At 66.8% G+C, this 55,304-nt stretch carries 48 protein-coding genes and 2 pseudogenes (1 of these 50 only partly in view); 17 read left to right on the top strand and 33 right to left on the bottom strand.

Features of this window, described 5'->3' with window-relative positions; translation table 11 throughout:
- The 13 genes and pseudogenes from AWC27_RS32815 to AWC27_RS17825 all read right to left on the bottom strand — a co-directional run.
- Window positions 1-3,105, bottom strand: a 3,105-nt coding sequence (locus AWC27_RS32815; RefSeq protein ID WP_139837063.1) for a non-ribosomal peptide synthetase, incomplete at its 3' end; no start/stop codon positions are given.
- Window positions 3,106-3,273: 168 nt separating this feature from the next.
- Window positions 3,274-4,806 (bottom strand): hypothetical protein, encoded by a 1,533-nt coding sequence (locus AWC27_RS17880; protein ID WP_085671708.1) that lies wholly within the window; start codon window positions 4,804-4,806, stop codon window positions 3,274-3,276.
- Between the two features lie 140 nt (window positions 4,807-4,946).
- Window positions 4,947-5,777: a hypothetical protein gene (locus AWC27_RS17875; RefSeq protein ID WP_085671720.1), complete on the bottom strand. Its 831-nt coding sequence runs from the start codon at window positions 5,775-5,777 to the stop codon at window positions 4,947-4,949.
- 59 nt (window positions 5,778-5,836) lie between these two features.
- Window positions 5,837-7,594 carry an MtrAB system accessory lipoprotein LpqB gene (lpqB, locus tag AWC27_RS17870; RefSeq protein WP_083111229.1) on the bottom strand — a complete coding sequence of 586 codons (1,758 nt, stop codon included), beginning with the start codon at window positions 7,592-7,594 and terminating at the stop codon, window positions 5,837-5,839.
- The gene (mtrB, locus tag AWC27_RS17865; RefSeq protein ID WP_085671707.1) at window positions 7,591-9,258 is read right to left on the bottom strand and encodes an MtrAB system histidine kinase MtrB; all 1,668 of its coding nucleotides are present in this window, start codon (window positions 9,256-9,258) and stop codon (window positions 7,591-7,593) included. Before mtrB ends, lpqB begins: the two co-directional genes overlap by 4 nt.
- A gap of 25 nt (window positions 9,259-9,283) precedes the next feature.
- Window positions 9,284-9,970, bottom strand: coding sequence for a two-component system response regulator MtrA (gene mtrA, locus AWC27_RS17860; protein WP_055576516.1), 687 nt, complete (start codon window positions 9,968-9,970; stop codon window positions 9,284-9,286).
- An 80-nt stretch (window positions 9,971-10,050) separates the two neighbouring features.
- Window positions 10,051-10,683, bottom strand: coding sequence for a dTMP kinase (locus AWC27_RS17855; protein WP_085671706.1), 633 nt, complete (start codon window positions 10,681-10,683; stop codon window positions 10,051-10,053).
- 94 nt (window positions 10,684-10,777) lie between these two features.
- The gene (gene ahcY, locus AWC27_RS17850; protein ID WP_085671719.1) at window positions 10,778-12,256 is read right to left on the bottom strand and encodes an adenosylhomocysteinase; all 1,479 of its coding nucleotides are present in this window, start codon (window positions 12,254-12,256) and stop codon (window positions 10,778-10,780) included.
- A gap of 135 nt (window positions 12,257-12,391) precedes the next feature.
- Window positions 12,392-13,027, bottom strand: coding sequence for a TetR family transcriptional regulator AlkX (alkX, locus tag AWC27_RS17845; protein ID WP_085671705.1), 636 nt, complete (start codon window positions 13,025-13,027; stop codon window positions 12,392-12,394).
- Window positions 13,024-13,206: a rubredoxin gene (locus AWC27_RS17840; RefSeq protein WP_085671704.1), complete on the bottom strand. Its 183-nt coding sequence runs from the start codon at window positions 13,204-13,206 to the stop codon at window positions 13,024-13,026. The genes alkX and AWC27_RS17840 overlap by 4 nt, the downstream gene beginning before the upstream one ends.
- A gap of 68 nt (window positions 13,207-13,274) precedes the next feature.
- Window positions 13,275-13,442: pseudogene (locus AWC27_RS17835) on the bottom strand (rubredoxin); the annotation flags it as partial.
- Window positions 13,439-14,689 (bottom strand): alkane 1-monooxygenase, encoded by a 1,251-nt coding sequence (locus AWC27_RS17830; protein ID WP_085671702.1) that lies wholly within the window; start codon window positions 14,687-14,689, stop codon window positions 13,439-13,441. The gene AWC27_RS17830 and the pseudogene AWC27_RS17835, both read right to left, overlap by 4 nt.
- 105 nt (window positions 14,690-14,794) lie before the next feature.
- The gene (locus AWC27_RS17825) at window positions 14,795-16,273 is read right to left on the bottom strand and encodes an APC family permease (RefSeq protein WP_085671701.1); all 1,479 of its coding nucleotides are present in this window, start codon (window positions 16,271-16,273) and stop codon (window positions 14,795-14,797) included.
- 52 nt (window positions 16,274-16,325) lie between these two features.
- Between AWC27_RS17825 and AWC27_RS17820 the strand changes: the two genes are divergently transcribed.
- Complete coding sequence (locus tag AWC27_RS17820; RefSeq protein ID WP_085671700.1) at window positions 16,326-17,738, top strand: FAD-dependent oxidoreductase; 1,413 nt, start codon at window positions 16,326-16,328, stop codon at window positions 17,736-17,738.
- Complete coding sequence (locus tag AWC27_RS17815) at window positions 17,722-19,116, top strand: FAD-dependent oxidoreductase (protein WP_085671699.1); 1,395 nt, start codon at window positions 17,722-17,724, stop codon at window positions 19,114-19,116. The genes AWC27_RS17820 and AWC27_RS17815 overlap by 17 nt, the downstream gene beginning before the upstream one ends.
- On the opposite strand, the gene manA is transcribed toward AWC27_RS17815, so the two are convergent.
- From manA to AWC27_RS17795, 4 genes are all read right to left on the bottom strand, one after another.
- Window positions 19,100-20,326 (bottom strand): mannose-6-phosphate isomerase, class I, encoded by a 1,227-nt coding sequence (manA, locus tag AWC27_RS17810; RefSeq protein ID WP_085671698.1) that lies wholly within the window; start codon window positions 20,324-20,326, stop codon window positions 19,100-19,102. The genes AWC27_RS17815 and manA overlap by 17 nt on opposite strands.
- Window positions 20,327-20,334: 8 nt before the next feature.
- Complete coding sequence (locus AWC27_RS17805) at window positions 20,335-21,423, bottom strand: TobH protein (RefSeq protein ID WP_085671697.1); 1,089 nt, start codon at window positions 21,421-21,423, stop codon at window positions 20,335-20,337.
- Window positions 21,420-22,817 (bottom strand): phosphomannomutase/phosphoglucomutase, encoded by a 1,398-nt coding sequence (locus AWC27_RS17800; protein ID WP_085671696.1) that lies wholly within the window; start codon window positions 22,815-22,817, stop codon window positions 21,420-21,422. Before AWC27_RS17800 ends, AWC27_RS17805 begins: the two co-directional genes overlap by 4 nt.
- A gap of 65 nt (window positions 22,818-22,882) precedes the next feature.
- Complete coding sequence (locus AWC27_RS17795) at window positions 22,883-23,383, bottom strand: DUF3499 domain-containing protein (protein ID WP_211281658.1); 501 nt, start codon at window positions 23,381-23,383, stop codon at window positions 22,883-22,885.
- 182 nt (window positions 23,384-23,565) lie between these two features.
- Here AWC27_RS17795 and AWC27_RS17790 point away from each other — a divergent pair, with 182 nt between their 5' ends.
- A complete protein-coding gene (locus AWC27_RS17790; protein ID WP_085671718.1) occupies window positions 23,566-23,988 on the top strand; it encodes a metallopeptidase family protein in 423 nt (140 codons plus the stop codon).
- 29 nt (window positions 23,989-24,017) lie between these two features.
- Here the strand turns inward: AWC27_RS17790 and AWC27_RS17785 are convergent, their stop codons facing one another.
- Window positions 24,018-24,380, bottom strand: coding sequence for a WhiB family transcriptional regulator (locus AWC27_RS17785; RefSeq protein WP_085671717.1), 363 nt, complete (start codon window positions 24,378-24,380; stop codon window positions 24,018-24,020).
- Between the two features lie 351 nt (window positions 24,381-24,731).
- Between AWC27_RS17785 and cofD the strand changes: the two genes are divergently transcribed.
- The 4 genes from cofD to AWC27_RS17760 are packed head-to-tail and all read left to right on the top strand — an operon-like array spanning window position 24,732 to window position 29,174.
- Window positions 24,732-25,733, top strand: coding sequence for a 2-phospho-L-lactate transferase (cofD, locus tag AWC27_RS17775; RefSeq protein WP_085671694.1), 1,002 nt, complete (start codon window positions 24,732-24,734; stop codon window positions 25,731-25,733).
- Window positions 25,730-27,070: a coenzyme F420-0:L-glutamate ligase gene (locus AWC27_RS17770; RefSeq protein WP_085671693.1), complete on the top strand. Its 1,341-nt coding sequence runs from the start codon at window positions 25,730-25,732 to the stop codon at window positions 27,068-27,070. The genes cofD and AWC27_RS17770 overlap by 4 nt, the downstream gene beginning before the upstream one ends.
- Window positions 27,067-28,638 (top strand): Eco57I restriction-modification methylase domain-containing protein, encoded by a 1,572-nt coding sequence (locus AWC27_RS17765; RefSeq protein ID WP_085671692.1) that lies wholly within the window; start codon window positions 27,067-27,069, stop codon window positions 28,636-28,638. The genes AWC27_RS17770 and AWC27_RS17765 overlap by 4 nt, the downstream gene beginning before the upstream one ends.
- Window positions 28,635-29,174, top strand: a complete 540-nt coding sequence (locus AWC27_RS17760) for an NUDIX hydrolase (RefSeq protein ID WP_085671716.1) — start codon at window positions 28,635-28,637, stop codon at window positions 29,172-29,174. The genes AWC27_RS17765 and AWC27_RS17760 overlap by 4 nt, the downstream gene beginning before the upstream one ends.
- Before the next feature lie 54 nt (window positions 29,175-29,228).
- Here AWC27_RS17760 and manB read toward each other — a convergent pair whose 3' ends face one another.
- The 3 genes from manB to rfbD are packed head-to-tail and all read right to left on the bottom strand — an operon-like array spanning window position 29,229 to window position 32,131.
- Window positions 29,229-30,308, bottom strand: coding sequence for a mannose-1-phosphate guanylyltransferase (gene manB / locus AWC27_RS17755; RefSeq protein WP_085671691.1), 1,080 nt, complete (start codon window positions 30,306-30,308; stop codon window positions 29,229-29,231).
- A gap of 1 nt (window position 30,309) precedes the next feature.
- Window positions 30,310-31,242: a glycosyltransferase family 2 protein gene (locus AWC27_RS17750; RefSeq protein WP_139837062.1), complete on the bottom strand. Its 933-nt coding sequence runs from the start codon at window positions 31,240-31,242 to the stop codon at window positions 30,310-30,312.
- Entirely contained in the window at window positions 31,214-32,131 is a 918-nt protein-coding gene (gene rfbD, locus AWC27_RS17745; RefSeq protein ID WP_085671689.1) for a dTDP-4-dehydrorhamnose reductase, read from the bottom strand. Before rfbD ends, AWC27_RS17750 begins: the two co-directional genes overlap by 29 nt.
- 64 nt (window positions 32,132-32,195) lie before the next feature.
- Here rfbD and AWC27_RS17740 point away from each other — a divergent pair, with 64 nt between their 5' ends.
- From AWC27_RS17740 to AWC27_RS31230, 5 genes are all read left to right on the top strand, one after another.
- The gene (locus AWC27_RS17740; protein ID WP_372516894.1) at window positions 32,196-33,692 is read left to right on the top strand and encodes an LCP family protein; all 1,497 of its coding nucleotides are present in this window, start codon (window positions 32,196-32,198) and stop codon (window positions 33,690-33,692) included.
- Window positions 33,680-34,399, top strand: a complete 720-nt coding sequence (locus tag AWC27_RS17735; RefSeq protein ID WP_211281657.1) for a TIGR03089 family protein — start codon at window positions 33,680-33,682, stop codon at window positions 34,397-34,399. Before AWC27_RS17740 ends, AWC27_RS17735 begins: the two co-directional genes overlap by 13 nt.
- A gap of 161 nt (window positions 34,400-34,560) precedes the next feature.
- Window positions 34,561-34,842, top strand: coding sequence for a DUF1490 family protein (locus tag AWC27_RS17730; RefSeq protein WP_083111144.1), 282 nt, complete (start codon window positions 34,561-34,563; stop codon window positions 34,840-34,842).
- 9 nt (window positions 34,843-34,851) lie between these two features.
- Window positions 34,852-37,026, top strand: coding sequence for a manganese-exporting P-type ATPase CtpC (ctpC, locus tag AWC27_RS17725; protein ID WP_085671688.1), 2,175 nt, complete (start codon window positions 34,852-34,854; stop codon window positions 37,024-37,026).
- 192 nt (window positions 37,027-37,218) lie between these two features.
- Window positions 37,219-37,359, top strand: a complete 141-nt coding sequence (locus AWC27_RS31230; RefSeq protein WP_169726816.1) for a hypothetical protein — start codon at window positions 37,219-37,221, stop codon at window positions 37,357-37,359.
- 1 nt (window position 37,360) lies between these two features.
- Here AWC27_RS31230 and AWC27_RS32810 read toward each other — a convergent pair whose 3' ends face one another.
- Window positions 37,361-38,719, bottom strand: a complete 1,359-nt coding sequence (locus AWC27_RS32810; protein WP_085671687.1) for a PPE family protein — start codon at window positions 38,717-38,719, stop codon at window positions 37,361-37,363.
- Window positions 38,720-38,766: 47 nt separating this feature from the next.
- A complete protein-coding gene (locus AWC27_RS17715; protein WP_085671686.1) occupies window positions 38,767-40,167 on the bottom strand; it encodes a PPE family protein, SVP subgroup in 1,401 nt (466 codons plus the stop codon).
- Window positions 40,168-40,600: 433 nt separating this feature from the next.
- Between AWC27_RS17715 and AWC27_RS17710 the strand changes: the two are divergent.
- Window positions 40,601-41,414, top strand: a pseudogene (locus AWC27_RS17710) (oxidoreductase); the annotation flags it as partial.
- A 21-nt stretch (window positions 41,415-41,435) separates the two neighbouring features.
- Here the strand turns inward: AWC27_RS17710 and AWC27_RS17705 are convergent.
- Window positions 41,436-42,125, bottom strand: coding sequence for a cation efflux transmembrane domain-containing protein (locus tag AWC27_RS17705; protein ID WP_085671685.1), 690 nt, complete (start codon window positions 42,123-42,125; stop codon window positions 41,436-41,438).
- Window positions 42,126-42,256: 131 nt separating this feature from the next.
- Between AWC27_RS17705 and AWC27_RS17700 the strand changes: the two genes are divergently transcribed.
- The 3 genes from AWC27_RS17700 to AWC27_RS17690 all read left to right on the top strand — a co-directional run bounded on the left by AWC27_RS17700 (window position 42,257) and on the right by AWC27_RS17690 (window position 46,791).
- On the top strand, window positions 42,257-43,228 hold the full coding sequence (locus AWC27_RS17700) for a class I SAM-dependent methyltransferase (protein ID WP_085671684.1): 972 nt from the start codon (window positions 42,257-42,259) through the stop codon (window positions 43,226-43,228).
- Entirely contained in the window at window positions 43,197-44,381 is a 1,185-nt protein-coding gene (locus tag AWC27_RS17695; protein ID WP_085671683.1) for a CoA transferase, read from the top strand. The genes AWC27_RS17700 and AWC27_RS17695 overlap by 32 nt, the downstream gene beginning before the upstream one ends.
- 232 nt (window positions 44,382-44,613) lie before the next feature.
- Window positions 44,614-46,791, top strand: coding sequence for a SulP family inorganic anion transporter (locus AWC27_RS17690; RefSeq protein ID WP_085671682.1), 2,178 nt, complete (start codon window positions 44,614-44,616; stop codon window positions 46,789-46,791).
- Here the strand turns inward: AWC27_RS17690 and AWC27_RS17685 are convergent.
- From AWC27_RS17685 to AWC27_RS17660, 6 genes are all read right to left on the bottom strand, one after another.
- Window positions 46,758-47,204: a response regulator gene (locus AWC27_RS17685; protein WP_085671681.1), complete on the bottom strand. Its 447-nt coding sequence runs from the start codon at window positions 47,202-47,204 to the stop codon at window positions 46,758-46,760. The genes AWC27_RS17690 and AWC27_RS17685 overlap by 34 nt on opposite strands.
- Complete coding sequence (locus AWC27_RS17680) at window positions 47,179-48,702, bottom strand: sensor histidine kinase (protein WP_085671713.1); 1,524 nt, start codon at window positions 48,700-48,702, stop codon at window positions 47,179-47,181. Before AWC27_RS17680 ends, AWC27_RS17685 begins: the two co-directional genes overlap by 26 nt.
- Window positions 48,703-48,773: 71 nt before the next feature.
- Window positions 48,774-49,949, bottom strand: a complete 1,176-nt coding sequence (locus AWC27_RS17675; RefSeq protein ID WP_085671712.1) for a PP2C family protein-serine/threonine phosphatase — start codon at window positions 49,947-49,949, stop codon at window positions 48,774-48,776.
- Window positions 49,950-50,160: 211 nt separating this feature from the next.
- Entirely contained in the window at window positions 50,161-51,330 is a 1,170-nt protein-coding gene (locus AWC27_RS17670) for an acyl-CoA dehydrogenase (RefSeq protein WP_083111152.1), read from the bottom strand.
- 23 nt (window positions 51,331-51,353) lie between these two features.
- The gene (gene purE / locus AWC27_RS17665) at window positions 51,354-51,866 is read right to left on the bottom strand and encodes a 5-(carboxyamino)imidazole ribonucleotide mutase (protein ID WP_085671680.1); all 513 of its coding nucleotides are present in this window, start codon (window positions 51,864-51,866) and stop codon (window positions 51,354-51,356) included.
- Window positions 51,859-53,118, bottom strand: a complete 1,260-nt coding sequence (locus AWC27_RS17660) for a 5-(carboxyamino)imidazole ribonucleotide synthase (protein WP_085671679.1) — start codon at window positions 53,116-53,118, stop codon at window positions 51,859-51,861. The genes purE and AWC27_RS17660 overlap by 8 nt, the downstream gene beginning before the upstream one ends.
- A 99-nt stretch (window positions 53,119-53,217) precedes the next feature.
- Here AWC27_RS17660 and AWC27_RS17655 point away from each other — a divergent pair, with 99 nt between their 5' ends.
- The gene (locus AWC27_RS17655; protein ID WP_085671711.1) at window positions 53,218-53,880 is read left to right on the top strand and encodes a GtrA family protein; all 663 of its coding nucleotides are present in this window, start codon (window positions 53,218-53,220) and stop codon (window positions 53,878-53,880) included.
- Here the strand turns inward: AWC27_RS17655 and AWC27_RS17650 are convergent.
- The 3 genes in view from AWC27_RS17650 to AWC27_RS17640 are tightly spaced (at most 58 nt apart) and all read right to left on the bottom strand, a layout consistent with a single transcriptional unit that may run on beyond the window.
- On the bottom strand, window positions 53,835-54,353 hold the full coding sequence (locus AWC27_RS17650) for a PH domain-containing protein (protein WP_085671678.1): 519 nt from the start codon (window positions 54,351-54,353) through the stop codon (window positions 53,835-53,837). The two genes, AWC27_RS17655 and AWC27_RS17650, sit on opposite strands and share 46 nt — an antisense overlap.
- A gap of 10 nt (window positions 54,354-54,363) precedes the next feature.
- Window positions 54,364-55,170 (bottom strand): biotin--[acetyl-CoA-carboxylase] ligase, encoded by an 807-nt coding sequence (locus tag AWC27_RS17645; RefSeq protein WP_085671677.1) that lies wholly within the window; start codon window positions 55,168-55,170, stop codon window positions 54,364-54,366.
- A 58-nt stretch (window positions 55,171-55,228) separates the two neighbouring features.
- Window positions 55,229-55,304 carry the final stretch of a PPE family protein gene (locus AWC27_RS17640; protein ID WP_085671676.1) on the bottom strand. 1,211 nt of this gene lie beyond the right edge of the window, so only the last 76 of its 1,287 coding nucleotides appear in the window; its start codon lies beyond the right edge, outside the window; the stop codon is at window positions 55,229-55,231.

Raw genomic sequence — 55,304 nt, 5'->3', positions numbered from 1 at the left:
CGCCACCCCTGTCCCCGCATCAGCCACCGGCGCCATCCCCACCCGGGCCACCCGCGCCAATCCGGCCACCGTGCGCTCGGTGAACACATCGCGCGGCCGGCACACCACCCCGGCTTCGCGCGCCCGCGCCACCACCTGCATCGAGGAAATGCTGTCGCCGCCCAAATCGAAAAACGACTCCGCCACCCCCACCCGCGCCAGCCCCAAAACCTGGGCAAAAATCCGGGCCAGCACCTCCTCCACCGCATTAGCCGGCCCCCGATACCGCCCCACCTCCCCATACTCGGGGGCCGGCAAGGCACGCACGTCCAACTTCCCGTTGACCGTCAACGGCAATGAACCCACCACCACGACCGCCGCGGGAACCATGAAGTGCGGCAACCGCTGCGCCAACTGGGCACGCACCGCCGCCGTATCCACCACGCCGGTGACATAACCCACCAACCGCTTGTCCCCCGGGCGGTCCTCGCGGGCGACCACCACCGCCTGCCCCACCCCATCCAGTTCGGCCAATGCCGCAGTGACCTCGCCGGGCTCGATGCGATATCCCCGAATCTTGACCTGTTCGTCGGCCCGGCCCAGGAACTCCAGCTGGCCGTCAACGTCACGGCGCACCACGTCGCCGGTGCGGTACATGCGCATCCCGGGCGCACCGTCCGGGCACGCCACAAACCGCGACGCCGTCAGACCCGGCCGCCGCCAATACCCACACCCCACGCCCGCGCCGGCCACATACAACTCGCCCACCACCCCGGCGGGCACCGGCCGCAGCCAGTCATCGAGTACGAAGAAACCCAGATTCGCCAACGGCAGGCCGAGCGGACTGGCGCCGCTGCGCACGTCGCCGGCGACGATCTCCCGCGTGGATGCGTGCACCGTCGTCTCGGTGGTGCCGTACATGTTGATCAGCCGCGGCCGGCCCGGACGATCGTCGAGCCACGCCGCTATCCGTTGCGGCTGCAGCGCCTCGCCCCCGAACACCACGGTGTCCAGCGCCAGTTGACGTTGCAGCTCTGGCTGTCCCGCATCTGCGGCCAGCAGGGCATAGAACGCCGACGGCGTCTGGCTCAGCACATTGACCCGTTCGGCCACCAATAGCGCAAGCAGGTCGGAGGGGGAACGGGTGATGCCTTCGGGGACCACCACCAGCCGGCCGCCGTGCAGCAGCGCTCCCCAGATCTCCCATACCGATACGTCGAAGGCGTAGGAATGCCACTGGCTCCAGACCTGCCCCACCGCCGGCGTCAGCTTCTCGCGCACAGCGCTGAACAGCTGGGTGACGTTGCGGTGGGTGATCGCCACGCCCTTGGGGGTTCCGGTGGTGCCCGAGGTGTAGATCAGGTAGGCGACGTGGTCCGGGTCCGGATAAGGGAGGCCCACGCAGGGCTGGTCACCCCCGGCATTGACGTCCAGCACTGTTAGACCGGATGCCTGTAGTCGCCCGGCGAGGACGGCGGTGCTCAGCGCGATTTTCGGTTGCGCATCGTCGAGCAGTAACGCGACGCGCGCAGTCGGGTAGGCGGGATCCACCGGCAGATACGCCGCTCCGGTCTTGAGCACCGCGAGGATCGCGACGATTGTTTGGGCCGAGCGCTCCAACAACAGCGCCACCACGTCCCCCGGACCCACCCCGTGACCGCTCAGCAGCTGGGCTAGCCGGTTGGCGGCCTGATCCAGGCGGCGATAGCTCCACTGGTCGCCGTTGCACACCAGCGCCGTCGCCTGCGGGCGCTGCGCGACCTGGGCGGCGAACATCGCCGGAATCGACGCCGCCGCCGGCGGTATGGCGCTCAGTACCGCGCGGTTGCCCGCTTCATCGAGTCGCGCGCGGTTTGCCGCATCGAGCAGATCCAGCGACGACAACCGTTGGGCCGGATCAGCGGTCACCTCCGATAAGACCCGCTCGATCCGCTTCACCAGATCAGCGCTATCCAAATCCGCAAACGGCCGGCCCGCGCCGACGGTACTCAAAAAGAGGCGATCGCCGTCTCGGACGAAAAAGAAGCCGAAATGGCTTACCCGGCCGAAAGTCCGATACACCGCCTGCGCCGGAGCACCGTCGAAAGGCATGAGTGTCGTGGACGGCAAAAAATTGATGGCCACTCGATTGGCCGCTGGTTGCATAAATTGCACCGGAAAGCGTTGGTGCTCCATTGCTTCACGTATCCGCGCGTGTACGTGCTGGCAGAAGTCGCCGATTGCAGATTCCGCCGGAGCCGTCAGCACCAGCGGCACTATCCCGGCAATCGTCCCGGGAAACGTCATTAATTGCGGACTAGTGCGCCGGCTGACCGGGAAATCCAGCGCCACCTCTGATCCGCCACCACACCAGGCCCGCACGATAAGCGCGCACGCCGCCGTGATGACCGACGACCGACGAATGCCCAGTGCCCCGGCGAATTCGTCGACTCGCCGCACCACCGCGGGGTCCAACTGAACCGGAATCGAAGCCGTGGACGGATCGCAGTCCGCCACGTTCGGCAATTGGTAACCCGACTCGGTCTGCGTCGGCAGGTTCGCCCGCCAATAGGCCTCATCCTGGCAGTATTCCGCGGATGCCTCGTACTCCAGCTCGCAATCAACCATGGCTTGCAGTGAGCCGAAGAGCGCCGGTGGCGTCGGTGTCCCCGAGGCGATCGCGGTGTATATAGATGCGATCCGATTGGCCCACAGCACCGAGCCGAATCCGTCAACCACGATGTGGTGGCAACAGATGAATAGATAGAATTGGTCGGCCCGGGTCTGAAACAACGCGAATCGGAAGAGCGGTCCGGCAAACGACATCGGTGTCCGCTGCATCAATGAACCCAATCGAAAAGCCTCCGGCACGGGCTCGCACAAATCGGTCAGGTCAAAAATGGGAAATTCGATGTGGGGATACTTGGCTGTTTTCTGCCGAACTTCGCCGTCGATCTCAAAAAATGCGGCGCTGGCCGGTTCGGCCTCGGCTACCGCTTGACATATCGCCCTTTTGAGCAGATCAACGTCGACCTCTCCATTGATGACGACGAACTGACTGACTTGCCATTCTGTTTTTAATCCGTCTATTTCCTGGGACATCCAAATGCCAAGCTGTCCGCGAGTTAGTGGAAACGAGTTTTCCATACGCAGCACCTTCTATACACACCAATTTCAGAGCAGTCGGGCTGCCGGCGAAAAAAGAATATGCAGCACGTAATCGCTGCGGCCATGGGCACAAGCACTCGCAGACCTGGGTCAAAACCGACAACGTGCACACTTGCGCACCAGCCGGTATTCGACAAGGCGAAGAAGTCAGCCCGGTCTGCCCGTGGCCGGGTCAATCCGATAGACCCGAGCCTGACGGCGTGTTCCCGGCTCGATCACCGCCACCGGTGCGACACAGCTCGTCGCCGTCATGTGCGGTGCGCGTGGGGAGCTCAGCCCGGGGTCGGGCTCCATGAACTCCGTACAGCCGTCTTTGCCGGTTCCGGCGGGCGCGGTGGCGACGTAGTAGTCGACGTGATAATCGCGGAACACCTGGCTCAGTGGCTGGCGACGCCGGATGCGGTCGATGAACGCGTGCGACATCATCAGGCCCTCCAGTTGCACGATGGGTCGCTTGACCAGCCACCCGGGCGTGCCGGCCGCATCGCCCATGGCGTAGATGCCCGGATGGTCGACCGAAAACGCCTGCAGCCGACGGGCCACCGCGGCGATGTCGACTTGGTAGCTGTCCGGCTTGAGGGCGTATCCGATTCCCAACACCACGATGACCGGCATCGCCACGCCCAGCGGAATGCAGGCGACGCGTCGCAGCGTGTGCCGGGTCCGCAGTTCTACCGCCGACAGGGCCGCCGCCAGCCCCAAGCCCATGAAGACGAAGTACTCGTACCAGGCGAACACCATCCAGCCGCTGCCCAGCGCCTGCGCGGCGAACTGCAGTAGCGGCGCGGTGGCCAGTGCCAGCGCGATCGTGCGGATATCGCTGCGAGGCACCCGGGACAGCAGGAAGAAAAGGATCAGCGGCATCGCGACCATGCTGATGCCGGCGGCCGCCGACGGCTGCTGCAGGAAGTACCAGTTGGGCGGCACGAAAAAAGCGAGCGTCTTGGCCGTCATCGACGAGGTGGCGAGATGGCCGAACGCGCACAGGTTGAAACCCAGGTACACGTAGAGCGGAAGCGCGCCAATCGCCATCGCCGCCAACCGCTTTCGGCCCCAGCAGGGCACCACGACCACGGCCAGACCGAACAGCAGCGCGGGGGCGTCCAGCCGCGACATGACCAGCAGCGCCGCCAGCGCGCCCAGCAGCGCCGCGTCGCGCACGGCATGTTCGGCCACCGGCTTGGCGCTCAACCGGACCAACAGCAGCGCCGCGACGAACACCGTCAGCGCCGTCTCGACGCCCGCGCGGGCGGTCACGGCGAGCGGAACCGCGGCAACACAGGCGCCCAACGCGGCGGCCAGCCGATCATTGGTGACCCGGACCAGGAACCGCTCGAACAACAGGTAAAACCCGACCATCAAGGCCATCAGGCTTAGATCTAGCAGCGCAAAGAATAGCCCGCCGTCGCCGCACGCCACATAGAGCAACGCGACCCACAGAAACCACAGCGGGTGGTAGCCGTTGGTCGACTCGCCCGGAAAGAATGTCGAGCCGGCGCCGTCGACCCAGTGTTCGGCGGGTACCAGGTAGTAGAAGAAGTCGTCGAAGAAGCGCAGCGCGGGATCGCGGATGGCAAAGATTCGCCAGAGGTACAAGCCGATGATCATTGCCGGCGCGGCTACCCGCAGCCCCAGCACAACTCGGCGCTGCACGGCGCCCGCGGCGGTCGTTCCCTCCAACGTATCTCCTGCATCGGGAGGCTTGGACGAGCGAAGACCGTGCGGAGCATACGCTCCAGTGCCTCCGGCGGGTAATCGTGGAGCAACCGCTCCGCTCTTGTCAAATCGCGATACCGCGGTCGTTCGCCGCAGGAACCGGGCTAGTCTGAGCCGCCCAGCAACGAGGGCCAGCTGAAGCTCAGCGCGCCTTGGCTCAGCCGGGTGATCAAATCCTCGAGATGCCGCAGCGGCAAATCCATTCGCCATTCCGGCAGCAGCGCCGATAAGCGCAGCGCATCGGAGCCGAGCGTGACGCCGGTGACCAGCAACCCGTGCGGCAGTTCAGGCAACGGCACCTGGTAGGCCGGGGTCCGCACCGGCAGGCGCCACCTGCGTTGCCCGGTGATGACCGCGCGCGGTCGCAGCCATAACGTCGTCCCGACGACATCCGCGTCCACGTCAAGACCGGCCCAATCCGGCCAGCGCACCCAGCGCACCCGGGCCGTACCGTCGGAGCGCAGCTCGCTGCACAGCTGCGGCGCCGCCTGCCGCAGCACACCGTCGAAGACGTCCGCCGGCAGCGCCGACGTCAGCTCGGTCGGAGCCGCCACCACCACCGGCGGAACCCCGGGACGGATGTGTACGTTGCGCAGCACGGCGACGGCGCTCTGCAGGCGATGTTCGTCCCATCGGATGTCGCGAGCGGCCACCCGGACCTCGCCCAGTTGACCGACGGCCAATCCCTGCGGGTCCAGCGTCGAGTCCAGCTCGGTGACGGTCAGCACCACATCGTGCTCGCCGATGCGTACCGTGACTTCCTTGCCGACCAGCAGTTGCTGCAGTGTGGTGAACAAGGTCCGATAAGGTACCGAAACCGCTTGGGCGGCACTGGCACTCACCGACGGCAACCCGGTCGAGGACCACAACGAGCCCAAAATGTCCAGCGCGCGGAACGCGTCATCCCAACGCAACCGGGGAACTTTGGGAAACATCGCCACGCGCCTCCTAAGTTCGAGGTTAGTGCGAGGTTAGTGCGAGGTTGGCCGCATCGTCACCCCGGCAATACCGGCGCCGCCCCACCGATCATCAGCCCGGCCACCTCCGACCAGCCCTGCTGGTTCTCGGCGGCCGACGCCGAATACATCAGCACCCCTTGCGGGGCCGAGACGTACACCGTCGAGGGGTTGGCCGCGATGGCGAACAGTGGAATCTGCAGACCACGCGACGGCGCATCGGAGTTCACGCCGTCGAGGTTCACATACGACACCGGATGCGTGGCATCGTTGCGGGTCACCACGATGTCGTCACCGGTTCGCCAGTACAGCGACACCACCGAGGTGCCCAGCCCGAAGCCCAGCCGCCGTGGGTAGGTCAGGGCGAACTGGCCGGCCTGGGTCTGCTCGACGCCGGCCAAAATCACCTGTCCCGCAATCACCATGGCCGCGCGGGTCCCGTCGCGCGACAGTTGCAGATCGGTGATCGGCCCCGGGAAGCGACTGGACACCGCGGTGGAATCCACCGGGATCCGCGCCGGCTGTCCCGATGCGGTCTCCTGGATCGCGCGCAGCACGTTGTTGGTGTCGACCACCACCCAGACCGCGTCGTCCAGCGACCAGCTGGGCCGGGACAGGTTGTGGCCGTCGGCGGATTGGACCGCCTCACCGCCGAGATCACCGATCCACAAGGACGCGGCCATATCCGGGGCACCGCGCCGCAGCGTCACCACCGACGCGACCTGACGCCCGCTGCGCGACAGCGCGGCGCCGGTCTGGTCGCCCATCCGCCCGAAGGCGCCGGGGACCGTGGAGATCCGCTGCCCGTCCAGGGCCACCAGTGAACCGCCCACCAGCGCGTGCAGCCCGGCACCGGCGCCGTCGGCGACTCCGGGGTCGGTGGCGGCGACGTCGGAGGTGGTCCACCCTTCGGCGAAGCGGTCCTCCAGTGGGGCGCCGTCGGCGTTGATCACGTAAGGCCCTCTGATGTCGGCACGAGCCAGCGTCCAAATGATCTGCGCGGCAAGCAATTGCCGGCTGTGTGGATCGGTGGTGGCGAGCTTTTCCAAATCGATGCGCGCACCACCGTAGCCTTTGCCGATCCCGCTCTTGCTGCCGTCGGCGCGGGTCACCGGACCGCGCAACCGCAGCGGTGGAGCCAGCAGATTGCGCACCGTGTGCGCCATCTCGGGACGCGGACCGGCCAGCAGTTTGGAGACCAGCTCGGTGGCCAGCTGATCGTGGTCGGACACCGCGACGTAGCGCGGATCAGGGACGACGGTCTTGCCGGTCGGGTCGGCGAAGTACAGCGTGTTGCGTTTGTAGGTCGCCTGAAACTGCTGCCAGTCCAGGAAGACTCCGTTGGGCAGCCGGTCGATGCGCCACCCGCCGGACGTCTTGACCAACTCGATCGGGCCTGGGTCCGGCAGCTGTCCCTCGGCGGTCTCGAACACCCCGATGTCGGACAGCGAGCCCAGGATGTCTGCCCGCATGGTCGCCGAAACCCGATCGGCGCCACGGGTTTCCACGAACACCACGTGGTCGATCAGCAGCGCGCTACCGGCGTCGTCCCACGCGTTGGACGCCGACTGGGTGAGGAATTGGCGCGCGGCCAGGTGCCGGTTGGCCGGATCGGCGGTGGCCTTGAGGAATTCGCGCAACAGCACATCGGGATCCATGCCCGGGGTGGGCTTGGGCAGATTCGACGGCGCCGGACGGTCCACGGTGCCGATAGCTTGCGGCGCCGACGAGCTGGGCACGCTGGCGCAGCCCCCGAGTACCAGCGCCACGAACAACAGGGCAAGCAAGCGTCTCATCCGCCGCTCCACTCGGCGTGCTCACGCGGGCGCGGGCGCTGCTCGGGTGCGTTGGGCTGCTGCGGGATCGGTTTCATGGGCAGCGGGCTGGTGGTGACCTTGTGGCCGCGCACCAACGGCAGCGTCAGCCGAAAGCAGGCACCTTCACCGGGCTCGCCCCACGCTTCCAGCCGGCCCTGGTGCAGCCTCGCGTCCTCGATGCTGATCGCCAGACCCAGTCCGGTGCCGCCGGAGCGCCGCACCCGGGACGGATCCGAGCGCCAGAACCGGCTGAAAACCAGCTTCTCCTCGCCAGGCCGCAGCCCGACACCGTAGTCGCGGACGGTGACAGCGACGGTGTCTTCGTCTGCGCCCATCCGGATCCGCACCGGTTTGTGCTCGGCGTGGTCGATTGCGTTGGCGATCAGGTTGCGCAGGATCCTCTCCACCCGGCGCGCATCGACTTCTGCGATCACCTCTTCGGAAGGCATATCGACCAGCAACTCGATGCCGGTCTCCTCGGCCAGGTGGCCGACGTTGCCCAGTGCGTTCTTGACGGTGGTGCGCAGGTCGACAGCCTCGACCGACAACTCGGCCACGCCGGCGTCGTGCCGCGAGATCTCCAGCAGGTCGTTGAGCAGCGTCTCGAACCGGTCCAGCTCGCTGACCATCAATTCGGTGGAGCGCCGCAGCGTCGGGTCGAGGTCGTCGCTGTGGTCGTAGATCAGGTCGGCGGCCATCCGCACGGTGGTCAGTGGGGTGCGCAGTTCGTGGCTGACGTCGGAGGTGAAGCGGCGCTGCAGGTTGCCGAATTCCTCGAGCTGGGTGATCTGCCGCGACAGGCTTTCGGCCATGTCGTTGAACGACACCGCGAGTCTGGCCATGTCGTCTTCACCGCGCACCGGCATGCGTTCGGACAGGTGCCCCTCGGCGAACCGTTCGGCGATGCGCGACGCCGACCGTACCGGCACCACCACCTGCCGCGAGACCAGCAACGCGATGCCGGCGAGCAGGACCAGCAGCACCAAGCCGCCGGTGGCCATGGTGCCGCGCACCAGCGTGATGGTGGCCTGCTCGTTGACCAGCGGAAATATCAGATAGAGCTCTAGGTTGGCCACCCGCGAGGACGTAGGCGTGCCGACTATCAGCGCGGGCCCGGAGAAACCATCGGTGTGCACGGTCGCGTACTGGTAAGCCGCCTGCCCCGCCTTGACGAAGCCGCGCAACGCGTTGGGCACCTGGTCGACCGGTCCGGCGCTGGAGGCGGCGCGCGGCCCGTCGCCGGGCACCATCAGCACTGCATCGAACGCACCGGCCAGGCCGGCGCCGGAGGCCGGGTCGGTTTTGGAGGTCAGCGTGTTGCGTGCCAACTGCAAGCTGCTGTCCAGCGAGCGAGTCTCTTCGCCGTTGACGATTCCGCTGACCGTGTTACGCGCCCGCTCGATCTGATCGGTCGCGGCCTTGACCTTGACGTCGAGCACGCGGTTGGTGACCTGGCTGGTAAGCACGAAGCCGAGCGCCAAAATCACGGCCAATGAAAGACCGAGGGTCAACGCCACCACGCGCAACTGCAGCGACCGACGCCAAGCGACACTGACGACTCGGCTTAACGCACCGATGCCCCGCGTCATCGGGCCAGAGCGCCCCCAACGACTCCTCGTCCGTCGTCGCGAACCCCAAATCAATGACGCTCCACGTCAAAACCGCGGATCACGGAGGTCCGGCCTTGTATCCCACTCCTCGAACGGTCAACACCACGGTCGGGTTCTCCGGGTCTTTCTCGACCTTGGCCCGCAGACGCTGGACGTGCACATTCACCAGGCGGGTGTCCGCCGGGTGCCGGTATCCCCACACCTGTTCGAGCAGCACATCACGAGTAAACACCTGGCGCGGTTTGCGCGCCAACGCGACCAGCAGGTCGAACTCCAGCGGTGTCAGCGAGATCTGCTCACCATTGCGGGTCACCTTGTGCGCAGGCACGTCGATGTCCACATCGGCGATGGACAGCATCTCGGCCGGCTCGTCGTCGTTGCGCCGAAGCCGCGCCCGTACCCGCGCGACCAGCTCCTTGGGCTTGAACGGCTTCATGATGTAGTCGTCGGCGCCGGACTCCAGGCCCAGTACCACGTCCACGGTGTCGGTCTTGGCCGTCAGCATCACAATCGGAACGCCGGAATCGGCGCGCAGCACCCGACACACATCGATGCCGTTCATACCGGGCAGCATCAAGTCCAACAGCACCAAATCGGGGCGCAACTCGCGCACCGCGGTCAGGGCTTGAGTACCGTCGCCGATGACCGCGGTGTCGAAGCCCTCCCCACGCAACACGATGGTGAGCATCTCAGCCAGCGAAGCGTCGTCGTCGACGACCAAAATCCTTTGCCTCATGCTGTCCATGGTGTCACCAGTTCGGGACAAAACTGGGGTACCACACGGGCGTTTCTTACTTGATTAGGACAAATAGGCCCGAAAATGTGCTATCCGGCCGCCAAAGTGGCCGTCAAACGGGCCGGATCGACCTCGGCGCCGACCACCAGCCACCGTCCGCCCCACTGCGCGGCGGCCAATCCGGCATACACCGCGCCGGTGCGCTGCTGCAGTCCGTCGTCGCGTTCGTAGCTGTCGCGAGCCCGGCCCGGATCGCTTTCGGCCCGGCTGCGGGCGCGCTGCCCGGCGAGTTCGGCGGACACGTTCAGCAAGACCTGCCAGTCCGGAGCCGGCAGTCCCAGCCGCTGGTATTCAAGCTGTTGCACCCAGGCCACCGCCGTTCCGGACGCGTCCTGGTGCAGGCGCGCCGCGGTGTAGGCAGCGTTGGAGGCGACGTAGCGATCCAGGATCACCACGTCATGGTCCCGGCACAGCTGCGCGATCTGGTCTATCGCGCCGGCGCGATCGAGCGCGAACAGCATCGCCATCGCGTATACCGAAGAGGCGATGTCGCCGTGCTCACCGTGCAGGGCTTCGGCAGCGACGTCGGCGGTTACCGATTGCCCGTAGCGCGGGAACGCCAGCGTGGCGACCGACTTGCCGGCCGCCTCGAACGCCTTGCGCAGACCATCGGTCAGCGTCCGCTTACCCGAGCCGTCGACGCCTTCGATTGCGATCAGCACCGCGCGAGCCTACTCGCTGCCGTCAGCGTGACGCTGCAGTCGCACTCGGCGCCGAACGTGACTGTGGCGTCACGCTCGGCCGCCGACGGCAGCATCAGTAGCGGTAGTGGTCCGGCTTGTACGGGCCCTCCACGTCGACGCCGAGGTACTCGGCCTGGTCCTTGGTCAGCTTGGTCAGCTTGCCGCCGAGGGCCTCGACGTGAATGCGGGCCACCTTCTCGTCGAGGTGCTTGGGCAGCCGGTACACCTCGTTGTCGTACTCGTCGTTCTTGGTCCACAGCTCGATCTGGGCGATCGTCTGGTTGGCGAAGCTGTTGCTCATCACGAACGACGGGTGGCCGGTGGCATTGCCCAGGTTCAGCAGCCGTCCCTCGGACAGCACGATGACCGAGCGGCCGGTCTCCTTGAAAGTCCACAGGTCGACCTGCGGCTTGATGTTGGTCTTCGTCGCGCCGGAGCGCTCCAGGCCGGCCATGTCGATCTCGTTGTCGAAGTGGCCGATGTTGCCCAGGATCGAGTGGTCCTTCATCGCCTTGATGTGCTCGAGCATGATGATGTCTTTGTTGCCGGTCGAGGTCACGACGATGTCCGCGTCACCGATGGCATCCTCGACGGTGACGACGTCGAAGCCCTCCATCATCGCCTGCAGCGCGTTGATCGGGTCGATCTCGGTGACCTGGACGCGCGCGCCCTGGCCTTTCATCGCCTCCGCACAGCCCTTGCCGACGTCGCCGTAACCACAGATCAGCACCTTCTTGCCGCCGATCAGCGCGTCGGTGCCGCGGTTGATGCCGTCGATGAGCGAGTGCCGGGTGCCGTACTTGTTGTCGAACTTGGACTTGGTCACCGAGTCGTTGACGTTGATCGCCGGGAAGGCCAGGTCGCCCGCGGCGGCGAATTGGTAGAGCCGCAGCACGCCGGTGGTGGTCTCTTCGGTGACGCCCTTGACCGACTCGGCGATCTTGGTCCACTTGCCCTTGTCGGTCTCGAAGCGGTTGCGCAGCAGGTTGAGGAAGACCTTCCACTCGGCGGAGTCGTCTTCCTCGGCGGGCGGCACCACGCCGGCCTTCTCGTACTGCATGCCGCGCAGCACCAGCATGGTGGCGTCACCGCCGTCGTCGAGGATCATGTTGGCCGGCTTGTCCGGGTCCGGCCAGGTGAGCATCTGCTCGGCAGCCCACCAGTACTCCTCGAGCGTCTCACCCTTCCACGCGAAGACCGGCACGCCCTTGGGCTCCTCCGGCGTACCGTGCGGACCGACGACGACGGCGGCCGCGGCGTGGTCCTGGGTGGAGAAGATGTTGCAGGACGCCCATCTGACTTCAGCGCCGAGGCTCGTCAACGTTTCGATCAGCACCGCGGTCTGCACGGTCATGTGCAACGAACCCGAGATCCGGGCCCCCTTCAGGGGCTGCACTTCGGCGTATTCGCGTCGTAGCGACATCAGGCCGGGCATCTCGTGCTCGGCGATCCGGAGTTCTTTGCGGCCGAAATCCGCTAGTGACAGGTCGGCGATCTTGAAGTCGATGCCGTTGAGAACGTCTGGTGTAAGCGAGATTTCGGTAGTCGTCATTACGTGTTTCATCCTTACTACGGGGCTCACAGGGGCTCAAAAGGTCCGAGCGGGCTACTTCGCCTCGATACGCTCGAGCGTCACTTTAGTCGCCTTCCTATAAGCCCCGCAGGTCAGGCCATCTTCAAAGCACCACTAAGAGACGATATTCACGCCGTGCCGTTCAGCGAACGGCGTCATCAACCGGGCCAGGTCCGCCGCCACGTCGTGGTCGGCTTCCGGTGGCATCGAGACGTAACTCAGGCACAGCCGAACGATCGCCCGCGACAGCACATTGGCGTCGTCGTCGCTGGTAGCAACCCACGTTTGAGTGAACGCGGTCGCCAGCCGGGCCGAGGCGCGGGTGATGATGGGCGCACTGTCGGTGGTGATGAGTTGCAGCAGATCGGGCTTGGCGACGCCGCTCAGCAACGAGATCACCAGCGGGTCGGCGGCTGTTTCTGTGAAGAACGTCCGAAAACCCTGAAGGAACGACTCGTAGATGTTGCCGACGTTGGCGTCCAGGGCGGCGTGCACGGCATCGACCAGGCGATCGGCCAGGCGCAAGGCGTAGCCCTGGGCGAGCCCCTGCCGGGAACCGAACTCGTTGTAGATGGTCTGCCGGCTGATACCCGCGGCGCGAGCGACGTCGGACAGCGTGATCGCCGACCAGTCGCGGGTCAGCAGCAGATCCCGCATCGCGTCCAGTACCGAATCACGCAGCAGGGCCCGGGATGCCTCGGCGTAAGGAATCCGCTTCACAGGCGCGAGGATAACGCTTTGGCTGCTCATGAGCGGGCCACCTCCACCATCACGAAGTCCGATTTTGCCGCGCCGCAGTCCGGGCAGCTCCAGTCCTCGGGGATGTCGTCCCAGCGGGTTCCGGGGGCGATGCCGTCTTCCGGCCAGCCCAGCGCCTCGTCGTACTCCCAACCGCATTGGACGCACTGGTACAGCTTGTAGTCGTTCATTTCACAGCTCCTTTCAATTCGTCCAGCTCCTCCTCTGCCGCTTGCGCGGCAGCATCGTCGCCAGACGGCATCTCTTCGAAATCGACTTTCTCGCGGACAGCGCAGTCCGGACAGGTCCAGTCGTCGGGAATCTGATCCCAGCCTGTTCCGGCTGGAAAACCTTCCCTGGCATCACCTTTGGTCTCGTCGTAGACGTAGTCGCACACGGGGCACTTGTACTGGTTCAAAGCACTCATGCGGCGTCTCGTTCCGGGGCGCCGTACTTGGCGAACAGCTTCTCCCGCAGCCGGGGCTGGATGTTGACCTTGGTGATGTCGCCGCCGTAGTGCGCGAGCACCCGGTGGTCCATCACCTTGCGCCACAGCGGCGGGAAGTAGGTCAGCGAGATCATCGACGCGTAGCCACTGGGCAGGTTGGGCGAACCTTCCATGCTGCGCAGCGTTTGGTAGCGACGGGTGGGATTGGCGTGGTGATCGCTGTGCCGCTGCAGGTGGTACAGGAACAGGTTGGTGACGATGTGGTCGGAGTTCCAACTGTGTACCGGCGCGCAGCGCTCATAGCGGCCGTTAGCGTTCTTCTGGCGCAGCAGGCCGTAGTGCTCGAGGTAGTTGACGGCTTCCAGCAGGCAGAAGCCGAAGACGGCCTGGACGATCACGAACGGGATCAGGCTTAGGCCGAACACCGCGATCAGCACGCCCCAGAGCACCACCGACATCGCCCATGCGTTGACCACGTCGTTGGACGGCCAGGTCTTGGGGTTCCACGGGCTCTTGCCGAGCCGGCGGATCCGCTGGGACTCCAGGTGGATCGATGAGCGTGCGCTGCCGATGACGCTGCGGGGCAGGAACTCCCAGAAAGTCTCGCCGAAACGCGCCGAGGCCGGGTCTTCGGGCGTGGAGACGCGCACGTGGTGGCCGCGGTTGTGCTCGATGTAGAAGTGGCCGTAGCAGGTCTGCGCCAGGGTGATCTTGGATAGCCACCGCTCCAGCGAATCCTTCTTGTGACCCATCTCGTGCGCTGTGTTGATCCCGACACCGCCCAGCACACCGACCGACAGCGCCACGCCGATCTTGCCCAGCCAGCCCAGTCCGCCCTCATAGCCGAGCCAGCCCAGGTTCGACGCGGTGAACAGGTAGGCGCCCAGGATCACGCTGGCGTACTGGAACGGGATGTAGATGTAGGTGCAGTAGCGGTAGTACTTGTCGTTTTCCAGCCGCTCCATCACCTCGTCGGGCGGGTTCTGGCCGTCCGGCCCGAAGCGCAGGTCCAGCAGCGGCAGCAGGACGTACACCAGGAACGGCCCGATCCACAGCGGCAGCTGCGCAGCGGTGTGCCAGCCGAGCTGGTTGAGAGCCCAGATGATCGGCAGCATCACGAACAGCGCCGTCGGGGCGATCAACCCCATCAGCCACAGGTAGCGCTTCTTGTCCCGCCATTCGAGGGCAGGGACCGCAGGTACTTCGGACCCGATCTGTGTGGTCATATGCCAAACCTCCTTGTGAGTCACACCACGTTGAGGTTGGACAATACCGATGTTTCCGTCTCGTGTCTAGACACAAAGCAGTGTTTTGTAAACAAACTGTCCAAATTAGCTTGATTTGTCTGCTCGCTCCCGTCGTCCTTGTACCGAGTGCCGGCGCCCGTACCCGAGGTAGATCGCGGTACCCAGCAGCAACCACACCGCGAACCGGATCCAGGTCAGCGCGGTGAGATTGAGCATCAGCCACACACACGCCGCCACCGAGGCGATCGGGAGCAACGGCACCCAGGGCGCCCGGAACCCGCGCTCGAGGTCCGGCCGCATCCGGCGCAGCACGATGACGCCCGCGGAAACCAGCACGAACGCGAACAGGGTGCCGACGTTGACCATCTCTTCGAGCTTGGTTATCGGGAACACCGAAGCCGTCGCGGCCACCACCAGCGCGACCAGCACGGTGATCCGCACCGGCGTGCCGCGGGTACCGGTCTTGGCCAGTTGCTGGGGCAACAGGCCGTCGCGCGCCATCGCGAACAAGACGCGGCACTGCCCCAAGATCAGCACCATCACCACGGTGGTCAGCCCCGCCAGCGCCCCTACCGAGATGATGCCGCTGGCCCAATGCAATCCGTTGGCCCGAAACGCCGTCGCCAGATTCGCCTGACCACTGCCTGGCACGGTGCGCAGCTGGGTGTAGGAAACCATGCCGGACAACACGATGGACACCGCGACGTAGAGCAGGGTGACCACGCCCAGCGACGCCAGGATTCCCTTCGGGACGTCGCGCTGCGGATTCTTGGTCTCTTCGGCCATGGTGGCCACGATGTCGAACCCGATGAACGCAAAGAACACGATCGATGCCCCCGCCAACACGCCGTACCAGCCGTAATGGCTGCCGCCGGCACCGGTGAGCAGCGACAGGACGGACTGGTCGAGCCCCCGGCCCTGGTGTTCGGCCTCCGGCTTCGGAACGAACGGCGTGTAGTTGGCCGCCTTGATGTAGAAGGCGCCGACGATCACCACCAGGATTACCACCGACACCTTGATGGCGGTGACCACCGCGGAGAACCGCGACGACAGTTTGGTGCCGAGTGCGCACAGGGTCGCCACGATCGCGACGATGAGCAGCGCGCCCCAGTCGATGCTGAACGATCCGAGATGCACTGTGCCACCGGCGAATCCGAACACCGTCCCCAGGTAGCTCGACCAGCCCTTGGCGACGACGGCTGCGCCGATGGCCAGCTCCAGCACCAGGTTCCAGCCGATCACCCAGGCCAGGAACTCACCGAAGGTGGCGTAGGAGAACGTGTACGCGCTGCCGGCCACCGGCAGGGTCGAGGCGAACTCGGCGTAACACAGTGCGGCCAGCGCGCAGGTTCCTGCGGCGATGAGAAACGAGACCCAGATCGCCGGGCCGGTGATGTCACCCGTCGTCGAGGCGGTGACCGTGAAGATGCCCGCCCCGATCACCACCGAGACGCCGAAGACCACCAGGTCCCGCCAGGTGAGGTCTTTGCGCAGCCGGGTGGTCGGCTCGTCGGTGTCGGCGATCGATTGCTCAACGGACTTCATGCGCCATCGACCGGCCATCACCCGTCCTCCCTCTCGTTGTGACCGCACAGTACCGAGTAGCCTCCCCAGGATGCGCGGCCGAGGCGAAGCGAGCAGGGACCACGCAGTCGTTATCGGCGCAAGCATCGCCGGGCTGTGCGCGGCGCGGGTGCTGGCCGATTGCTACGCCCGGGTGACGGTATTCGAGCGCGACGAGCTGCCGCAGACAGCTGCCAGTCGCAACGCCGTTCCGCAGGACCGGCACCTGCATATGTTGATGACGCGCGGGGCCAACGAGTTCGAGAGCCTGTTCCCGGGCCTGCTCGCCGACCTGGTGGCCGCGGGTGTGCCGACGCTGCACACCGAGCCGCACCGCGTGTATTTGGGTGCCGCCGGCCATGTTCTGGGCACCGGGCCCACCCTGCGCAAGGAATTCAGTGCCTACGTGCCCAGCCGGCCGCATCTGGAATGGCAGCTGCGGCGCCGGGTCCTCGACATCGGCAACGTCGAGATCGTGCGGCGCTGCGTCGCCGAGCCGACGTTCGAGCGTGCACAGCAACGGGTGACGGGCGTGTTGCTGGATCCGGTCGCCGCCGGGGACCCCGAGTTTGTCGCCGCTGATCTGGTGGTCGACGCGACCGGGCGCGGCACCCGATTGCCGGTGTGGCTGGCACAGTGGGGATACAAACGGCCCACCGAACAAACCGTGGACGTGGGCATCACGTATGCCACTCAGAAGTTCCGGATAGCCGAAGGCGTGCTTGACGAACGGATCGTCATCGCAGGCGCATCGCATGACCAGTCCTACGGGATCGGCATCCTGGCCAACGAGGACGACACCTGGGTGCTGACAACTTTCGGGGTTGCCAATGCCAAACCGCCGCCCACCTTCGACGAGATGCGGGCACTGGCCACCGAACTGCTGCCGGCACGTTTCGGCGAAGCGCTGGCGCAGGCCGAGCCCGTCGGCACCCCGGCGCGCCACGCCTACCCGGTGAGCAGATGGCGGCGCTATGACAAGCTGCGCCGCTTCCCCGCCGGGATCGTTGCCTTCGGCGATGCGGTGGCCAGCTTTAACCCCACCTACGGGCAGGGCATGACGATGGCCTCGCTGCAGGCCGGTCAGCTGCGCCGGGCGCTGGAATCTCCCGACCGCAAACTGGCCCGCAAGCTCAACCGGGCCACCGCCCGCACCACCTACCCGGTGTGGATGAGCGACGGCATCGGCGACGTCAGCTTCCACAACGCGACGGCCAGTCCCGCACCCTTGTGGTGGCGGCCGTTCGGCGCGTTGTTCGACCTGTTTCTGCAGGCCGCCGAAACCGAGCCGGTGCTGGCCGAATGGTTCCTGCGCAGGTTTTCGCTGCTGGACAGCCTGTACATGGTGCCCTCGCCACTGCTGATCGGTCGCGCCGTCGTCAATTACATCCGTGTGTGGTTTCGCCGATCGCCTGGGTACTCTCCGGAGAACGGAGGGGAGCCACAGGTTGGCAAGCAAGAGTGACCACGCGGTCGTCATCGGGGGCAGCATCGCGGGCCTGTGCGCGGCGCGGGTCCTGTCGGATTTCTTCGCCCGGATAACCGTTTTCGAGCGCGACGACCTACCGAGCACGCCAGCCAACCGCGCGGCGGTCCCCCAGGACCGGCATGTGCACCTGCTGATGGCCCGTGGGGCAAACGAATTCGAGGCCCTGTTCCCGGGTCTGCTCGACGACATGGTGGCCGCGGGCGTGCCGATGCTGGAGAACCGCCCGGACTGCATTTACCTGGGCGCCGCGGGCCATGTCCTGGGTACCGGGCACACCCTGCGCGACGAGTTCACCGCGTTCGTGCCCAGCCGGCCGCACTTGGAATGGCAACTGCGGCAACGCGTTCTGGACATCGACAACGTCGAGATCGTGCGCCGCTCCGTCGACGAGCCACGGTTCGACCCAGTCGGTGAGCGGGTAACCGGCGTGCTGGTTGATCGGGCCGGCGACGAACCGGAATTCTTCGCTGCCGATCTGGTCATCGACGCGACTGGGCGCGGTACCCGGTTGCCGGTGTGGTTGAAGCAGTGGGGATATCAACCCGCCGTCGAAGCCACCGTGGGCATCGGCGTCAAGTACGCCTCCCATCAGTTGCGCATCCCAGAGGGTCTGATCGCTGAGAAGGTCGTGGTCAACGGCGCCTCACATGACCAGTCACTGGGGCTGGGCATGTTGTGTTACGAAGACGACACCTGGGTCTTGACCACCTTCGGGGTGGCCAATGTGAAACCCCCGCAGACGTTTCCGGAGATGCTAGAGCTTGCCGACCAGCTGCTTCCGGATCATTTCACCAAAGCGCTGACCGAAGCCGAGCCCATCGGCGGCCCGTCGTATCACGCCTTCCCGGCCAGCAGATGGCGCCGCTACCACAAGCTGGAGCGCTTCCCGGCCGGCATCCTGCCCTTCGGCGATGCCGTGGCCAGCTTCAACCCCACCTTCGGGCAAGGGATGACGATGACCTCGCTGCAGGGCGGTCACCTGCGCCGGGCCCTGCAAGCCGGGGCTGAAGACGGCGAGCTTGCCCGTCAGTTCCATCGCGCCACCGCCAAGACGACGTATCCGGTGTGGATGATGAACGCCATCGGCGACATCACTTTTCACCATGCCGACGCCGATCCCACGCCCCGGTGGTGGCGAGCCGCGGGTAACCTGTTCGATCAGTTCCTGGGAGCCGCGGAAACCGATCCCGTTCTCGCCGAATGGTTTTTGCGCCGGTTCAGCCTGCTCGACAGTCTGTACATGGTGCCGCCCGCGCGCATCGTCGGCCGCACGATGGCACACAACCTGCGATTGTGGCTCAAAGAACAACGTGACCGGCGAGCCGTCGCACAGACTGCTAAAGCCCGACGGTAGCCCGGAACAGCTTGGCGGGCTCGTGGGCGACAAGGCGGATCGGGCCGTCGTCGGCTCCCACCCACGCGGCCATCCCCCGGTCCAGCGTGAGCGAGTCGAATTTTCCGTGCACGGTCGTCGTACCCTCCGCGCACAGCAGGATCTGCGGGCCGTCATGGTGCGACGACGCGTCGACCTCGTGGCCCAGGTATTCGCCGTCCAGCACCAGCAGTGCCACCGCGAACTCATCGGTGGGGGTGTCATAGATCAGGCAAAGTCCTTCGCGGCGGATCGCCGGCCGCAGCTGCGCCTCGGGGGTCGGGTTGAAGTCGAGCACCCGCAACAACTCGGGCACGTCGACGTGTTTGGGGGTCAGGCCGCCGCGCAATACGTTGTCGGAGTTGGCCATCACCTCCACACCGAAACCCCGCAGATAGGCATGTAGATTGCCGGCCGTCAGAAAGATCGCTTCGCCGGGTTCCAGGGTGATCCGGTTGAGCAGCATGGCGGCCAGCACGCCGGCGTCACCGGGATAACGTTCGCCGAGTTCCAGGACCGTCTTGGCCTCGGACGCAAATTCCGTCGCACCCGAGCTGACGTAATGGATGGCACCCTCGAGCACGGCGGGCACCAGCACGTCGATGTCGGGCTGGGGTGCGGTGATCCAGGTGGTGAACAGCGCACGCAGACCGTCGGCGTCGGACTGGTCGCTCAGCAGATCGATGAACGGGTCCAAGTCGGAGACGGCCAGCGCCTGCAACAGTTCTCTGGTGCGCGCCGCGGGCCGGAATCCGGCCAGCGCCTCGAACGGCTGCAGCGCGACTAACAACTCCGGTTTGTGAGAGGTGTCGCGATAGTTGCGCACCGGCGAGGTCACCGGAATTCCCAGGCGCTCTTCCCGCAGATAGCCCTCGACCGCCTGCTCGGTGCTCGGGTGTGCCTGCAGCGACAGCGGTTCGTCGGCGGCCAGCACCTTGACCAAGAACGGGAGCACGTCACCGAACCGGGCCCGCGAAGCGGACCCGAGCTGGCCCTCCGGATCGGCGACCAGCGCCTCCAGCAACGACGTCTCGGCGCCGTCGGTTTGCAGCCAGGCCGGATCCCCGGGGTGTGCGCCGAACCAGAGTTCGGCCTCGGGATGGGCGGCAGGAACCGGGCGTCCGGTGAATTCGGCAATGGCGGTGCGCGATCCCCACGCGTATGTCCGTAGCGCTCCGCGTAACACTTCCACGGTATTTTCTATCCCCGCACCAGTCGCAAGTAAACCGCGGCCATCTCCAGCCGAACCGCCAATACTGCCAGTTGCTGCTCGGCGTGCCCGGCACCCCCCGGTGCGGTAGCCGGAGCCGGGCGGTCGGCCGCGTCCGGCACATCCTCGGCCGCGACCAGGTAGACGTTGTCGAGCCCGGCGACCCGTGCGGAAACCACTGTGCGCTCACGGGCCAGGGTCAGCGCGAGCACGCGCAGCCGCTCGGGCAGCGGCCCGTCGATCTCTTCGTCGTGAAACAGGGAGTCTGCGCCCCGGAAGCCATCGGATGCCCAGGTGCGCAGGGCCACCACCGCGTCCGCCAGGCCGGTGGCCGCGACCACCTGGTCCCCCACCCGTAGCAACGTGGAGCTGCCATGCCGGGCCAGCGCCAGCGTGGCGGCGCTGTCGCCGGCCAGCGCCACCCGGCAATCGGACATGCGCGCGGCGAGCGTCTTGGCCGGGTTGGTGAACACGTCGCGGGCGGCACTGTTGCGCAGCACCTCGGCGTCCAGCTCATTGGCAAGTGTGGCCAGATCGATGCGCAGGGCGGGGTCCACCACCTGCAGCACGGCCAGGCCCGCGGCCAGGTAGCGACACAACCCGAACTCGTCGGGAACCCAGAGCCGTGGTGCCAGCACCGCTACGCGTCCGGCCGTCGAATCCCGCAGCGGACCCTCATACGGCGCCACCACAACCACCCGCGCGCCCCGGCGCACGCCAGTCGCGGCCGCGTTGACCAGCGCGGGATCACCCGGATCGTCGCCGGCGACGATCAGCACATCGAGCGGCCCGATCCACGGCGGTGCCTCCCGGGCGAGCACGATCGGCTCGGCGGCGGCGGCACCCAGCGTCGAGGCGAGCATGGCACCGGCGGTCTCGGCGGTACCCCGGCCGGCCACCCAGATCACTGTTCGCGGCCGGGCGTCGCTGCGCAGCGAGTCGAGTTCGCCCTCCTCGGCGGCGGCGGCCACGGCACGCACCTGGGCGCCGGCCGTCGACGCGGCCCGCAGCAGCGCGTCCCGGTCGGCGGCGATCAGGCCATCGGCGTCCTCGAGATCGACGACCCGGGTGGTGTTCACGGTCCGGCCTCGCCGGCCGCCGCCTGGGCGGCGATCTCGGTGCTGACATGAGCGACCACCGCGTCGACGTCCTCGACGCTGCGCGCCTCGACGTTGAGCCGCAGCAACGGCTCGGTGTTGGAACTGCGCAGGTTGAACCAGCTGTCGTCGCCCAGGTCAACCGTCACCCCGTCCAGGTGATCGATGGACTGAATGCGGCTGCCGAAGGACTTCAGCACGGCGTCCACACAGGCGGGTGCGTCGGCGACGGTGAAGTTGATTTCGCCGGAGGATTCGTAGCGTTGGTAGTCCGCGGTCAACTCCGACAGCGGCCGGTCCTGTTCGCCGAGGGCGGCCAGTACGTACAGCGCGGCCAGCATTCCGGAGTCCGCACCCCAGAAGTCGCGAAAGTAGTAGTGCGCCGAGTGCTCGCCACCGAAGATCGCGCCGGTGTCGGCCATCATCGCCTTGATGTAGGAGTGTCCGACGCGCGACCGCAGCGGCGTGCCGCCGCGTTCGACGACCAGCTCGGGCACCGCACGGGAGGTGATCACGTTGTGGATCACCGTGGCACCGATCTCCCGGTGCAGCTCGCGCGCGGCGACCAGGCTGGTCACCGTCGACGGCGAAACCGGTTCGCCGCGTTCGTCGACGACGAAGCACCGGTCGGCGTCCCCGTCGAAGGCCAGGCCGATATCGGCACCGGTTTCGCGCACGTAGGCCTGCAGGTCCACCAGATTCGCCGGGTCCAGCGGATTGGCCTCGTGATTGGGGAACGACCCGTCGAGCTCAAAGTACAAGGGCAGCAACGTGATCGAGTCGATCGCACCCAGCACCGCCGGTGCGGTGTGGCCGGCCATGCCGTTGCCGGCGTCCACGGCGACCCGCAACGGGCGCAGGTTGGACGTGTCCACCAGTGAGCGCAGGAACACCCCGTAGTCGGCCAGCACGTCTTTGTCGGTGATGGCTCCGGCGGGCCCCTCGCGGGGCGGCACGCCGGCGATCAGGTCGTCACTGATGACGGTCAGACCGGTGTCCTTGCCGACCGGTTTTGCCCCGGCCCGGCACAACTTGATGCCGTTGTATGCCGCCGGGTTGTGGCTCGCGGTGAACATCGCGCCCGGACAGTCCAACAGCCCCGAAGCGAAGTAGAGCTGGTCGGTGGACGCCAAACCGATCCGCACCACGTCAAGCCCCTGCCCAGTCACCCCGGTCGCGAAGGCGGCCGCCAACGACGGCGAACTGTCGCGCATGTCGTACCCGATGACCACCTGGTGTGCGCCCTCGTCGCGCATCAGCCGGGCGAACGCGGCACCGACATCGGTGACCAGCGACTCGGAGATCTGCTCGCCGACCAGCCCGCGGACGTCGTACGCCTTGATGACTCCGTGAATAGCCGCTGCGGGCCAAGACATGCGGGGACTCCTGCCGACGTGAACTCTTGGCGCCAGCCTAACGGCCCGCCGGGCGCCGCCGAGCGTTAGTCGGCAGGATCGGGCAACACCCGCAGGTGTCCGCGCCGGCGTCCGGAGCGATGCTCGGGCGGCGCAAGCACGCTGCCGCTGTGCGCGGCCGCATGGGCTCCCGCAGGGTTCAGGCGGGGATCGCCGGGCGGGCTGCCCACTCGGGGCGGAAAACCGTTGAGCGGCATGCCGGTCCCACCACCGTAGGGGCCGGCGTTGGCGGCCGAGTAGGACAGGTCCACACTGCCAGGGGCGCCCTCACGCACCGCGTCGGCCAGGGCGACCAAGTCGTCCTCGTCGGGATGCTGCATGGGTAGCGGCTCTGCGTGACGCACGAGTTCCCACCCGCGTGGCGCGGTGATACGGCCGGCATGGCCGACGCACAGATCCCACGAGTGCGGTTCCCGCGCGGTGGCGAGCGGACCTACCACCGCCGTCGAGTCCGAGTAAACGAACGTCAACGTTGCCACTGCATAGTGCGGACACCCGGGCCGGCAGCAGCGACGGGGTACGTTCACGATCGAAAGGCTATCGTGCGGAAACGCTGGGCAAGCGCCGGACACGCGCATCCGTTCTCGCCGCGATGTGTAACCGTTACCATCGGGCGGTGAGCGATTCCCGAAGCTCGCCGCGCGGCGGTCGATCCGCGGGTCAGCCCGCCGGGCGACTCGGACACCGAGCCCGGCGACGGGGCCGCGATCTGCGCGGGCCGCTGTTGCCGCCGACCGTGCCCGGCTGGCGCAGCCGCGCCGAGCGCTTCGACATGGCGGTGCTGGAGGCCTACGAGCCGATCGAGCGGCGGTGGCAGGACCGGGTGTCCGAACTCGATATCGCTGTCGACGAGATTCCCCGCATCGCGGCCAAGGACCCCGAAAGCGTGCAGTGGCCACCAGAGGTGATCGCCGACGGGCCGATAGCGCTGGCCCGGCTTATCCCCGCCGGTGTCGACGTCCGCGGTAATGCCACACGGGCGCGAATTGTCTTGTTCCGCAAGCCAATCGAGCGACGGGCGAAGGACACCATCGAGCTCGGCGAATTGCTGCATGAAATCCTGGTGGCGCAGGTGGCCATCTATCTGGATGTCGACCCGACGGTCATCGACCCGACGATCGACGACGACTGAGGCGGTAGCGCGCGGCGCGCTGGAATCTTTCAGATGATGCCGCGTTTGAGGCGGCGGCGTTCGCGCTCGGAGAGGCCGCCCCAGATGCCGAAGCGCTCGTCATGAGCCAGGGCGTACTCGAGGCATTCGTGGCGGACCTCGCACCCCAGGCAGATCTTCTTGGCCTCGCGGGTGGAGCCGCCCTTCTCCGGGAAGAACGCTTCGGGATCCGTTTGGGCGCAAAGGGCGCGGTCCTGCCACTGGTCGGCAGGTATGGGCTCCGGCTCGGGCTCGAACGCTTCGAACGCCTCATATGTCGGGGGCGCCTCAGGAACCAAACTCAGGTGCGGTCGGCCAATGACGATTGGCGACACTGGCACAGGACCGGAAGTGGTGTGCGGTGCGCTTCCCATTACGCCCCGAAGGTGCTCATAGGACATGCCTCCGCCTCCTCACTTATAGAGAGTGAAATGGTTTCCCACTGTTTTGATGTACAGTTACCAAATTCGAACAAGTGATCGAATCTCGGTCTGCGACACCGGAACCGGCCGGCCAACCGGGAAATGACACTCATGTGATTAGACACGGGTTCATCTATCGGGTCAAGCACTCCGCGGCATTTCCATATCATCTCGTAACTAAATTTCGGCGTTTCCGTTGTCGAAGGCCCACGGCGTGTCTTATGCCCCTCCTCACACTGGCGCTCGCCCAGGTCGCCACACGGCAGGCCGGTGCAGCATCGCGGGCAGGTACTGTCCTGCGATGTGAAGGTCACCGTTCTGGTCGGTGGAGTCGGCGGCGCGCGCTTCCTGCTCGGAGTCCAGCAGCTGCTCGGCCTCGGCCAGTTTGCCATACCCGATGACGACTCGGGCCACGAACTAACCACTGTGGTCAACATCGGCGACGACGCCTGGATCCACGGCGTGCGGGTCTGCCCCGATCTGGACACTTGCATGTACACCCTCGGCGGCGGTGTCGACCCGGCGCGCGGCTGGGGCCACCGTGACGAAACCTGGCACGCCAAAGAGGAACTCGCGCGCTACGGCATGCAGCCCGATTGGTTCGGCCTCGGCGATCGCGATCTGGCCACCCACCTGGTGCGTACTCAGATGCTGCGCGCCGGCTACCCGCTGACCCAGATCACCACGGCCCTTTGTGACCGCTGGCAACCGGGCGCGCGGTTGCTGCCCGCCAGCGACGACCGTTGCGAGACCCACGTGGTAGTCACCGATCCGGTCGAAGACGCCCCCCGAGCGATCCACTTCCAGGAGTGGTGGGTGCGCTATCGCGCGCAGATACCGACCCACAGCTTTGCCTTCGTGGGCGCCGAAAAGGCCAGTGCGACAACCGAAGTTGCGTCGGCCATCGCCGATGCCGACGTGATCATGCTGGCACCGTCGAACCCGGTGGTCAGCGTCGGCGCCATCCTGGCCGTCCCGGGTATCCGCGCGGCGCTGCGGGCGGCCACCGCCCCGGTCGTCGGCTACTCGCCGATCATCGGCGGAAAGCCGTTGCGCGGCATGGCCGATGCGTGTCTGGCGGTAATCGGGGTGGATTCCACCGCCGCGGCGGTGGGCCGGCATTACGGTGGCCGAAGCACCACCGGGATACTGGACTACTGGCTGGTGCACGAGGGTGACGTGTCGGGTTCTGAAGCCGAAATCGACGGTGTCACGGTGGCATCGATCCCGCTGATCATGAGCGACCCGAAAGCAACCGCGGAAATGGTCCGCGCCGGGCTGGAGCTTGCGGGCGTGAGAGCGTGACCGAGCACGGATCTGCCGCGCCGATCGAGATCCTGCCGGTGGCCGGGCTTCCCGAATTCCGTCCCGGCGACGAGCTCGGCGTGGCCATCGCCGAGGCGGCACCGTGGCTGCGCGACGGCGATGTCGTGGTGGTCACGAGCAAGGTGGTGTCCAAGTGCGAGGGCCGGCTGGTGCCCGCTCCCGAAGACGAGGAAGCACGCGACCAGTTGCGCCGCAAGCTGGTCGAAGACGAGGCGGTGCGGGTGCTGGCACGCAAGGGCCGCACCCTGATCACCGAGAGCCGGCTGGGGCTGGTTCAGGCGGCCGCCGGGGTGGACGGATCCAACGTCGGCCGCTCCGAACTGGCCCTGTTGCCGGTCGATCCCGACGCCAGTGCCGCGGCCCTGCGCGCCGGATTGCGCGAGCGGCTCGGTGTCACCGTCGCGGTGCTGATCACCGACACCATGGGCCGCGCCTGGCGCAACGGGCAGATCGACGCCGCGGTGGGCTCTTCGGGCCTGGCTGTGCTGCACAACTATTCGGGCACCGTCGACCGCCACGGCAACGAGCTGGTGGTGACCGAGGTCGCGGTCGCCGACGAGATCGCGGCCGCGGCCGATCTGGTCAAAGGCAAACTGACCGCGATGCCGGTCGCCGTGGTACGTGGGCTGAAGCTGACCGATGACGGCTCGACGGCCCGGCAGCTGCTGCGTTCCGGCGCCGAAGACCTGTTCTGGCTCGGCACCGCCGAGGCGATCGAATTGGGCCGCCGGCAGGCTCAGTTGTTGCGCCGGTCGGTGCGCCGATTCAGCGACGAGCCGGTTCCTGCCGAGCAGCTCGAGTCCGCCGTCGCCGAAGCGCTCACCGCACCGGCCCCCCACCACACCCGGCCGGTGCGGTTCGTGTGGCTACAGACGCACGCCCTGCGGACGCGGTTGCTCGACCGGATGAAAGACAAGTGGCGCGCCGATCTGGCCGGCGACGGCCGGCCCGCCGACTCCGTCGAGCGACGCGTTGCCCGCGGCCAAATCCTCTATGACGCGCCCGAAGTCGTAATCCCCTTCCTAGTGCCCGACGGCGCGCACTCCTATCCCGATGCGGCCCGCACGGATGCCGAGCGCACCATGTTCACGGTCGCGGTCGGAGCGGCCGTGCAGGCACTGCTGGTCGCACTGGCGGTGCGCGGGCTGGGCAGTTGCTGGATCGGATCGACGATCTTTGCCGCCGACCTGGTCCGCGAAGAGCTGGACCTGCCTGCCGATTGGGAGCCGCTGGGCGCCATCGCGATCGGCTACGCGTCCGAGCCCACCGGGTTGCGCGACCCGGTAGCGGTCAGCGACCTGCTGGTCTGCAAATGACGACCTTCGCGGGCAAGGCAGCGGCATCGGCCGACAAAGTCCGCGGTGGTTACTACACGCCGGCCGCGGTGGCCCGCTTCCTGGCCGGCTGGGTCCGGCAGGCGGGTCCACGGATCCTGGAACCCTCCTGCGGCGACGGCGCGATCCTGCGCGAGCTGGCCGCCCGCACCGACCAAGCGCACGGCGTCGAACTCGTCGCAGCCGAAGCGGCCAAGGCACGACGGTTCGCACCCGTCGACAACGCCGACCTGTTCACCTGGCTCGGCAGCCTCGAGCGCTGGGACGGTGTCGCGGGCAACCCGCCCTATATCCGCTTCGGAAACTGGGCAACCGAATACCGTGGTCCCGCTTTGGAACTCATGCGGCGCCACGGGTTGCGGCCCACCAAGTTGACCAATGCATGGGTCCCCTTCGTCGTGGCGAGCACCGCGCTGGTGCGCGATGGCGGTCGGCTGGGTCTGGTGCTTCCCGCCGAGTTGCTTCAGGTCAGCTACGCCGCACAGTTGCGCGAATTTCTGCTGAGCCGGTTCGCCGAGATCACACTGGTGAGCTTCCAGCGACTGCTGTTCGACGGCATCCTGCAGGAGGTCGTGTTGTTCTGCGGCGTGGTGGGAACCGGACCCGCGCAGATCCGTACCCTCGCGCTACCCGACGCCGGCGCCCTAGACGCGGCGGACCTCGATGTGGAGCCTGCCCGCGCACTGCTGCACGAGAACGAGAAGTGGACCAAGTACTTCCTCGACCCCGCGCACATCGGGCTGCTGCGAACACTCAAGCAATCCGAAGCCCTGACCCGGCTGGGCCGGGTGGCCGAGGTGGATGTCGGCATCGTCACCGGCCGCAACAGCTTCTTCACCTTCACCGACGCGCAAGCCGGCGAACTCGGACTGCAACAACACTGCGTCCCGCTGGTCTCGCGTAGCGCCCAACTGTCCGGCCTGGTGTACGACATGGATTGCCGGGCAGGCGATGTCGCCGCCAACCATCGAACCTGGCTGCTCAACGCGCCGCCCGCGCCGGCCGACGCCGCCCTCGTCGCACACATCGACAGCGGCGAACAAGCCGGCGTTCATCTGGGCTACAAGTGCTCGATCCGCAAGCCGTGGTGGACCACGCCATCGCTGTGGATTCCGGACCTGTTCATGCTGCGCCAGATTCACCGGGCACCGCGGCTGACGGTCAACGCCGCGGCCGCCACCAGCACCGACACCGTCCATCGGGTCCGGATCAAGCCTGGGGTCCATCCCGCCGCGCTGGCGGCGGTGTTCCACAACAGCGCGACGTTCGCCTTCGCCGAGATCATGGGTCGCAGCTACGGCGGCGGCGTGTTGGAGCTCGAGCCCCGCGAGGCCGAGCAACTGCCCATCCCGGCACCGGCGGCCGCCGACGCCGAATTGGCCGTCGACGTCGATCTGCTCTTGAAGGCCAACGAGATCGACAAGGCCCTCGATCTGGTCGACCGGCGAGTGCTGATCGACGGACTCGGCTGGTCTGCGGATGTGGTGGCGGGTTGCCGCGCGGCCTGGACCGCGCTGCGCGATCGCCGGACCAAGCGGGGATCCCGGTGAGCCCGCGCGACTCGGTGATCGCCACGCTGACCGACTGGCAGCCCGCCGATCCGGCCCAGGACTCATTGCGACATGCCGCGCTGGCCTTCGTACTCGCCCGCGCCGACGCCTGCCGGCGCGAATGCGAAGCTGGTCACATCACCGCCTCGGCGCTGGTTTTCGACGACAGCGGCTCACGGGTGCTGCTCACGCTGCACCCGCGCGTCGGCCGATGGGTGCAGCTCGGTGGGCATTGCGACGAGAGTGACGACGACATCGTCGCCGCCGCACTGCGCGAAGCCACCGAGGAATCCGGGATCACCGGATTGCGCATCGACCCCGAGCTGACGGCACTTCACGTCCATCCGGTCACCTGCTCGTTGGGCTTGCCGACGAGGCATCTGGATATGCAGTTCGTCGCGCGCGCTCCGGCGGGCGCGCAGATCGCGATCAGCGACGAGTCCGAGGACCTGCGATGGTGGCCGGCCGACGGTCTGCCGCCAGGCACCGACCATGCGCTGGAGTATCTAGTCGCCCGCGCGCTGCGCCGAGGGTGACGCTGCAGTCGCGTTCGGCCACGAACGCGACGCTGCAGTCACACTCGCGACGGCTCACACGTCGGACGAATACCGAATCCCGCCGTCCGGAATGGAGACGCCCGGCCACACCCGGGCGCCACGCAGCAATTCGCAGCGCGCTCCGATGTCGGCGCCGTCGCCGATCACGCCGTCGCGGATCAGCGCCCGGGGACCGATGCGGACGCCGAAGCCGATGATCGAGCGCTCGATCACACTGCCGGCCTCGATCTTGACGCCGTCGAAGATGACCGCGCCGTCGAGCCGGACGCCGGGGCCGATCTCGGCACCGCGCCCGACGACCGTGCCGCCGATGAGCACCGCGCCCGGAGACACCGCCGCCCCGTCGTGCACCAGCTGCTCGCCGCGGTGGCCGTGCAATGCCGGCGAGGGGGCGATGCCGCGCACCAGATCCGACGATCCGCGGACGAAGTCCTCCGGCGTGCCCATGTCGCGCCAATACGTGGAGTCGACATAGCCGCAAATCTTGACGTCGTGGGCCGAGAGCAGGTTGGGGAAAACCTCGCGTTCGACCGACACCTCGCGGCCGCGCGGGATGCGGTCAATGATCTCGCGGCGAAACACATAGCAGCCGGCGTTGATCTGGTCGGTCGGCGGATCCTGTGTCTTCTCCAGAAACGCCGTCACGCGACCGGCGTCGTCGGTGGGTACGCAGCCGAATGCCCGCGGGTCGCCGACCCGCACCAGGTGCAGCGTGACGTCGGAGTGGTGCGACTCGTGGAACTCCAGCAACTGGCCCAGGTCGGCACCGGAGAGCACGTCGCCGTTGAACACCATCACGGTGTCGTGGCGCAGCTTTTCGGCCACGTTGGCGATCCCGCCGCCGGTCCCCAGCGGAGTTTCCTCGGTCACATAGTCGATCTGCAGACCCAGCTTGGAGCCGTCGCCGAACTCCGCTTCGAACACCTCGGCCCGATACGACGTGCCCAGCACGACGTGCTCGATGCCGGCCGCCGCGATCCGCGATAGCAGGTGGGTGAGAAACGGCAGCCCGGCCGTCGGCAGCATCGGCTTGGGCGCCGACAGGGTCAGCGGCCGCAGCCGGGTGCCCTTGCCGCCGACCAAAACCACCGCATCGACTTGGCTGGGTACCAACTCAGTGCCGCCCTTCTCCCAATTTCAGCAGTCTCCGGCGCGAGCTGCGCACCATCAGCCGGGAGCGCACCGCCAGCGACACCCGCAGCACCCAGCGCAGCGGGGCGCGCCACCAACCAGCGTGGCGGTCCGCCAAAAAGATATAGGTACTCCGGTGATGTGCGGCGAGATGACTTGCCGGATCGCGGCCGGTCGAATGTCCCTTGTGATGCAGGACCTCAGCCGAGGGCACATACACCGATAGCCAGCCGGCCTTGCCCAGCCGGTCGCCGAGGTCGACGTCCTCCATATACATGAAGTACCGCTCGTCGAAGCCACCGATCTGGTTGAACGCCGAACGGCGCACCAGCAGGCAGGAACCTGACAGCCAGCCCACCGGCCGTTCGCTGGGTTCCAGGCGCTCCTGTCGGTAAGCCGCAGTCCATGGATTGTTCGGCCACAGCGGCCCCAGCACCGCGTGCATGCTGCCGCGGACCAGGCTGGGCAGATGCCGCGCCGACGGGTACACCGAGCCGTCGGGATCGCGGATCAGCGGGCCCAGCGCGCCCGCCCGGGGCCAGCGTGCGGCCGCGTCCAGCAGGGCGTCGATGCTGCCCGGTCCCCACTGCACGTCTGGGTTGGCCACGATCACCCAGTCGTCGAGCCAGGCTTCGTCCTCCTCTGAAAGCCGGTCGGAAAGCTGGGCCACCGTGCGATTCACCGCGGTGCCGTAGCCGAGGTTGGCTCCCGTCGGCAGCAACCGCACGTTGGGGTAGCGCTCGACGGCGGCCTCCGGCGTTCCGTCGGTGGAGCCGTTATCGGCCAGTAGAACGCTCACCGGTCGCTCGGTGGCCAGCGACAACGAGGCCAGGAACCGCTCCAGGTGCGGGCCCGGCGAGTAGGTCACCGCTACGACCGGCAGGACGTCAGCCACGCGTAGAGGGTACCGGTCCATCAGACCCGTCTCGCGACGAAGCCGCCGCGAGCGCCGCGACAAGTGCAGGGCGCCAGGGCCTTAGCGGCGTCAGGCCGGCCGCGGCCCAGGACTTACCGGATAGCGCCGAATAGCTCGGCCGCGGCGCGGGCCGGGGAAATCGAGTGCTGGGCACGGGCCGAACCCGCTGCGGGTCGGCGCCGCTTTCTTCGAAAACCGCGCGGGCCTGGTCGAACCGGGAGACGGCGCCCTCGTTGGCGGCATGCAGCAGGCGGCCCTGGATATCGGTGTCGGCCAACTGCAGCAGCCCTGCCGCCAGGTCGCCGACGTAGGTGGGCGAGCCGGTTTGGTCGTTCACCACATCGATCGGGTCGTCTTTGGTGGCCAGCCGCTGCATGACGGCGACGAAGTCGTTGCCGGCACCGCCGGTGTACACCCAGGCCGTGCGCACCACGACGGCCTGCGGCAGCGCTGCCAAAACCGCCTGCTCACCTGCGAGTTTGCTGCGCGCGTACACGCCCTGCGGTGCGGTGGCATCGGTGGGCTCGTAGGGCCGCGGTGCACCACCTTCGGTCAAGCCGCCGAAGTCGCCATTGAAGACGTAGTCGGTAGACACGTGCAGCAACCGGGCTCCGGCTCTGGCGCAGGCCCGGGCGAGGTTCTCCGGACCGGTCGCGTTGACCGCGTAGGCGCGCGCTTCGTCACTCTCGGCGCCGTCGACGTTGGTGTACGCCGCGCAATTGACCACTACATCGCCGTTTCGGATGTTGGCGCTGGCCGCCTCCGGGTCGGTGATATCCCACTGGGAGGAAGTGCTGGCCAGCACGTCGCGGCCGGTACGAGCGGCCAGCGCCGACAAATGGCGGCCCAACTGGCCGCCGGCACCGGTGATCACGAGCCTGCCCGACATGCGTTCGAGTCTGGCACGCCGAGAACCGCTACCCAGAAAGCGGGTGTTACACAAGTAATCTACAGTGATGCCTGTTCAACGTGTGACTCGTGTGGTCGCAACCGCGCTGGCCGTCGTGATCGTCCTCGGCACCGGACTCGCATGGACTAACGTGCGCTCCTTCGAGGACGGCATCTTCCACATGTCCTCGCCCTCGCTGGGCCACGGCGCCGACGACGGCGCCATCGACATTCTGCTGGTGGGCCTGGACAGCCGGACCGACGCGCACGGCAACCCATTGACCGCCGAGGAACTGGCCACTTTGCGGGCCGGCGACGAAGAAGCCACCAACACCGACACGATCATCCTGATCCGCATCCCCAACAACGGGAAGTCGGCCACGGCGATCTCCATTCCGCGCGACTCCTACGTCGCCGCCCCCGGCCTGGGCAAGACCAAGATCAACGGGGTCTACGGCCAAACCCGGGAGATCAAGCGAACCAGTCTGGTCCAGGCCGGCGCTTCGGCCGCCGAAGCCGCGACGGCCGGCACCGAGGCCGGACGCACCGCGCTGATCAAGACGGTCGCCGACCTCACCGGCGTCACCGTCGACCACTACGCCGAGATCGGCCTGCTCGGCTTCGCGCTGATCGCCGACGCGCTCGGTGGCGTCGACGTGTGCCTCAAAGACGCAGTCTACGAACCGCTTTCGGGTGCGGACTTTCCCGCCGGGCGCCAGAAGCTCAACGGCCCTCAGGCGCTCAGCTTCGTCCGTCAGCGCCACGAACTGCCACGCGGCGACCTGGACCGGGTGGTGCGTCAGCAGGCGGTGATGGCCTCGCTGGCTCACCGCGTCATCTCAGGCAAGACGCTGTCCAGCCCTGCCACCCTCAAGCGCCTGGAACAGGCCGTGCAGCGCTCGGTGGTGATCTCCTCGGGTTGGGACATCCTGGATTTCGTCAAGCAGCTGCAGCAGCTAGCCGGCGGCAACGTGGCGTTCGCCACCATTCCAGTGCTCGACGGCTCCGGCTGGAGCGACGACGGCATGCAAAGTGTGGTGCGGGTGGATCCGCATCAGGTTCAGGACTGGGTGGCCGGCCTGCTGCATGAGCAGTCCGAGGGCAAGACCGACGAGCTGGCCTACACACCCGCCAAGACGACGGTCAACGTGGCCAACGACACCGACATCAACGGACTGGCGGCCGCGGTGTCGAACGTGCTGTCCGCCAAGGGTTTTGCTTCTGGTGACGTGGGCAACAACGACGCCGGCCACGTCAAGAAGAGCCAGGTGCGCGTCGCCAAGACCGACGACCTGGGCGCACAGGAGGTCGCCAAGCAGCTCGGCGGGTTGCCGGTCGTGGCCGACGCGTCGCTACCGGCGGGGTCGGTGCGGGTGGTGCTGGCCAACGACTACACCGGTCCGGGCTCCGGGCTCGACGGCGGCGGCATGAACGGCCAGGTCACCCCGGCCCGCGCGTCGAACGCCGGCTCCAACGGGGGCGCAAATGACGCTAATGGCACCGCTCCCCCGCCGTCGCCGATCCTGACCGCCGGGGCCGACAAACCCGAGTGCATCAACTGAACACGCTCGCCGGGGCGATCCTGGATCCGATGCTGCGCACGGACCCGGTTGGCCCGCGCATCACCTACTACGACGATGCAACCGGCGAACGCATCGAGCTGTCGGCCGTGACCCTGGCCAACTGGGCCGCCAAGACCGCAAACCTACTGCGTGACGAGCTGGGCGCCGGGCCGGTCAGCCGGGTCGCGATCTTGTTGCCGGCGCATTGGCAGACAGCGGCGGTGCTGTTCGGCGTGTGGTGGGTCGGCGCCGAGGCGGTTCTGGACGGCACCGCGGATATCGCCTTGTGCACCGCTGAGAGGTTGGCGGAGGCCGACACCGCGGTAGGCCTCAGCGGTGAAGTCGCGGTGCTGTCGCTGGACCCCTTCGGCAAGCCGGTGCCGGACCTGCCCATCGGGGTCACCGACTACGCCACCGCGGTGCGGGTGCACGGCGACCAGATCATCCCCGAACAAAACCCCGGCCCGGCACTGGCCGGCCGGTCCGCCGAACAGATCCTGGCCGACTGCGAATCAGCCGCCGCGGCAAAGGGTTTGACGCCGCAGGATCGAGTCCTTTCCAGTGCGTCATGGGCCACGCCCGACGAGTTGGTGGACGGCCTGCTGGCGGTGCTGGCCGTCGGAGCCTCGCTGGTCTACGTGGCCAACCCCGACCCAAACACCGTGGCACGCAAGATCGATACGGAAAAGGTCACCCGCACCTTCTAGTACGCTTCTGGCACCGCGCAGCGGCACGACCCGCCCGCAACAGGACGTTTTGCTGCGAACTTGGGCCCGTTCGCCACACCCATGGCAATACATGTTGATATCGCGATATTTAGATGTTAGCGTCGACCGAAAGCAATCAATCACAGCGGAAGGTTTGGGCAATGGCGGTGCAGGTGCTCTTGGCGAAGGCGGCAACAACGGTGATCACCGGATTGGCCGGGGTCACTGCGTACGAGGTGTTGCGCAAGGCCGCGAAGAAGGCACCGTTGCGCGAGACCGCCGTATCGGCCGCAGAACTGAGCCTGCGCGGCACCCGCAAGGCCGAAGAAGCCGCCGAGTCGGCCCGGCTCAAAATCGCCGACGTGGTGGCCGAAGCCCGCGAGCGCATCGGCGAGGAGGCACCCACCCCTGCCGTCAGCGAAGTCCACGACCACGACCACTGATCGCTGCCCATGACCCTCGCGATTGTCAAAGAGGTCGCGCCGGCCGATGATCCCACCCTGGTAGTGGTTTCCGATGCGGCCGGGCGCATGCGGGTTCTGGTGGACTGGGTGCGCGCCAACTCCAGGCGTGCGGTGGCGGTGGAAGAAGCCGTCGCCAAGCAGAATGGTGTGCGCGCCGTGCACGCCTATCCGCGCACCGGCTCGGTGGTCGTCTGGTATTCACCCAAGCGCTGCGACCGCTCGGAGGTTTTGCAGGCCATCGGTTCGGCCGCACATGTTGCGGCCGAACTGATCCCGGCACGCGCGCCGCATTCGTCTGAGATTCGCAACACCGACGTGCTGCGCATGGTCATCGGCGGCGCGGCGCTGGCCCTGCTCGGAGTGCGGCGTTATGTGTTCGCCCGGCCGCCGCTGCTGGGTCCGAGCGGCCGGCTGGTGGCCACCGGCGTCACCATCTTCACCGGCTACCCGTTCCTGCGCGGCGCCCTGCGCTCGGTGGGGTCCGGCAAGCTCGGTACCGACGCGCTCGTCTCGGCGGCGACGGTAGCCAGCCTCATCCTGCGTGAGAACGTGGTCGCGCTGACCGTGCTGTGGCTGCTCAACATCGGCGAGTACCTGCAGGATCTGACGCTGCGGCGGACGCGGCGCGCCATCTCGGAGTTGCTGCGCGGCAACCAGGACACGGCCTGGGTCCGCCTGACCGATGGCACCGAAGTGCAGGTCCCGATCGACACCATGCAGATCGGCGACGAGGTGGTGATCCACGACCACGTCGCCATCCCGGTCGACGGTGAGGTGGTCGAGGGCGAGGCGGTGGTCAACCAATCCGCGATCACCGGGGAGAACCTGCCGGTCAGCGTCGCCGTCGGAGCCCACGTGCACGCCGGTTCGGTGGTCGAGCGCGGACGACTGGTGGTGCGTGCCACGGCCGTCGGCAACCAGACCACGATCGGGCGCATCATCACCCGAGTCGAAGAGGCGCAACACGATCGGGCCCCGATCCAGACCGTCGGCGAGAACTTCTCCCGCCGCTTCGTGCCAACGTCGTTCATCGTCTCGGGCATCACCCTGTTGCTCACCGGCGACGTTCGGCGGGCGATGACCATGCTGCTGATCGCCTGCCCGTGCGCGGTGGGTCTGTCCACACCGACCGCGATCAGCGCGGCGATCGGCAACGGCGCGCGGCGCGGCATCCTGATCAAGGGCGGATCGCACCTCGAACAGGCGGGCCGGGTCGACGCGATCGTGTTCGACAAGACGGGAACGTTGACCGTCGGACGCCCGATAGTCACCAATATCGTTGCCATGCATAAGGATTGGGAGCCAGAGCAGGTGCTGGCCTACGCCGCCAGCTCGGAGATCCACTCTCGGCACCCGCTGGCCGAAGCGGTGATCCGCTCGACCGAGGAGCGCCACATCAGCATCCCGCCGCACGAGGAATGCGAAGTCCTCGTCGGACTGGGCATGCGCACCTGGGCCGACGGGCGCACCCTGCTGCTGGGCAGCCCGTCGCTGCTGCGCTCGGAGAAGGTGAAGGTCACCAAGAAGGCCCAGGAGTGGGTCGACCGGTTGCGCGCCGAGGCCGAGACTCCGCTGCTGCTGGCGGTGGACGGCACGCTGGTCGGGCTGATCAGCTTGCGCGACGAGGTACGGCCCGAGGCGGCCGAGGTACTCACCCAGCTGCGCGCCAGCGGGGTTCGCCGCATCGTCATGCTCACCGGCGACCATCCCGACATCGCCAAGGTCGTCGCTGAGGAACTGGGCATCGACGAATGGCGCGCCGAGGTCATGCCCGAGGACAAGCTCGAGGTGGTGCGCGAGCTGCAGGACGACGGGCATGTCGTCGGGATGGTCGGCGACGGCATCAACGACGCGCCCGCATTGGCCGCGGCCGACATCGGCATCGCCATGGGCCTGGCCGGAACCGACGTCGCGGTCGAAACCGCCGACGTCGCGCTGGCCAACGACGACCTGCATCGCCTGCTCGACGTGCGGGATCTGGGGTCGCGAGCGGTGGACGTCATCCGGGAGAACTACGGCATGTCGATCGCGGTCAACGCGGCGGGCTTGCTGATCGGCGCTGGCGGCGCGCTCTCGCCCGTGCTGGCCGCGATCCTGCACAACGCCTCGTCGGTCGCAGTGGTGGCCAACAGTTCCCGGCTGATCCGCTATCGCCTGGCCTGAGGTTTAGCGTTCAGCAGCCGCACCGCGCATGAGTATCCGACACCGAATTGCCGTTAGTGTTGCACCGCCTTTCGCTATCGCCTGTTCTACTCCCGAAATGGTTTTGCAGCAGATAGATAACGACATCGGTGCCTATGGCCCTAGCGGCATCTGGGTCAGTGGAGCTCGGTTCGCCGCGTGTTGTGACCGCATGTGGGGCAGATTCCACTGGCCGACAATGCGCTGGGCTTCAGAACGGCGGTGGTTCGTCGGAGTCGCAGGGGCGGCACCGAGGAGTTGACCGTCAGCGAAAACGACATCCTGGACGGCACCGCGCTGTCGACCGCCGACTGATCTACTGGCCGAACGAGATTTCGAGCAGGATCTTCTTTTGCTCGGCGTATTCCTGTTCGCTCAGCAGTCCAGCGGCGCGCTGTACGGCGATGTCACGGATCGCGGCGGCGACGCCGGTCATGACGGTCCGCGGCGCGGGCAATACCTCGACGTCCTCGGCCTGTGCATCCTCGGTGCGACCGGTGAACCGCGCCGGCACGACGTTCTTCTGGTTCGCGGCAGCCGGCAGGTCGGCCATCGCCTGTCCGACCATTCCGCCAATTCCTATCTGGTTCAACGTGTTTGCCGCGCCGAATTCGGTTGCCGGCTCCGCTGCCGCGTTCTCGCTCGACAGCGGTGCGGCCAGTGCGGTCGGGCGTATCTCGGTTGCAGCAGTGGCGATTTGGGTCCAGCTCGCGGGCACCGTCAATTTCCCGACCATGTTCGCCTGGCCGAGAGAGGCTGAAAACGTCGGCGTGAGAATACCGCCAGGGGGCAGGTTCGCAAGGCGCGCCACAAACGGCTCTACCGGTGCCGATCCGGTCCCCGGCCAGGGCTCTACCCCGTCCCAGGCGCTGACGGTCTCATCGTCATCGACACCGGAAACAGCGGTCAACGCGGCGAGAGGGAAATCCCCGAATGTACCAATCACGTCTGCCGGTATGACCGCGAAAAGGGCCGATGCGTCGATTGGCGCAATGAAAAGGAGATCGAGCAACAGCGCCAAGAATTCGAGCTCGACCGGTACCGCCATTGCCGACAAGGCCTGCGGCACAACCGATATGGCAGCTTGCGCGGTGCCGGCGAGGGTGCCGATCTGGCTGATCGCGGCGGCTTGGCCGGCCGTCCCGCCCGGGTCGGTGTTCTGGTGCGGAGGGGTAAAGGGAGTCAGCACCGACGCGGCTGCCGCTGAAGCTGCGTAGTTGTACATCGCCAGGCTGTCCTGCGCCCACATCTCGGCGTAAAGCGCCTCGGCGGCCGCGATCGCCGGCGTGTTCTGTCCCAAAAGGTTGGTCACCACCAGCACCGCCAGCAGGCTGCGGTTGGCGGCGATCTCGGGTGGCGGCACCGTGGATGCGAACGCCGCCTCGTAAGCGGCGGCCGCCGTCCATGCTTGGGCGGCGGTCTGGTCCGCCCGCGCAGCTGTGGCGCTCAGCCACTCCACGTAGGACCCGGCCGTTGTGCTCATCGCCGCGGAGGACGGACCCGACCAAGCCCCTTCGGTGAGTTCGGACACGACCGACCGGTATCCGGAGATCGCCGTGTAGAGCTCGTCGGCTACGCCTTCCCAGGCCTGCGCAGCGGCCAGCATCGGCCCCGGTCCCGGGCCGGTATACATCCGACCGGAGTTGATCTCCGGTGGATAGATGCCGAAATCCACTGCTGCACATACCTCTCGACAACTGTTGCATTCGCCCGACTGGGGGTTCAGCGACCGAGCAGGCGGTTCTTTTGCTCGGTGTATTCCTCGTCAGTCAAAATCCCCTCGTCGCGAAGCTTGCTGAATTCACGTAGCTCGGCCGCGACTCCGGTGACCACAGCACGAGGCTTGTCGCTGGGCGCCTCGCCGTTTTCGCCGGGCGGCGCGATGTCACCGGCGGTCGCCGCAGTTCTGGCGCGAGCGGGCGCGTGTGCTTTATCGGCGGCCTTTCCGCCACCCCGGCCCCTGCCGGCGCCGACGGTCCCGGCCATGGCTCGTCCGGCCAGTCCCGCCAGTGCCATCTGGCCGAGCATGCTGTCCGAGCTGGCTTCCGCCGGTCCGGCAGCGGCCTGGACTGCGGTTTCACTCAGCGCCGGCAGCGTGAACGAGACGGGGCGCACCGACGGGGTGGCGACGGTCCACGTCGGTGGCACGGATAACGCCCCAATGGTGTTTGCCTCACCCAGACCGGCTGACACCCTCGACGGCGGCACCGTGCCCGCCGGCAGGTTGAGCAGCGACGCCGGCAACGGCTTCACTGGCGCCAGCTCCGAGCCCGGATAGGGTTCCACGCCGTCCAAGAAGCTGAGGATCTCGTCGCTGTGTAGACCCACCAGGGTGCTGTAGACGGCCACCGGAAGATTCACCACCCCGAGCACACCGGCAGGCACGCCGACACCAAGGGTAGCGATTCCTGCGGATACGCCGAAGGTAATGGCGGACAGATCGGCCAGCAGGGACAGCAGGAACAATGGGTCGTCCACGGCCGCTGCCGGGGCCGCCGCGCTCTGCAGCGCGCTGGGCACCGCGGTGAAGGCTCGCTGGACGGTGCTCTCCGCGATGGTGGCCTGGCCGGCGGTGGCCTGGTTGGCCAAGCCGCTCGGGTTAGTGGTCGGCGGGGGTGGGTTGAACGGCGTCAGCGCCGTCGCCGCGGCTGACGAGGCTGCGTAGCCGTGCATCGCCGCGGCGTCCTGGGCCCACATCTCCCCGTACTGTGCGTCGGTGGCCGCGATCGCCTGGGTGTTTATTCCGAACACATTGGTCGCGACCAGGGTCATCAGCTGACTGCGGTTGGCCGCCACCATCGGCGGCGGAACCGTCGCCGAAAACGCGGTTTGGTAGGCAGCGGCAGCGGCTTTGGCCGCAGCGGAGGTTTCCTCGGCCTGTGCGGCGGTGACTCGCAACCACACCGCATATGACGCGGCCGCCGCGCTCATCGACGCCGACGACGGTCCCAACCAGGGACCAGCGGTCAAGGTCGATACCACCGATTGGTACGAATTCGCCGCCGAATGCAGTCCGGCGGCGAGCGCAGCCCACGCCTCGGCCGCGGCCGACAACGGTCCTGACCCGGCCCCGGAATACATACGGGCCGAGTTGACCTCCGGCGGATAGCTCCCGAAATCCATGGCTCGTTGCTCCTCGAGGCACCCTGGGCGAACTTATCGCCCCGCTCGTGGTGCTGGCGCCCGACGACGAAATCACCGAAGAGCCAACGGTACATCGCCCGCGCACCTCGTGCCCGCCAGCGCGTTCAAGACATAGCTCGCGCATATGTTGTCCGCCAACGCGGTCGGGCGCGAGTCCAGGGCATGGACCTCCGCGGCCACACAACCGAGCTATCTATAGAATTATTGCAATATTTATATGTTAGCCTAACGAGCATCAGCGCTGGTGATCACCGTGGATGCCGCCTTCGCTAGCAGGCCGTATGCCGCCATCGCTCAAACCTCTCTGTTGTCCGGATCGCCGGGGTGACCACCTACGAGGTGCTGAAAAAGGCCATCGCCAAGGCGGCACCCGCAACGCCGAGGAGGCCGCGGAATCCGACCCAGCAGTCGCCTGATGCAGCGTTTCGCGAGCGCTGCCGGGATATGCGAGACGGCGGGGTTTGACGGCGTACAGATACACAGCGCTCATGGATATCTGATAGCGCAATTCCTGTCGCCGTTATGCAATCGGCGCAACGATGAGTGGGGTGGCGACCCGCACCGTCGGATGCGCTTTGTACTCGAAGTCGTGCGCCGCATCCGTGCGCGGGTATCACCAGGTTTTGCCGTTGGCATCAAACTCAACTCGGCCGATTTTCAGCGAGGCGGATTCACCGAAGACGAATCCCGCGGGGTGGTTGCGGCATTGGCGCAGGAGGGTCTCGACCTCATCGAGATCAGCGGTGGCAGCTACGAAAAGCCCGCCATGATGGGCCGAGGCACCGACAGCACCCGAGCCGCGCGAAGCCTATTCCCTGCAGTACGCCCGCACGGTCCGCAGCCTCGCCGGCGACATCCCGCTAGCGGTCACAGGCGGTTTCCGTTCCCGCGCGGCGATGCAAGAAGCCGTGGAATCCGGGGAGTGCGACGTCGTCGGCCTGGCCCGGCCTGCCGCGACAATCACCGACGCCGCCGATGTGATCCTGGCCGGGCGCGCCGAAACCCTTGCCACACATCAACCGCGATACGGGATGGGACGAATCCTCGGCAGCTTCGCCACCCTAAAATCGCTCGACGGGATACTCGAACTCTCCTGGCACACCGACCAATTGCATCGCGTGGGGGCAGGTTTGAAACCCGACCTCAATCGCGGACGCGTCGCCACCACGCTCGCGATGCTTCGTCGCAACGGCACCACCTCATACCGACGCAAGCGCGGTCTGTGACGCGAGGATGCGATTCGACAGTCAGCAGCCGCAGTCGAGACCACGCCAGGCCCGCACGCCCTGCCAGATCGCGAAGCCGGCGATGCCCAGCCCGATCGCCGGGTCAACCCACCAGCCGCCGGACCAGCACGCGGTCACCGCCAGGCCGACCAGCACCGCACCGGCCTGGGCGGCACACAGATAGTTCTGGGTGCCTTCGCCCTTGGTCGCCGCCGAACCCAGCCGCATGGCCAGCCCGTGCTTGACCCGGCCCAGGATCGGCATCAGCACCAGTGCGCCGGCGGTCAGGGCGATACCGATCACCGACGTTTCGGCGTGATGCTCGTTGGCCAGGTAGCGAATCGATTCGGCGGCGATGTAGGGCGCGGTGAGCCAGAACGACACCGCAACGCCTCGTTGGGCGCGCTGCTCGGCATGTTCGGACAGGGTGCGTTCGCCACTGAACCGCCACACCACCATGGCGCTGGCCAGGGCCTCGGCCCCCCCGCCTAGCGCCCAGCCGGTCAATGCCACCGAGCCGACCGCCAGGCCCTGCCAGATGCCGATCGCGCCTTCGGAGAGCATGACGGCCAGGCTGAGCCACGCCAGCCGATGCGCCCAGCGCGCATTGCGGTGCCAAACGCCGTCCCGTGCCGGCGGTGCCGGAGCCTCGGTCGCCGAATGGTCACAACAGGCGGTTGCCGTGGTGGCCGTCTCAATCCCGGATTCCATCCCGACGATGTTAAGGGCAAGTCCGGCCGCGTGCCGGTTGCGCCAGTTCAGGGGGTGTGGCGCAGAGCCGTCAGGAAGCGGGTACCGGGTGTGGTTAATCTGTCTAAGCAGTAATCGTCGAGGGGATCGCAATGGTGCGTACCGACAACGACACCTGGGACATCGCGTCCAGCGTGGGCGCCACTGCCACCATGGTTGCCGCCGGGCGCGCCCGCGCCAACCGGGCGGCCCTGATCGACGACCCGTTCGCCGAGCCGTTGGTCCGCGCGGTCGGCATCGACTTCTTCATCCGCTGGGCCAGCGGCGAACTGGATTCTGCCGACGTCGACATCGCCGATGCGCCCTGGGGCATGCAGCGCATGACCGATCAGCAGGCCGCCCGCACTCGTTTCATCGACGCGTTCTTCGCCCAGTGCCAACAATCAGCCCAGCAAGACGACATCCGCCAAGTGGTACTGCTGGCCGCGGGTCTCGATGCGCGCGGGTACCGGCTGCCGTGGGCGGCCGGGACCACGGTCTTCGAGATCGACGTACCCAAGGTCGTCGAATTCAAGACCGCAGCACTGGCCGGTCTCGGTGCCGCCCCCACGGCCGACGTCCGCGGCGTACCGATCGATCTGCGTCACGACTGGCCGTCCGCGCTGCGCCAGGCCGGGTTCGATACCGGCCAGCCCACCGCCTGGGCCGCAGAGGGACTCTTCGGCTACCTGCCGCCGCAAGCGCAGGACCGGCTGCTGGACAACATCACCGAACTCAGCGCCGACGGCAGCCAGTTGATCGCCGAGGTCTTTTTCAGCGCACCGGCCAGCCGGGAGCTCTTCGACGCCATCTACCAACGCTGGTATGACCACGGCCTCAACATCGGCATTCAAGAGCTGGGCTTCCCCGGTGTACGCAACGACGTGGCCGGCTACCTTGCCGACCGGGGTTGGCTGGTGCAGCGCACCCCGATAAATAAGCTGTTGGTGGACAACGGATTCCGGCCGCATGCCGCCGTCGGCGCCACCCCCGAGGAAGCCCTCTTCGCCGAGAACTACTTCTGCACAGCGTGTACAGGAAAGGCCCACCCCCATGCCGAACGACAACGCCGCCAAGCCACTTGACGGGTTTCGGGTACTCGACTTCACCCAGAACGTGGCAGGGCCGCTGGCCGGGCAAATCCTGGCCGACCTCGGCGCCGAAGTCATCAAGATCGAAGCGCCCGGTGGTGAAGCGGCGCGGCAGATCACCTCGGTGCTACCCGGACGGCCGCCGCTGGCCACCTACTTCCTGCCCAACAACCGGGGCAAGAAATCGGTCGCGGTGGATCTGACCACCGATGCGGCCAAACGGCAGATCCTGCGGCTGGCCGACACTGCCGACGTGGTGCTGGAGGGGTTTCGGCCGGGCGTGATGGAGCGGATGGGCCTGGGCCCCGACGAGTTGCGCGCCCGCAACCCCAAGCTGATCTATGCCCGCCTGTCGGCCTACGGCGGCAACGGCCCACACGGCAGCCGGCCGGGCGTGGACCTGATGGTGGCCGCCGAGGCGGGCATGACCACCGGCATGCCCACGCCGGACGGCAAACCGCAGATCATTCCGTTCCAGCTGGTCGACAACGCCAGCGGCCACGTGCTGGCCCAGGCGGTGCTGGCCGCGCTGCTCAACCGCGAGCGCCACGGGGTGGCCGACATCGTCCGGGTCGCTATGTACGACGTCGCCGTCAGCCTGCAGGCCAACCAGCTGACCATGCACCTGAACCGGCCGAGCAGCGATCAGCCCAAGCCGGGCGGGCCACCAAAACCCAAGGGGCGCAAGAGCGTTGGCTTCGCCACTCAGCCATCAGACGCGTTCCGGGCCGCCGACGGCTACCTGGTCATCAGCGCCTATGTGCCCAAGCACTGGGCGAAGCTCTGTGACATCATCGGCCGCCCCGACCTGCTCAAAGACGAGCGATTCAGCGACCAGCGGGCCCGTGCACTCAACTACCCGGAGTTGACCGACGAACTGGAATCGGCCCTGGCGGCCAAGACCGCCGCCGAATGGGTCGAGCTGCTGCACGAGGGCGGTCTGATGGCCTGCCTGGCCTACACCTGGAAGCAGGTGGTGGCGACCCCGCTGTTCGCCGAGAACGACCTCGCGCTTGAAGTGGGCAGCGGCGAGAATGCGGTCACGGTGATTCGTACGCCGGCGCGTTACTCGAGCTTCAGCGCTGCGGTCACCGACCCTCCGCCGGCGGTCGGCCAGCACAATGACGCATTTCTGGTCGAATCCTGATTTCTCGCCACGACCGCATGGTTTTTCTTTGAATTGGCGATGAATTGCCGCTGGGTTCGCCGGATGGACGAATGCAGCACGGAGGATTTCTTCATATGACTTTTGCGGCAAGCATGCATTGTCGGCTCAAAAAATGAGGCCTATCTCCCTTCCGACGCTCGGTGGACACTTGATTGACACGCAAGCCGATCTCCGCCGAAGACCGTTTGACCCGGCTCCGAGGAGTCCAAAAATGAGCACGGTTGTCACGAACCTGCGGCATGACTTTCCCGCGTCGCTGGTGGTCTTTCTGGTCGCGCTGCCCCTTTCGCTGGGCATCGCGATCGCCTCGGGGGCGCCGCTCGTCGCCGGACTGATCGCCGCGGTGGTAGGTGGCATCGTCGCGGGGACGCTCGGTGGGTCGTCGGTTCAGGTCAGCGGTCCGGCAGCGGGCCTCACCGTGGTCGTCGCCGGGCTGATCGACCAGCTGGGCTGGCAGATGCTGTGCTTGATGACCATCGCGGCGGGCGCCCTGCAGATCCTGTTCGGCGTCAGCCGGATGGCTCGCGCCGCACTGGCCATCGCTCCGGTCGTGGTGCACGCCATGCTCGCCGGCATCGGCATCACGATCGCGCTGCAGCAGATACACGTGCTGGTCGGCGGTACCTCGCGCAGCTCCGCGTGGCAGAACATCGTGGCGTTGCCCAACGGCATCCTGCATCACGAACTGCACGAAGTGATCGTCGGCGGGACGGTGATCGTCATCCTGCTGCTCTGGTCGAAGCTGCCGCCCAAGCTGCGCATGATTCCCGGCGCGCTGGTGGCCATCGTGGCGGCCACCGCGCTGGCCAAGTTCGTCGGACTCGACGTGGAGCGCATCAACCTGTCGGGCAACTTCTTCGACGCCATCAGCCTGCCCCACATCGCTGACAAGACTCCTGACGGCCAGCCATGGAGTCAGGAGATCAGCGCGATCGTCATCGGGGTCCTCACCATCGCGCTGATCGCCAGTGTCGAGTCGCTGCTGTGCGCGGTGGGTGTCGACAAACTGCACAACGGTCCGCGCACCAACTTCAACCGCGAGATGATCGGACAGGGCAGCGCCAACATGTTGTCGGGCTTACTTGGCGGCCTGCCGATCACCGGCGTCATCGTGCGCAGCTCGGCCAACGTTGCCGCCGGCGCCCGCACCCGGATGTCGGCGATACTGCACGGCGTCTGGGTGTTGCTGTTCGCGTCGCTATTCACCAACCTGGTCGAACTCATCCCCAAGGCCGCCCTGGCCGGCCTGCTCATCGTCGTCGGTGTCCAGCTCATCAAGCTGGCCCATATCAAACTCGCTTGGCGCACCGGCAATTTCGTGATCTACGCGGTAACCATCGTGTGCGTGGTGTTCCTCAATCTGCTGGAAGGCGTGGCAATAGGTCTGGCCATCGCGATCGCGTTCCTGTTGATCCGGGTGGTGCGCGCACCCATCGAGGCCAGGCCGGTGGGCGAAGAGGCCAAACAGTGGCGAGTCGATATCGACGGCACCCTGAGCTTCTTACTGCTGCCCCGGCTGACCAACGTGCTTTCCACGCTGCCGAAGGGCTCGGATGTCACGGTGAACCTGAACGCGGACTACATCGACCACTCCGTTTCCGAGGCGATCTCCGATTGGAAAACCAGCCACGAGGCCACCGGCGCAACGGTGACCATCAACGAGACATCGCCGGCCAATCTGGTCAGCGCGCACAGCAGCCCGCCGAAGCGTCACTTCATATCCCGGTCGCTGCGGGAAGCGCCCTGGCCGTCGCGCCGCGACAATAACGGCGATGCGGCCGACGCCTCAATCCTGCACGGGGTCAAGGAATATCACCGCAACGGTGCGCTACACCACCATGTGCCCGAGCTGATCGATCCGACAAACCCCGACACGGTGTTCCTCACTTGTGCCGATTCCCGGATCCTGCCGGACGTCATCACGGCCAGCCGTCCCGGTGACCTCTACATCGTCCGCAACGTGGGCAACCTGGTGCCGATCGATCCGGGCGAAAGCTCAGTGGACGCCGCACTCGACTTCGCCGTCAACCAGCTCGGCGTCACTTCGGTTGTGGTTTGCGGACATTCATCGTGCCGCGCGATGAAGGCGCTGCTGGACAACACGGCAAGGTTGGGCCCGATGAGCCGGTGGCTCGAACACGCCGGCGACAGCCTGACCGCATACCTCGACCATCATCCGGCCCTGGAAAGCGCCAACGGCTTCAGCGAAGTGGACCGGCTGGCGATCGTGAACGTGGCCGTGCAAGTGGAAAGGCTTGCCCGGAACAAGATTTTGGTGCCCGCCGTGGCGTCCGGTGCGGTACAGGTGGTCGGTATGTTCTTCGATTTCGCAACCGTGCACGTGCACGAGGTGAATCAGGACGGGCTGGTTGGCAGCCGGACGACCTGAAGGAAGAACTCGTCGATCTGGCGCACCGCGTTCATGAACTGATCCAGGTCAACCGGTTTGGTGACGTAGGCATTGGCGTGCAGCTTGTAGCTACGCAGAATGTCCTCCTCCGCCGAGGAGGTAGTCAGCACCACCACCGGGATGCGACTGAGGTCGGGATCCGACTTGATCTTCTGAAGTAACTGCCGGCCATCGTATTTCGGCAGGTTCAAGTCGAGCAGGATCAGGTCCGGGCGCGGCGCGTGCTCATACGAGCCGCGCTGGTACAGATAATTCAGCCCCTCCTCCCCGTCGCGCGCTACATGCAGCCTGTTGTTGAGCTTGTTGTGCTCGAACGCTTCTCGCGTGATGAGCTCATCTCCTGGGTCGTCTTCGACTAGCAGGATGTCAATTGCGCGACCGGGCGCTGTCATGTGTGGGCTCCTTTTCTGTTAAGGCAGTGGGAAGCGTGAATTCGAACCGGGTCCCGTCGGTGTAGGACGTATCGATCCAGATGTGGCCGCCATGGTTCTCAACGATCTTCTTGCACAACGCCAGACCCAGGCCCGTGCCGCTGTAGGTCTCCCGCCCATGCAGGCGCTGGAAGATGATGAAGACCTTGTCGACGAACTCGTGCCCGATGCCGATGCCGTTGTCGGACACACTGATCAACCAGAGGCCGTCGCGGTCACCGCTACCCTGCTGACAGTCGATAACGATACGGGGCGGGCGATCCTTGTGCCGAAACTTCACGGCATTGCCAATCAGGTTCTGCCACAGCATCGTCAGCAAGGTCGGGTCCCCCATCACCTGCGGGAGCCGCTGGCCGTACACCACCTCGGCACCTGATTCCTCGATGGCGGCATCGAGGTTGGCCACCGCAGTGTCCAGCGCTGTGTCGAGGTTGACCTCGGTGTACTTGGCGCCCAGGCGCCCGACCCTGGAGAAGCTGAGCAGGTCGTTGATCAGCACCTGCATGCGCTTGGCTCCATCGACCGCGAAACCGATGTATTCCAGACCCCGATCGTCGAGTTGGTCGCCGTACCGCTTCTCCAGCAGCTGGCAGAAGGAGGCGACCTTGCGCAGTGGCTCCTGTAGATCATGAGACGCCACATATGCGAACTGCTCGAGTTCGGCGTTGGACCGCCGCAATTCGATTGCCTGCTCGTCCAACAGTTCCCGGGCCTCGCGCGAGGTTTCCAGCTCTTGCACGATCCGCTGCCGCATGTTCTCCACGTCGACAGCCATGGCCCGGATGTCTTTGGGCCTGCGGGGCGGCGTGATTCGTTCGTCGAAATTGCCTTCGGTGATGCGCTGGCAGGCCTCGGCCAGCGCTGCCAGCGGCTTGGTGACCGCTCGCCGAACCAACAGACCCAACAGCGCCGCGGTCACGATGAACACCAGCACCATCGAGCCCAGCACCCGGTCGCGCCAATCATTCATGCGCTCCAGGTCGTGGGCGGCACCGTCTCGCGCGGCACCCAGCCGCGCGTTCTGCACCTCGAAAAGCTTACGTAAATGGTCGAATTGGGCTTTGCCGCGCGCCACCACCTCGCCGCCGACCACCGCGGGTGAATCCGGGATCACGCTTGCGATGACCGGCTCGGCGAAGGTGGTCCGCCAGGCGGCGGCGACCGTTTCGATCTCGTCCAGATCCGCGAGGAGGTCGGGCCGGTGACTCAGCCGCTGCCGCATTTCGGCGGCGGCCGCCTGCTCGGCACGCTGCCCGTCGTAGTACGGGGTGAGGAACTGCGGATCGGCGGCAATCAGGTAACCCCGGACCCCGGTCTCCTGGTCACGCAGCGCGGACTGCAATCGACTGGCCAACACCCGGGAGGGCTGGACGTCATCGCGCAGCCCCCGCGACAGCTCGTCGGTGCGATTGAGCAACACCGCACCCGCGATCGCTCCGGCGAGCACGACCACGCCCATCACCGACAGCACCAGGGCTTGCCATCCCCGTACGGTGAGCTCCAGCCCCCGCGGCGTGCGGAAAAAAGCGCTCACCCGGTGGTCCGCTCGACGCGCAGCACGGCGATGTCATCGGTGAGCCCGCCGCGCGCCTGCGCGAGCCGTTGGGCTCCGTCGATGAGGGCGTCGACGAATTCCGGACCGGGCAACGCCACGTGCGTGCGGGCCAGCGCGAGCAGGCCGTCCTCACCCAGGCGCTTGTTGGCCCGCCCCGAATATCCCTCGAAGAGCCCGTCGGTGAGCAGTAGCAGACCATGCCCGGCGGGCAGCTCGAACTCGGTGTGCGGCCAGTCGTCGGCGTGGAGGCCCAGGGCGGGCCCGGCCGGCGGCTCGAGCCACTCCACGCTGTCCGGGCCGTGGACCAGCATCCCCGGGTGGCCGGCACGCACAGCCGTCATCCGTGGGCTGTCGGCATCGATTGCCAGGCTGATCACCGTCGCGAAGATCCCGCTACCGCTGCGTTCGGCACGCAGGATCCGCTCCAGCTGCCACATCAGCTCGTTACCCCGCACGCCGGCCAATGTCAGTGCGCGCCAGGCGATTCGCAGTGCCGCACCCAGGGCAGCCTCGTTGGGCCCGTGCCCGGCGACGTCGCCGATCAGCACATGCACGACTTGATCGGGCGCCTGGACGACGTCATAGAAATCCCCGCACAGCAACGCGTCTTCGCGACTGGGCCGGTATCGGGCCACGATGTCGACACCCGGGTTGTCCAGTAGTAGCGGCGACGGCAGTAGTCCGCGTTCCAGCAGTGCGTTCTCCCGGGCGCGGATCTGGCTGGCGTGCAGGTCGGCGGCGATGAGCTCGGCACGTTTGCGTTCGATCGCATACAGCAGCGCGCGCCGCAGCATTTCAGGCTCGACGCGACCCTTGACCAGATAGTCCTGGGCTCCGGCCGCAACCGCCGAAGCACCGAAGTATTCGTCGTTCAGTCCGGTCAACACGACTATCGGGACGGTGGGGTCGTAGCTGGCGATGCGGTCCAGCGCGTCGAACCCGTTGGCGTCAGGCAGGTGCAGATCAAGCAGCACACAGTCGGGGCGGGCAGCGGCCAGCTCACGCTCGGCGTGAGCCATCGACTGCGCCCAGACCACCTTCGTGTCGGCGGCGGCGTCGGCGACCAAGTCCTCGACCAGCACCGCGTCGGCCCGATCGTCCTCGACCAACAGCAACGACAACGACTGCCATGTCGCCGTCGGCCCAAGCATGGTCACGTCCCCGTCGCAAAAGGGGGCGCACCCAGGCCTATATGCCTCACCTCACACCCCCTGGGCAGCAGGCTTTAGCCCAACGCGTTGCGTTTTCCACCCCGAACTGGCTGCCGACCGCGTGGCCTTCGTCCTAAAGCCTGATCTGGATCGTATGCGGTGGGGCTGATCTTTTCGGACAGTTGAGGAAACTGCTCGCAGCCAGTAAACGTCAGCGTAGCAACGCCCGCGACATCACCACGCGCTGGATCTGATTGGTGCCCTCGTAGATCTGGGTGATCTTGGCGTCGCGCATCATCCGCTCGACCGGGAAGTCGACGGTGTAGCCGGCACCGCCGAACAGCTGGACGGCGTCGGTGGTGACTTCCATCGCCACGTCGGAGGCCAAACACTTCGATGCCGCTGATATGAAGCCGAGGTTTCCTTCCCCGCGCTCGGCGCGGGCGGCTGCGGAGTAGACCATCAACCGGGCGGACTCCACCTTCATCGCCATGTCGGCGATCATGAACTGCACCGCCTGGAAACTGCTGATCGATTGCGCGAATTGCTTGCGGTCCTTGGTGTAGGCGATCGCGGCGTCCAGCGCGCCCTGGGCGATGCCGACGGCTTGGGCGCCGATGGTGGGGCGGGTGTGGTCGAGCGTGGCCAGCGCCGTCTTGAACCCGGTGCCCGGCTCCCCGATGATCCGGTCGCCGGGGATCCGGCAGTTCTCGAAATACAACTCCGTGGTGGGCGAGCCCTTGATGCCCAGCTTGCGTTCCTTGGGTCCGACGACGAAGCCCTCGTCGTCCTTGTGCACCATGAACGCCGAGATGCCGTTGGCGCCCTTGTCGGGGTCGGTCACGGCCATCACGGTGTACCAGGAGGACTTGCCGCCGTTGGTGATCCAGCATTTGGCGCCGTTGAGAATCCACTCGTCGCCCTCGGCCTTGGCGCGGGTGCGCATCGACGCCGCGTCCGAACCCGCCTCACGCTCGCTCAGCGCATAGGAAGCCATCGCGGTGCCGTCGGCGACCTGCGGGAGCACCTGCTTCTTCAGATCGTCGGAGCCGCGCAGGATCAGGCCCATGGTGCCGAGCTTGTTCACCGCGGGAATCAACGAGGCCGAGGCATCGACGCGGGCGACCTCTTCGATGACGATGCACGCCGCCACCGAGTCCGCACCCTGGCCGCCGTATTCCTCGGGCACGTGCACCGCATTGAAGCCCGATGCGTTCAGCGCATCCAGCGCCTCTTGCGGGAACCGGGAGTTCTCGTCGACATCGGCGGCATGCGGGGCGATCTCCTTTTCCGCCAGCGCCCGGATCGCGGCCCGCAACTCCTGGTGCTCCTCGGGCAATTGGAACAGATCGAACGACGGATTTCCGGCCCATCCAGCCATCTCTCGGCCTCCTAGTTTCCTTGCTACTCGCCGGTAACTTTACCGTGCAGCTGCTGTAACGCCGCATCCTTGGCCGCCACGGTCTCGGCCAGCTGATCTTGGAACGCCACGATCCGGGCCCGCAGTTCCAAGTCCGACGAGCCCAGCATCCGCACCGCGAGCAGCCCGGCATTGCGGGCGCCGCCGATCGACACCGTGGCCACCGGAACCCCGGCCGGCATCTGCACGATCGACAGCAGCGAATCCAGGCCGTCGAGCCGGGCCAGCGGCACCGGCACCCCGATCACCGGCAGCGGCGTCGCCGAGGCGACCATTCCGGGCAGGTGCGCGGCACCGCCGGCACCGGCGATGATCACCTCGATGCCGCGCTCGGCGGCGCTGCGGGCGTAATCGAACATCACCGCCGGCGTGCGATGCGCCGAAACGACCCGCACCTCATGCGCGATGCCGAACTCAGCCAGCGCAGTGGCCGCGTCGGCCATCACCGACCAGTCACTGTCGCTGCCCATGATCACGGCGACCCTCGGGTTAGTCATGCACATCCCATCCGTCAGGCATTTTGCGCCGCTCCTCCACATCGCTTTGCTCTGCATCGTCGCCGGCGCGCCACTGCCCATGAGCTAGCCAGTACGCCGCCAGCTCGGCGCGTTCCCGCAGCTTAGTCAGGTCGCTGCCGACGAAGTTGATGTGTCCGACCTTGCGACCCGGGCGTTCGGCCTTGGCGTACAGGTGCACCCGGGCATCGGGCATCCGCGCGAAAAGATGGTGCAGCCGCTCGTCAACCGACATCGCCGGCTGCTCCGCGGCGCCCAGCACGTTGGCCATCACCGTCACCGGCGCTATGGCGTCGGTTTCGCCGAGCGGATAGTCCAGCACCGCGCGTAAGTGCTGCTCGAACTGGCTGGTCCGGGCCCCGTCCATAGTCCAGTGCCCAGAGTTGTGCGGGCGCATCGCGAGTTCGTTCACCAGCAGTCTGCCCTCGGGAGTCTCGAACAGCTCAACCGCGAGCACCCCGACAACACCGAGTTCGGCCGCCAACCGCAGTGCCAGCTGCTGGGCAGCCGCCGCCATGTCCGCAGACAACTCCGGCGCCGGTGCGATCACCTGCACGCAGATGCCGTCGCGCTGCACCGTCTCCACCACCGGCCACGCCGCACCCTGGCCGAACGGCGAGCGCGCCACCAGCGCCGAAAGCTCGCGACGCAGCGGCACCCGCTCCTCGACCAGTACCGGCACCCCGCCGGCCAGATACTCACCGGCAACCTCGCGGGCGTGCGCCAGATCACGTGCCATCCGCACCCCCCGGCCGTCATAACCGCCGCGGACCGCCTTGACCACCAGTGGCGCGTCCTCAGCGATATCCAGGCCGGCCACGAAGTCGTCGAGGTCATCGAGGCTCTCGACGCCGGCGTAGCGCGGCACGGGGGCACCCAGGGCCGCTAGCCGGCGCCGCATGACGAGCTTGTCCTGGGCGTGAATCAGCGCCTGCGGCGGCGGCAGTACGTTGACGCCCTCGGCAACCAGCTTCTCCAGCAGCTCGGCCGGAACGTGCTCGTGGTCGAAGGTCAGCGCGGCGGCCCCGGCGGCAACCCGGCGCAGGTCTTCCAAATCGGTGTGCGAGCCGATCACCACATTGGGGGTTACCAACGCGGCCGGCTCGTCGGCGGCATTAGCCAACACGCGCAGGTTCTGCCCCAGCGCGATGGCCGCCTGATGGGTCATCCGGGCAAGTTGACCGCCACCGACCATGGCCACAAGGGGGGTGCGTGAACTCGGCACGGCCATCATGTTGTCACGGCGCCTGACCGGCGTGTTTACCGGCTATTGCACTAAATCGTTATGTACGATTTTGCGTTCATTTCGCGGAGATCCGTACACTGGCGTGTTGTGTCCTTTGCCGATGCCACAATTGCGCGTCTTCCCGGGGTCGTTCAGCCCTTTGCCGAGCGGCATCATGAACTGATCAAATTTGCCATCGTCGGCGGCACCACATTCATCATCGACTCCGCGATTTTCTACACGCTGAAGCTCACCATTCTCGAACCTAAACCGGTGACCGCGAAAGTGATCGCGGGAATCGTCGCAGTCATCGCGTCCTACGTGCTGAACCGGGAGTGGAGCTTCCGCGACCGCGGCGGCCGCGAACGCCACCACGAGGCACTGCTGTTCTTCGCATTCAGCGGCGTGGGGGTGCTGCTGAGCATGGCCCCGCTGTGGTTCTCCAGCTACATCCTGCAGCTGCGGGTGCCGAACGTGTCGCTGACCGTGGAGAACCTCGCCGACTTCCTTTCGGCGTACATCATCGGCAACCTGCTGCAGATGGCGTTCCGCTTCTGGGCTTTCCGGCGCTGGGTGTTCCCCGACCAGTTCGCGCGCAACCCCGACAAGGCCCTGGAATCGGCGCTGACGGCCGGCGGAATCGCCGAGGTCTTCGAGGACGAGCTGGAAGGCGGCAATGTCACATTGCTGCAGGCATGGCGCAACCGGGCGGCCGGCCGGCCCAATCAGCTGGGCGACTCTTCAGAGCCCAGCGTGTCGAAAACTTCGTGATACAGCAGCGCGTGCACTTCGCGCAGGCGCGGAATGTTGTAGAACTCCAGCGGATCCTGTGACGCCGACTCGATAATCAGCGTCCCGGTGCGAAACATCCGTTCGAAGATCTTGTCCCGGAACTCCACGCTGTTGATCCGCGCCAGCGGAATGTCGATGCCGCTGCGGGTCAGCACGCCGTGGCGATACATCACCCGCCGGTTGGTGACGACGAAGTGGGTGGTTAGCCAGGTCAGGAAGGGCCAGAGGGTCAGCCAGCCGATGATCACCAGCCAGATTCCCCAAATGACCCCGTAGATGATGTTCTTGGCCAGCTGCTGCCAATGCGTGGAGTCGACGAACCCAGACCCCAATGCGGCCAGCCCGGTCACCAGGATCAGCACCAAAACGGGCAGAATCAGACGCTTCCAATGCGGATGACGATGAATAACGACCTGCTCGCCGGCGGCCAGGGCATTGTCGGGATAGCTCATGCTGGCGACCTTAGCTCCGCAGATGCACCACGTCACCGGCGGAAATCACGACGCTTTTGACGCTGCTGCCCTCCCCGGTGTCCAGACACAGGCGGCCTTGCTCGTCGATGTCCCGGGCGATCCCGATCACCACCTGGCCGCCGGGCAACTCGGCGCGCACCCGCGAGCCCAGGGTCAGGCTGCGGACCCGGTAGTCGGTGGCCAGTTGCGGGTCGGCCCGTCGCCACTGGGTGATGCGCTCTGCGAGCTCGCGCAGCAAGCGGCGGATCAGCAGATCGCGGTCGGGAGCCGGCACGCCTTCGTCGAGCAGCGATGTCGCACCGGGTGCGCCGGCCTCCTCGGAGGTCTGCGTGACGTTGAGACCCAGCCCGACGACCGCAAACGGCTGCCCCACCTCGGCCAGGATGCCCGCCAGCTTGCCGCCCCCGGCCAGCACGTCGTTGGGCCACTTCAAGCCCGCCTCAACCGTGCTGAGCATGGCCACCGAATCGACCACCGCCAGGCCCGCGGCCAGCGACAGCCAGCCCCAGCCGGCGACCGGGACGTCATCCACCCGCACCCCGACCGACATGGTGATCTGCGCCCGCGGCGCGGCGGCCCAGCCCCGGCCATGCCGGCCGCGCCCGGCCGTCTGGTGCTCGGCGATGAGCACCGCCCCGTCGATATCGCCGCCGGCGGCGGCACGTGCCAGTAGGTCGGCGTTGGTGGAGCCGGTCTCCTCAACGACATCGAGTTGCCGCCAGTACCCGCCTTCGATCGCAGCGGCGCGCAATGCGGCCTCATCGAGCGGCCGCCTGAGCTGATCGCGGTCGGTCACGGGATCAGCCTACGAGTGGCACGCATCACTCAGACCATTATGACGCCACTAGACGCCGCTAGATGCCCGAGCCACGGTGCCCGGGAACGCCAGACAGAATCCCTGCGTGGCCGCCGACACCGCCCACGGCACCT

Origin of the sequence: Mycobacterium szulgai, assembly GCF_002116635.1 — a bacterium.
Taxonomy (GTDB): domain Bacteria; phylum Actinomycetota; class Actinomycetes; order Mycobacteriales; family Mycobacteriaceae; genus Mycobacterium; species Mycobacterium szulgai.
This window is presented reverse-complemented; position numbering and strand designations above follow the sequence as displayed.

Coding starts and splice junctions, on each gene's coding strand:
- AWC27_RS17875 (WP_085671720.1), bottom strand. CDS start 5,777: ATGTTTCCCAAAGTTCCCCGGTTGCGTTGGGATGACGCGTTCCGCGCG.
- lpqB (WP_083111229.1), bottom strand. CDS start 7,594: ATGAGACGCTTGCTTGCCCTGTTGTTCGTGGCGCTGGTACTCGGGGGC.
- mtrA (WP_055576516.1), bottom strand. CDS start 9,970: ATGGACAGCATGAGGCAAAGGATTTTGGTCGTCGACGACGACGCTTCG.
- ahcY (WP_085671719.1), bottom strand. CDS start 12,256: ATGACGACTACCGAAATCTCGCTTACACCAGACGTTCTCAACGGCATC.
- alkX (WP_085671705.1), bottom strand. CDS start 13,027: ATGAGCAGCCAAAGCGTTATCCTCGCGCCTGTGAAGCGGATTCCTTAC.
- AWC27_RS17840 (WP_085671704.1), bottom strand. CDS start 13,206: ATGAACGACTACAAGCTGTACCAGTGCGTCCAATGCGGTTGGGAGTAC.
- AWC27_RS17830 (WP_085671702.1), bottom strand. CDS start 14,689: ATGACCACACAGATCGGGTCCGAAGTACCTGCGGTCCCTGCCCTCGAA.
- AWC27_RS17825 (WP_085671701.1), bottom strand. CDS start 16,273: ATGGCCGGTCGATGGCGCATGAAGTCCGTTGAGCAATCGATCGCCGAC.
- AWC27_RS17820 (WP_085671700.1), top strand. CDS start 16,326: ATGCGCGGCCGAGGCGAAGCGAGCAGGGACCACGCAGTCGTTATCGGC.
- AWC27_RS17800 (WP_085671696.1), bottom strand. CDS start 22,817: ATGTCTTGGCCCGCAGCGGCTATTCACGGAGTCATCAAGGCGTACGAC.
- AWC27_RS17785 (WP_085671717.1), bottom strand. CDS start 24,380: ATGGGAAGCGCACCGCACACCACTTCCGGTCCTGTGCCAGTGTCGCCA.
- AWC27_RS17765 (WP_085671692.1), top strand. CDS start 27,067: ATGACGACCTTCGCGGGCAAGGCAGCGGCATCGGCCGACAAAGTCCGC.
- AWC27_RS17750 (WP_139837062.1), bottom strand. CDS start 31,242: ATGGACCGGTACCCTCTACGCGTGGCTGACGTCCTGCCGGTCGTAGCG.
- rfbD (WP_085671689.1), bottom strand. CDS start 32,131: ATGTCGGGCAGGCTCGTGATCACCGGTGCCGGCGGCCAGTTGGGCCGC.
- AWC27_RS17730 (WP_083111144.1), top strand. CDS start 34,561: ATGGCGGTGCAGGTGCTCTTGGCGAAGGCGGCAACAACGGTGATCACC.
- ctpC (WP_085671688.1), top strand. CDS start 34,852: ATGACCCTCGCGATTGTCAAAGAGGTCGCGCCGGCCGATGATCCCACC.
- AWC27_RS17715 (WP_085671686.1), bottom strand. CDS start 40,167: ATGGATTTCGGGAGCTATCCGCCGGAGGTCAACTCGGCCCGTATGTAT.
- AWC27_RS17705 (WP_085671685.1), bottom strand. CDS start 42,125: ATGGAATCCGGGATTGAGACGGCCACCACGGCAACCGCCTGTTGTGAC.
- AWC27_RS17700 (WP_085671684.1), top strand. CDS start 42,257: ATGGTGCGTACCGACAACGACACCTGGGACATCGCGTCCAGCGTGGGC.
- AWC27_RS17695 (WP_085671683.1), top strand. CDS start 43,197: ATGCCGAACGACAACGCCGCCAAGCCACTTGACGGGTTTCGGGTACTC.
- AWC27_RS17690 (WP_085671682.1), top strand. CDS start 44,614: ATGAGCACGGTTGTCACGAACCTGCGGCATGACTTTCCCGCGTCGCTG.
- AWC27_RS17685 (WP_085671681.1), bottom strand. CDS start 47,204: ATGACAGCGCCCGGTCGCGCAATTGACATCCTGCTAGTCGAAGACGAC.
- AWC27_RS17680 (WP_085671713.1), bottom strand. CDS start 48,702: ATGGGCGTGGTCGTGCTCGCCGGAGCGATCGCGGGTGCGGTGTTGCTC.
- AWC27_RS17675 (WP_085671712.1), bottom strand. CDS start 49,949: ATGCTTGGGCCGACGGCGACATGGCAGTCGTTGTCGTTGCTGTTGGTC.
- AWC27_RS17670 (WP_083111152.1), bottom strand. CDS start 51,330: ATGGCTGGATGGGCCGGAAATCCGTCGTTCGATCTGTTCCAATTGCCC.
- purE (WP_085671680.1), bottom strand. CDS start 51,866: ATGACTAACCCGAGGGTCGCCGTGATCATGGGCAGCGACAGTGACTGG.
- AWC27_RS17660 (WP_085671679.1), bottom strand. CDS start 53,118: ATGATGGCCGTGCCGAGTTCACGCACCCCCCTTGTGGCCATGGTCGGT.
- AWC27_RS17650 (WP_085671678.1), bottom strand. CDS start 54,353: ATGAGCTATCCCGACAATGCCCTGGCCGCCGGCGAGCAGGTCGTTATT.